Here is a 40,751-nt window from a genome sequence, read left to right as displayed (position 1 = left end):
AGGTCGTCGTTGCAGCAGCAATAAAGGAGCTAATTCGCGCCATCATTAAAGGCAGCCCAACAACATAATGCAGCAATGCAAAAACCAAACAATCAACAACAAACCCACCAACACCAACCACAGCAAATCGAACCATCTTGTGGTGGGACTGTAGTCTTTGGCTATGTGATTGAAGCTTGTCATTGAACATTCGTAGCCTTGAGTTAACGCTGAACATCATTTTCACTTTCAATATGATTCAACGAAAAATTTGGTGTGTTGCTCTGGTGATGGCAGCTGAACAGAGCACGCTTAATCTTGACCGTCGGTTCCAAAATACACGTTAATGCGTTCTCTTTGATCTTAATTTCCACTTCCGCTTTATGGCCGATCAAATAGAATTTATCGATGCCATTTAGTTGCTCGATATCAAGAAGCTTTTTCGCTTGCCCATGACTGTAAAATTGCCCTGAGAATGGTCTTTTACCCACATAAAAACTTGGCGCAGAATCCGTAATCTGTTCAAAAATAATACGGTCACTTTTCTCGTTCGCCTTCCCTAAGTTCAGGTAAACCATCGCAATCATTAACAGCACAGGTAGCACCAAAGCCACACTCGAAAACCACTTCTTATCTTTTTCCACCACAAGTATAGCAACCAGCATCCCAAGGGCTGGAATCCCCGGCAGTACGTACGCAGGGAGAATATTGCCCGCCATAGTGAAAAGAATCAGTGGCGAAATCAACCAACAGACAAGGAATGAAAACAACCCACTATTCTCAGCGTTAATTTCCGCAATTTTCTTGCGACGAGCGAAAGTTAAAATAGGTAATACAATCGACCACGGCGCAGCGGCCTGAATCCAAAACACCCAGATCATGCCTCTGGTTTCATCATGAGCAGAACCGTATAAATCGCCCTCCCAACCACTCACAACAAAACGCTTAAAGTGTTCGCCAACAATAAAATAATCAATAAAGCCCGGAGTAGCCATTTCAGCCATAATGTACCAAGGCAAGGCAATCGCCAGCATGACACCTAAACCAGACAACAGTGGAAAGCGTTGCCACAACACTTTAAAAGCCCCAAAGATACCATGTTGTAATAGCAACCAAGGGAATACTGCGATACCCATGATCACAATCGCAACAGGACCTTTTGCAAGCAAGCCCAACGCCAAGCCTACAAATCCAACGTAACCCCAGGTTTTGTTGGTTCTCTCACTTCCTTCGCCTTTACAGTCTTCTCCACCGAGCCAACATAAGTAAAAGCCCAGCATCGCGATGGTCATGGCTAACGTTAACGCCATGTCGGTCATCACAGCACCCGCGGCGATAGAGAAAATCCCACATGTTGCCAATACAACAGCCGCCACTAAGGCACTTTGTCCCGTACGCTTCGCCAGATACGCGACCAATAGAATCGTCGCGAAACCTGCTAACCAATGCGGAGCACGCACAGCAAACTCACTCAAGCCGAACAACTCAATACCAGCAGCACTCATCCATGTGAACAACGGTGGCTTACCCCAAAAAGGAATACCGTAATCAAACTGAGGGGTTAACCAATTGCCAGTTTCTACCATCAAGCGAGCCATTTCTCCATAGCGCGCTTCAGTGGTGTCCATTAACGGATAAGTCGCCAAAGATAAAAGCCTTAGAACCAGTGCAAAAGCCAACAAATACCATAGATGCGTTCTGTTCAGACTCATGCTGATTCCTCTAATTTAAAATGTGTTTTCAATGCGGGTGTATCAACGACCGATTGGATCAGATAAAGAGGGCGATTCTTGGTTTCGATGAAAATACGACCTATGTACTCCCCCATTAAACCAATACTCAACAGTTGGATTCCGCCAAGTGCAAGTTGCACGACCATCATTGACGGATAACCCGTAATTGGCTCACCAAACATCATGGTTTTGAACACGATGAAGACGCCATACACGAAAGCAGTAAGCGCCACTAATCCACCAACTGCCGTCGCAATACGCAGTGGGCGGATAGAGAATGATGTGATGCCATCCATCGCCAATCCGATGAGTTTCAAATAGTTCCACTTGGTCTCGCCACAGAAGCGAGCATCACGCTTAAATTGGAGTGTCGCTTGTCGGAAACCCGGCCATGAAAAAATGCCTTTCATGTAGCGGTTACGTTCTGGAAGCTGATTGATATGGTCGACAACCTCTCGGCTTAACAGTCGAAAATCACCCACATTCTCAGGAACATCAATCTTCGCAGCCACGTTCATGACTTTGTAAAAGCTCGCTGCTGAAAACTTCTTAAACCATGTTTCACCATCACGCTGGCTGCGCTGCATATTGACGACGTCATAACCTTCGCGCCACTTAGCAATCATTTGCGGGATAAGCTCAGGTGGATCTTGTAAGTCAGCGTCTAGCAAAATCACCGCTTGTCCACGACAGTGCTCAAGGCCTGCGCTCATCGCTGATTCTTTGCCAAAATTACGGCTTAAACCGATAACAGAAATTGAGCTATTGATTGAAGTGAATGAACTCACCAACTCCAAGCTGCTGTCTTTGCTACCGTCGTCGACATAAACGATTTCACTCTTGATGGGCAAGCTATCAAGCACCTTGGTAAGGCGAGAGTGGAACTCTTCCAATACCTCTTGTTCATCGTAAAAAGGCACAATGATAGACAGAGAAACCGCAGGGTTGATCTGCGATGTAGATATCTTAGGGCGGCTTATATGAAGTTCAGACATAATACGTTCTTCTATTTTTTAATCTGAACCCAATCTACCCTCCCATAAGTGAAAGTTATGTTATTGACATATTTTTCACGCTCACTCAGGATAATGTTACCGTCTATTTCTGTATGAGAATCAAAATGAAACGAGTTCTATTAGTCGAAGATAACCGTGAAATCGCAGGTGTCTTGTTTGATTATTTTGAGTGTATTGGTATGGAACTCGATTATGCGGACAACGGCGAACTCGGCCTGCAACTCGCGTTGGAAAACTCATTTGATATCATCATATTGGATCTGATGTTGCCAAGAATGGACGGCCTCACGGTTTGTAATAAATTGCGAGACCAAGGCAACGCGACACCTATTTTGATGCTGACCGCGCTAGATAGCCGCGATGATATGTTGAAAGGGTTTGAGCATGGTGCCGATGACTATCTAACCAAGCCTTTTGATTTGGATATTTTAGAAGCAAGAATGAACGCACTAGTTCGTCGTTACCGCGGAAAAGTAGCCTCTTCAAAACTTCAGTTCGGTGAACTCACCATCGACCAAAAAACCCGTAAAGCTTACCGCCAAGATAAGCTTCTTGCGCTAAACCCAACCACTTACACCATACTTGAGATGCTCTGCCAAAACGCACCGGAAGTGGTGACTCGTGAAGATATCTCCTACAAATTATGGGAAGAAGATGAACCCAATAATGATGTGCTGCGCAGTCACATCTATCAATTACGAAATCAACTCGACAAGCCTTTTGACAGTCAAATGTTGATTACCGTTCCTAAAATAGGATTCCGCTTGGAGTCATCGAATTGATTTCCAACTTTCTGACAAGCACTAAAACCCTCACCGGCCGCTTAGCTGTTTTCTTTGGGCTAATGGCCGTGATTGTGTCTGCGTTCGTCTATATCGTTTTTATTGTCGCGCTCTACATGTCTGAAGACCGGGTCGGAGAAAGACGCATCTTGATTGACCGCAATTACGCCGTCGAACTATTTCAAGCCGGAGAAAGTGGTGAGTTAAGAATTGATGATCTGACGGTCGCCTATAACGACCCGTCATTCGTACCTCCCGAATATTATAAGCTCATTGCAAATAAAGAGAGCTTTCTCGGAGAGATCGGCGAAGAGCCAGAGTCAAGAATGGTCTATGTTGGCGAGTATTCTGACAAAGGAAAAACCCACCCAATAATCCTACTTTCCGAAATAGACCGTGTTGAATTTGCTATTTCTGAACTTGTGTACGCGACCGCCTTTGTGCTCACGTTACTTTCTATCTTAATTTTTAGTTTTGGTGCTCTGCTCTATCGACTGTCAAAACGACTGATTGAACCATTCAACTCTCTGTCTGAGCAACTTGAGTCGAATAAACTCAATCTCAGCGAAGAGTTCGGTGTGAGTGATGATGCGGCAGTTGAATTTCGTCAGCTAACCGATCAACTGAATCAGTATCGTCGAGAAATCAATTCCTTGGTCAAGCGTGAACAAGCCTTTGCTCGATACTCAAGCCATGAGTTAAGAACACCACTAACCGTTGCTCGTGGTGCGAATAAATTACTATTAAGAAGCGAAACCACCGAGTTTCAATCTCGGCAGGTTGAACGCATTGATGAAGCCATTGTTCAGATGTCTGAGATGGTCGATGCCTTGCTTGGCCTAGTTCGTTACGAAAGAAATAGTGACGATGCACCGCTGCGCTTGTTTAGCCAGCAAGAATTAGAGACCATCGTTTCCAAAAATACGTTACAAGCAAATGAGAAAGCAGTCGAAATATCCCTACTCGTTCAATCTGAGCCTATAATTCAAGCCACCAGTGCGATCATGAACATGTTGGTTGGCAACTTGTTGAGAAATGCGATTGCAGCGACCAATAGTGGCACAGTGAGCATCACTCTCTCACAAGACAATCTGGTAATTGAAGACCAAGGAGAAGGCCTTCAGGAACAGTACAATCCGAATGGTCATGGATTAGGTTTATTGATTGTCGACGACTTGTGTCAGCGCTTCCATTGGGACTTTGAGTTGGTCAATCGCAACTCTGGAGGGTGTACTGCAAGAATCGCCTTTCAGACAGATTCCTCCTTATCCACATTAAAGCAAGCAAACTCGTAATACGAAGCTCAATACCCTATGAAAACTTGATTTAGTTGGTTTACAGCACTCGCTAGCTACTAGATACTCAGTAGTCCTTTTTGATTTAAAAATGCTGGCTCTTGAGTCAGCATTTTGTCTAAGTGCGATGAAACTAAATAATAGCCCTGTAACTCAGCATCAATACAACGATCACACCTTTTTCTTAAAGCGAGACGATAAGCTTCACTCCCACTTTTGCGGCAACAAAGCCAGAAAGTTCATGAAGCTACTGGAAGACGATCACCCAAACACCACCACTCTAATAAGCTATGGGTCCGCTCAAGCTAACTCCTTGTTCTCGCTAGCCGCACTTGCAAAAATCAAAGGCTGGACGCTTGAGTTTTACGTCGACCACCTTCCTCAATGGCTACAAGAACGCCCACTCGGCAACTACCGTGGCGCTATCGATCTTGGGGCTAAGGTTATTTCAGTCAAAGAAACAGGCTCTGAGCTTCATCCACAAGCGTATATTGGACAAATAAGGCAACCAGGTTCCGATTGTATTGTGTTACCTGAAGGTGGACGTTCTCAGCTTTCTGAATATGGCGTGAAGCAACTGGCGATGGAAATACTCAGCTGGACGCGCTTCGAAAACAAACACGATTTTGTGGTGGCACTACCCGCTGGTACAGGCAGTACGGCTCTGTATCTACATAAGCATTTAAAAGTACACAATATCCCGGTGTTAACCTGTGCGTGTGTAGGTGGTAATGACTATTTAACTCAGCAATTCGATGAACTTGGCGAATCCGATCACCCACAGATTTTACCGCTCAAAACCAAACACCATTTTGGTAAGTTGTATCAGCAGGATTATCAAACTTGGTTAGACCTGCAAGAGCAAACTGACATTGAGTTTGACCTGCTCTATGACCCTTTGATGTGGCAATGCTTAGTACAGTGGCAACAAGACAACCCAACTAAGACCATCATCTATATTCATCAAGGCGGCATCTTAGGCAATGAATCGATGTTGCCGCGCTATCAGCGGAAGTATCCGGAGATGAGCATTAGCAAAACCAACACATCTTGGTAATTTTTTTCCTTTATTCTCCAGTTTAGCTATTCAAGTTATAAACTGAAATCTGGCGAGAATCATCGCGTTATCTATACTTTCGATTGGAACATCAATTGTCATCGAAAGGAATCACGCATGCGAACAATCACTACGCTCGGCCTGTTTTCAGTTTTACTGCCCTTCTCTGCGATTTCAGGAGAAAACATCACTTACCAAGTCGATGGTATGGATTACGAAGGTTATTGGAGTGAAGCCAGTGACCAAGCGCCTTTAGTGCTATTAGTACACGATTGGGATGGTTTAACTGATTACGAAAAGAAACGTTCTGAGATGCTCAACGAACTCGGTTACAACGTGTTCGCCATCGACCTATTTGGTAAAGGCATTCGTCCTACCGAAGTGAAAGACAAAAAACAACACACAGGCGAGTTGTATAAAGACAGAGAAAAAATGCGTGCACTACTTAATGCGGGAGCGATGGAAGCGAAAAGGCTTGGTGGTAACTTAGATAACAACGTGATAATGGGTTACTGTTTTGGTGGCGCAGCCGTTTTAGAAGCCGCTCGTGCTGGCATCCCATCGAAAGCTTATGTCACCTTCCATGGCGGTTTATCGACACCTAAAGGACAAGACTACTCTGAGACAAAAGCTCCAGTTGTCGTGTTCCATGGTACAGCAGACGCCATGATCTCAATGCACGACTTTGGAAGCCTCGCAGCTCAACTTGAATCAAGCAAGGTTCCGCATGAAATGATCACCTACAGTGGTGCGCCACATGCCTTTACCGTATTCGGCTCAAACAACTATCAACAAGAAGCTGACCAGAAATCGTGGGATAGATTTACCCATGTACTAGAAACCACCACCAGATAATCTTCTCCTTGAGAACCCATAACCCCATTCTACAGTTTAAGAATGGGGTGACTTTAGTTAACACGGTGTCATGCCGCTACAAATAACGATGGATACTTAAGTCATCAGATTTAATATCACAGGCAGAGCCACTGACTATGCTTGCTAAGATCTTTCCTGAGCCACATGCCATTGTCCAACCTAATGTTCCATGACCTGTATTGGTAAATAAATTTTTGATAGGCGTCTTGCCGATGATAGGCGTGCCATCTGGCGTCATTGGTCTTAGCCCAGTCCAGTATTCAGCCTTAGAAAAGTCCCCCGCTTGTGGGAAAAGATCTTTTATCACCATATCAATCGTGGCTTTGCGTTTTTCTGGGATTAGGTAGTCAAAACCAGCGAGTTCTGCCGTACCCGCGATACGAATACGATCATCAAATCGCGTCATCGCGACCTTGTAGGTTTCATCCATAACAGTCGAAGTCGGTGACTTATCTACATTCACGATAGGCAATGTTAGTGAATATCCTTTCACTGGGTAAACCGGGATAGACAAGTCGACTTGCTTTAATAGTTCTCGAGAATAGCTTCCTGACGCGACCACGTAAGCATCCGCTTTAAACTCGCCTTGAGTCGTTGTAATAGTCTCAATGGCTTGATTCTGATGATTCAAACTTACCACTTCAGTATCAAACACGAACCTAACACCGAGTTGCTTGGCTTTCTCAGTCAAGGTTAAACAGAACTGATGGCAATCACCGGTTTCATCATGAGGTAAGTATAAGCCGCCCACCAGCTTGTCTTTAACGTCCGCTAAACCCGACTCCACTGACAGACACTGGTCAACATCAAACAGCGAGTGTTCGATCCCACTCTCTGTTAATAGCTTCATATCCTGCTGAATAGCATCGAGTTGCTTCTCGCTTCTGAATACTTGCAAGGTGCCTTTCTGCCTGCCCTCATAAGCTAAATCTTCACTGGTTCTTAGATGAGTGAGACACTCTCGACTGAAGTTTGCCACTCTTAACATACGTGACTTATTCATGGCGTACTTGGCTTCATTACAGTTGGCCAACATCTTAGTCGCCCAAGCAACTAATTCAGGAGAAAGTGACGGCTTCACTTTTAGAGGCGCATGCTCTTGGGTAAGCCATTTCATTGCTTTCAACGGAATCCCCGGTGCCGCCCATGGTGAAGAATATCCGTAAGAAATTTGCCCTGCATTCGCAAAGCTGGTTTCTTTACCACTGCTATCTTGACGCTCAATAACCGTCACTGAATGACCTTCTTTCGCCAGATACCAAGCACTGGTTAACCCAATAACACCACTGCCAATCACAATAACTTCCATTCTCTTCCCCTAATGCCCGACAAAGCCAAAATCTGTCGAACACAGCTGTCAGTCTAAAACTCGTTTCGTTAATGGTTTGTAACTTATTCTGCGTATGTTGACTTATCAATAGGGAGAGCGTTGACATAAACTCAATTAGACTAAAAAACGAATTCGGCAGTTTGGAACTGTGATATTGGCGGTATTTGGAAGTTTGGGAGCAGTCGTTACCTAAATCGATTAAGCCTAGATATTGTAAGCGTCATGACTCAAGAAAGTGGCATTCTCGAGTAAGAAATCTAACAAGGTTTCGGCCTGTAGCGTGAGTGCGCGGCCTTTTAAAGATTGAACCTTAACCGTCGCCTTCGATAGCATCTCCAACTCGGTCGCAACCACTTCAATCTGTCCTGACTTTATCTCATCGAACACCGTGAGCTTAGGCATAAAGGTGACACCCAACCCTGCTGAGACAAAGTTAGTCAGTGCAGTGACTGAGTTAGTCTGAAGCTTAGGTTCTAACGTGAAATGCGACATTTGCTCGGCCTGCTTGACCAATCGACCCATCCCTGTTGAGTTGTCGATCAACGCCAAAGACACATCCTTAATATCTTGCAGTGTCACAGGCGCTTCTTTCATCGTAAGGAAGTGCCCCTTCGGAGCAATCAATTCGAGCGGATGGCTACGTTCAACGTGGGAGTGCAGCTTAGGATGTGGAGCAGAAGCATAGGTTATTGCGAAGTCTATCTGTTGATCTTCCAACATCTTGACCGCGTCCAATGCCCCAGCAATTTCAATAGAAAGGTTGATATCAGGATAACGGGTCATAAAGGTTTGCATCGGCTTTGACACCAAGTTGGTAATAAACCCTTCACCGATGGCAATACTGACACTGCCTCCTTTGAGGTTTTTAAGCTTGGCTAGTCGAGTAAGCACTGCAGCCTCTCCACGAACAATGGAACGATAGTAATGCAGCAGCTCACTACCCGCCTCAGTTAACAGTGATTGGCGGTTGTTGCGTTCCCAAACTTTCATTTCCGCTTGCGCTTCGAGCTGGGTCAGCATTCTGCTCATTGCAGCAGGGTCAACATTCATCATCTTGGATGCCTTACGCAATGAGCCATACTTTGACAACGCGTTTAAATACTCAAGAGCGCGGATATTAAAGTGATGCATTCAACTTCCTTGTGATTCGACTGACACTAGATCAAGCGTCTCACAAATTGGCTGCGAACATGTATCCCATTTTATCAAGAACGTATTTACACTTACTAACTTGTGCACCGAGTCACTTCAAGACAGCTAAAGGCTCATGCACGTTTATTCGATCTACTCTTGATAGACAGATGGAAAGAGCTTAAAGAACCTGTTTGAAACCGCTTAACGAAGCATTTTCGATGACATGGCACCTGTGTGGTTCGGCTTTCACTTGAGTAATACCAATCACAGTAAATAAGTGATCAAACATAGCGTAGGAAAAAAGCTTGAGAACAAGGCAGAATTTTTCGATAAGTAGTTATTCTACAATCAAAAATTCTAACGAAGTTATCGAGGTTTTTAACAAGCTAGGGTGACCAGTTATTTACTACGATTGGTATAATACCAATCACAGTAAGCAAGTGGTCATAAATAGCGTTGGAAGGCGTGATAACTAGGCAAAGGACTTTGGGCTAGAGATAGAGATAGAGATAGAGATAGAGATAGAGATAGAGATAAAATATAGGTGCTCTAAAACGAGAAAACCCCAGCATTTCTGCTAGGGTTTTGAATAGTGGTGGAAGGATGGGGATTTGAACCCCAGATACGCTATAAACGTATACTCGCTTTCCAGGCGAGCGCCTTAAGCCACTCAGCCATCCTTCCACAAATTGTGTGTTAAGCTTCTCACTCAACGAGGCGCTACTTTATTGATTCTGCTTGCTTTGGTCAAGAGGCATTATCAAAAAAAGTGCCTTTTTCAGTCTGTTCGATTACAAATTAACTCATTAGATCAAAAACAAACCAAATTTCATTCTATCGTTGTACTTACGCTTGTTGCTTTTCTTAAGCTTGTTGATAGTAGCCCGGAACTCTAAACCATTTACGGCACATATCTAAGAAATAACCGTACAGCACGCCCATACCACATGAGATAACAGCGTTACTGGTGACAGCCGTAACAATCTGGTCACTTGAAGCACCTACTGCCAATAAAATACCGGCGTACACAGGTGACTGAAATAACACGTACGCCACCAAGTCAGACAAGTTTTTCATCAATGAGCTTTGTGAAAGCTTTGCGCCGTTACGCAAGAACCAATCACGAAAGACTCCATAAGGCCAAGCAATAGCTATGTTTACCGGAATAGATAACGTTCGAGAAGCAAGAGACTGCTCAAACGTCATACCAGAAATAAACACTTCAACAATCATTCCAGAAATAAAACAGAAAACGACCATAGCGAATGTATCCGCAGCTGCGTTTCGAATACAGAATGGACCACGAGACTTCATTGACGACAAACCTAAAATATATCACTACTTCATTGGTGATTTAACAACACATAAACAAGGCTAGATTACACCTAACCAGATAATATCACTATTAAATCACAAGATAAGCAGTCATACATTCCAAATTAAAAATAAAGTTGTAAATTAACAACCAAAAACCACTTTAAAAGCAGTCACTTCCACCAACAAAACCCACAAAGGTCAAATAACGAGCGATTTGTTATTATATTTCCGTAATTAAACAACAACTATGCCATAGGAATATTTACCGTAATGGTATTGATGATTTCTTGTTCAGGAGTGAAACCGAGAGAAACCTGCTCTAAAGCTTTATCGACGTGATCTGTGAGCTTTGCATTATTCATAGGTTCAGCATGAACACGCAAGCTCTCTAATGCAGACTTAATCAGCGCTAAGTTATTATCTTCGAGCGCAACGTACAGCGTGACGAGTAGCTCTTCTGTGTTATCTTTGTTTCGTAGATCAGGTTTAGGTAGTGACTCGCTGTTACTTTGCGAATCGTTTTTTTTCACATCCAGGCAATCAAGATCATGAGCTTTAACTTCATGGTATTGGTAAAGCTTGTTTGAATAGCGGAATAACGCATCATCCAACTCACGCTCATCAATCGGTTTGGCAATAATATAATCCACACCCGCACCAAGCATACGTTCGCGAGTCTCTTTAAAGACATCAGCCGTACAACCAAACACCAGTACCGATGATATCTCACCTATCAAAGCTCGAATTGCAGTGGTTGATTCAACGCCGTCCATCACTGGCATATGGTTATCCATTAATACCAAATCAAAGCGCTCAGCCACCACGGCTTGTATCGCAAGTTCACCATTTTCGACGCTCTTACAAGTAAAGCCTTTACTGCTCATGAAAGTTTCAATAATGACGGTATTGGTTCGGTTATCTTCGACAATCAGTACCTTCAAGCCAGAGTAATCTAACTTCTTATGTGGCAAGCTCTCTATTTCGCCAGGCTGGCAAGGTTTAATCTTCAAGCGAACATCGAAGCTGGTGCCTATCCCTTCTTCACTGGTGACGCTAATACTGCCCTCCATCAATTGGGCAATTTTCTTCACAATCGCCAACCCGAGACCAGTACCGCCAAAGCGTCTCGTAGTCGAAGACTCAGCTTGTTCAAACGGTTTAAAAATACGTTTTTGTGCTTCTTTAGATATACCAATACCGGTGTCGCGAACTCGAATACTAAGGTAGGTGTCACTTCCCTCTACGACTTCTTTAAGGTACACCTCGACAAAGCCTCGAGAGGTAAACTTGACTGCGTTGTTTAAGAGGTTAAATAAAATTTGGCGAAGGCGTGCTTTGTCTGAGAAGTACCAACGACCAGAAGGCACTTCGGAGTACACTTTGAATTGAAGCCCTTTCTCGGAAGACAATGTGTAATAGACACTGTTGATACTTCCTATAATTGAATCAAGCGGGAATCGTGTTTCATCCAGGTCTAACCGACCCTGCTCTATCTTTGAAAAATCCAAAATTTCATTGAGTAACGTCATCATATGATCACCCGAATCATACAGGCTCTTAAGATGCTTCTCTTGCTCTGTGCTCAAAGGGGTTTTCAGTAAGATCTGAGCCGTTCCTAATACACCATTCATCGGGGTACGAATTTCGTGTGACAAGGTCGCAAGAAAAGCCGTTTTGGCATTGGTTGATGCTTGAGCTTTAACCTTCTCAGCTTCGAGATAGATGGTTTTTTCGTTGAAGGTTTTGATCAAATGTCCGATTTCATCATCACTAGAGTAGTCAACATCGATGATCTCGCCCGCTTTAGAACTATCAACTTGGGCGGCAATCGTTGTGATTGGGCTTATCAAATAGCGGTTCAGTAAGTAATAACCGGCCATGACACACAACAACAACAGCGGCACAATACCGCCTTCAACGCTCATTACCTGACGAAACACTTCGTCTGCTACTCGTGATTTTGAGTTGACGACATCCACTTGCCATCCAAACTCTCCAAATTGGTTACTACTAATATAAATCCCATCAACGAGATTGAAGTTATGAGAAACCAACACTTGGTTGAGTTTGTCTCTTAGAGTAATACCAAGGTTGTATTCTTCCGCATGGTTCTTGATAAAGCCGAGTAACTCTTCGAGTGAGAGATCCACCGTCGCGACACCTGCAAAAGTTCCATCGTAATAGTAAGGTGAAGATGCTGTGATCATTTGAACATGTGTATATGGGTCAATATACACATTGCTCCATGCAATGGTTCCCTGCGCTTTGTTTACTACAGATGTATACCAATATTCGTTCTGATAAGGCGCATTTTTGGGGTTGTTATAAGAAAAGAGCTGGTCAATATCACCATCGTCGGCTTTGTTGAAAAAATAACTGTTAAGGATTTTATCAGAATCCAATGCATGCGGTTCTGGCCAAATACCTGCGCTGACGATCGTGTCATCGCTCGCCGCCAACATTGACTTAATAAATAACGGTATAACATCAGTATCACTGCGCTGCGCCTGAGCGAAACCAACCAAACTATCAACAAAACCTTGAGAGCTGCCGAGGGGTGCTGTAATCAATTCCGATAACAGTTGTGTACGTAAGTCGAGGTTTTGTTGCAACTTAGCGCGTACAGGAGATTCTACGACGTAATACGTCACACTACCGACAATGGCAATGAACATTGCGAGGTATACACCAAGCGCTACCATACTTTTTTTCTTGAGAGACGAGCGTATTTGCATAATTATCTTGTTATTTTCTTTTCTGTTTAACCTAGTGTTTATCACTAATGACATCAAGCGTTTTTAGATGAAGCTTGATTGGCGCAAGTTCATTGGTACTATAAGCACAAATATGTTCCCTTTTACGGTACCTCACTTTGACTTTACAAGATATTCTTGCGCTTCCAGAGTTGGAAGGAAAGCTAATCACAGAACACAAAACCATGGGCTTTGTCACTGCAATGGCAGCCGCTCCAAATGTGTTAACCCCTCATGAATGGCTGCCATTCCTTTGGGGTGGTGAAGAAGTCGCACCTTTTACCGATGGTGAACAGCTGGAAAGCTACATTGAAGTTATCATCGCGCTTTGGAACAAAACCCGCCCAGAACTGATCGAAGGTACTTGGGGTTGGCCCGAAGCTTGTCAATTAGACGATGCAGAAGTTGTAAACACAGCCGCTCGCGATTTTTGTGAAGGCTTACTTCAAGGCTGGCAGATTGCCCGTGATGATTGGGAAACACTGATGCCCGAAGACAGTGAAGACAACGCACTGGTCGGCGGCGTGTTGCTTTCACTCAGCATGCTTTACGATCCAGAAACTTCCATTGCTACGCTTGCAGAACAAGGCATCGAAGGCCTTGAGCAATTTGAAGAGATCTTTAACGCTGTGCCAGTGATGCTTTGCGGGTTAACGCAACGCGGTATCGCATTAGCCGAAGCACAATAATTTTCCATACTCTCTAAAGCGAGAGATATAAAAGAAATAAGCTGCGCTATATTCGAACGATAGTAAGAAGGCCTCACAATGAGGCCTTCTTTCGTTTCAGGTGACACTAAATAGCCGTCTAAAAGCCTTTCCAATCGAAATGATCAATTCGCTCATCGGCAATGTAAAACAACTTAGTACCGCTGCTGACAACTTGGTCTAACTCCGGATTAAGCTCTATACCACTCCCCGTATCAATCGCGATCAGCGTTGCTTTATACTTCTCTTTGAATACAGAGAAAATAGGCGCGACGGTTACAGGTTCGGCATCTTTAGGGTAATACGTCGAATACTGTGTCATACCTCTAGTTGAGCTTAAAAGCTCTTGATGAAGCGCACTTGAACCGGGATCAACCGCAGCTTTAGCCAGCATTTCGGCACCCACTGCCGGAATACATTCAGAGTTTGGGCAATGTTGATGCAGTAAATCGCTCAACGCCTCATCTTTAAAGTAAACCAGAAGATGAGCCTTAGGGTTTCGGTTCGCACAATAAAGCGCTGCAGACAGCGTGATGTCGTCTTCGGGGTTATCAATAAGAATACAGCTGACTGACTCAATGCCCGTTTTCTCCATCTCTTTACCATCGGTGTAGCTGTTTACCTTAACGAAATTGATCTCACCGGGTAACGGATTTTCGATATCTGAACGCGTACATAATACGATTGGTCGCTTGCCCGTTTCTTCATGTTGCAGCATACGGATGAGATGAATGGTTCTTTGTTCATTCCACCCCAACATCAAAATGTGGTTTTCCACTCTAACTCTCCTTTTACCTAACAAGCCCGCTCGCCAATATTCAACACCTTCTGTTGCCACCTTACCCAGTAAAGCAGCGAAAAGGCTGAGCCCTCCAGGGATAACAAACAAAATAACAATCCATCGCCCCGCTTCCGTTGTCGGTGACAAATCGCCATAACCAACTGTAGAAGCCGTCACGACTAAATAGTATGCAAATGTAGTAAACGAGTTGGTTAAGTCCGTTTCACCCGCTAAATACAATGTCGACCACGATAAAAACACGTAGCCGAGGAAAGTAAACAGTAGGTTTTTGCCATTCAAAACAAAGATATTCGCTTTGACCCAACGTTTGAGTTGTAACCAGATTATCATTAGAGCCTCTAATCCATTTCTCTTAGTTACATGCTAGAAAAAATAAATGATATCAACAAGATGTATCTTAAGAAAAAGGCACATGAGCCCAAAATAATGCCAATAGTCCACATTTAGGTACAAAAAGACTTAGAAATATATACAAACAATTTCTTGGATCAAATCAAGCTTGGCGAGGTTCGCGTACCAATGTATAAACTTTACCTTGCTTAAAAAAGAAATACACACACAGATTTAGTGCTTCGCCAAACGCCTTTTCTCCGCGCTCACACAGTTGAAAATGTGCCTCGCCTTTATCCATATCGATACTCATTAGCTTTGAGTCGCTGAACTCTAAATAAGTCTTAACATAGGGATAGATGGCTTTAAAAATACTTTCCTTAGCAGAGAACACTAAGGTGACAAACCATTGAATGGGAAGGTGAGTCCCGGCTAAGTGCTTTATTTCTTGAGGGCTAACAAACATAGGCATGAGTGACATAACCTGGTTTTCGTTGATGAGCTCTTCAACATCCAAACCAACAAAGCTCACGTCACTTAATGAACTGACCGTCGCTACCGCTAGATCATCGGTATGAGAAATGCTTCCAATCCAACCCTCGGGCCAAACCGGTGATCGGTGTTCACCGATGGGCAGTTCGAGGCAATCACACCCTTCAATGCGTAATGCGTGCAATGCCGCCCTGCGACCGGCAATAAACTCCGCTTTTCGTTTAGTTACTGAACGCTTCATTTCATTTGGTAACGCGACGTCAAGTTCTTGAAAAAGGCAATCTGTATACCTTTGTCGTTCAAAGTGGTACTGCCAAACCTTAATATTTTGCGAGCCAAAGGTGAGCAATTGCAAACCTGACAAAAAAGTCATACGAGTTACTTCCCCAGAGGCACAATCAATGGAGTATGACTTACAGGATCATCAATAATAACGCTATCTAAGCCAAATACTTGCTTAACGAGTTTGGCGTCAATTAAAGACTTAGGTTCGCCTTGCGCGACAATTTCTCCACCAGCAAATGCAATCAGGTGATCTGCATAACGACAGGCTTGATTCAAATCATGCAGCACGGCAACGATAGTATGTTTTTTTTCTCTATTGAGGCTACGGAACAACTCCAACAAATCAATCTGGTGTGCGACGTCCAAATAAGTTGTTGGCTCATCAAGTAATACTATCGGTGTCTTTTGCGCTAATACCATGGCGATCCAAACTCGTTGTTTCTGACCTCCAGAGAGTTCATCGACCTGCCTCTCGGCCAAATCGGTGACACCAGTATCTTCCATCGCTTGAAAGACCGCCTCTTGATCATCTAAGCTCCACTGCTTAAACAGTTTTTGATGCGGGTAGCGACCTCTTGCCACCAAATCAACGACTCGAATCCCTTCAGGAGCTTGTGAGCTTTGCGGCAGTAACCCTAACTCTCTCGCCAACTCTTTAGCTGGCACCTTTTGAATATTCTGACCATCAAGACAAATTTTACCTTGAGAAGGTTTCAACAAGCGGCACAAGCTTCTCAATAAGGTAGACTTTCCGCACCCGTTGGGTCCGACAATGACCGTAAATTTACCTTCAGGAATATTAAGTTCGAGATTTTCACAAATAACGCGATTATCGTATGCAAGTTTAAGGTTATTTCCATTTAGTCGAGAGGTAATGTTGGATTTAACCGGTGTCGATAGGCTCATAAACTTCTGATTCATTTAAGTTAAACAATATCCCCTAAGTAACCTTTAGCTATTTGCTTATTTAGCCAATTAGCTGTTTGATTGCTTAACTCAATAGCTCTAGCCATTCAGTTACTTGGGAAAGCGCAGCATCAAGAATAGACTTGATGCTGCTCAAGGTTACGCATGGTTTCTTGGACGAGTAATCTACCTACGGCTTTAGAACATTGCGGGTTCAACCACGCGGTCTTTAATTGCTTCGAGCAACTGATCCCCCTTTGAGCTCAAAGCAAATTCTGCAAACAGAGCTCTTAGTGTGTCACACAGAAGATCAACCTGAGCTTGACTGTAGTTTTCAGTAAGGTAGCTCATCATTACACGTAGCACCTGCTCATCATTGACGGTTTCTTCTAACACTTCGAACTGAAGTCCTAAACCAGATTCGCTTCGATCTGAATCAACCTGCTGGAAGTTGATTTTGTCACCATTAGACAATTCAAAAGCACCACTAAATTTACTTTTGGCGTGAAGTTGAATAAAGACTTCGAACATGTGCCCATCCACATCGGGATCCCCCCCAACCAAACCTTCTTCAATAAGGTCGATAGGAATATCGCCATATGGCATAGAATCATTAATCGTATGTTTCACTTGGGCTACCAGTTCAGCCACCGTACGGACGCGTTCAAAATTCACTAAATGCGCCACTACGGTGGTGAAGTAACCTATCGTGTCATAATACTCAACGTCTTGTCGGCCCGAAGCCGAGGTTCCTACTATGAGCTTATTGGGTGCACCGACAACATTGAGTGCCGCTGCAATAGATGCATAAACAACATTGAATAGCGATGCGCTTTGCTGCTTGGCAAGTGCATATAACCCATCCCTTACGTTATCTTCAATTTCAACGATAACCCAACCACCTTTAGCCCCTTGAGGATCAGCCTTCTCTGATAAAGGGTGACTCTTAGGGAATATAGGGGTAGACCACGGCACATCTTTTAGATTATCCAACCAATAATCGAGGTGCTTCTGATGTGTTCCAGAACTTCTCTGCATACGAGCATACTCGTGCATTGGAAGAGCTTCATGTCTCCATTCCGGTGATTGACCTTGAACGCGCAGTTTATAAGCTAAATTAAGCTCATCCATCATCAAATTCACTGACCATTCATCTTGAACAATATGGTGGAACAAGAAGGACAAGAACTGCTGCCCCGTATCCTTGCAACGGATGAATCTTACTCGAAGAGGGAACTCCTTCTCTAAATCAAAGGGATGGATTGCCTCTTGTTTAAGAAACTCATCCCTATCTTCGATTTCACATTCATCTGAAGTCCAAAACCATTTGTAATTGCCGATGTCACTGACATCAACCACTTGTTGGCATGGATTACCATTATGTTCATAAAAATGGCTTCTTAGAGTGGCATGACGAACTAGAATATCGCGGCAAGCTTCCCCAAAAGCCACTTCATCCAATTCATCGAAAAAGCGTAAAACAAACGGTAAGTTAAAAATCGTATTGAGTCCAAATTTGGCGTATTTTGGAATCGCCTTCCACAGAGAATTCTGAGCGAGTGACAATGGAGCAAGTGTAGAACCAACATCGGTAAGAGATGCCGAAGACTCAATAAACTCGGTACTTTTCGGCACAGCTTGTTCGGCAAGCGATTGAGCCGTCGGGTTGCCAAAAAGATCATTAATGCTGATTTCAATACTATGGTGAGTCAGCAAGCGACCAATAACTCGAGTTGCAATCAATGAGTGCCCTCCGAAGTCAAAGAAATCGTCCGTTACTGTCATCGTATCCGAAGCTAACGCCTCTTTAAACTCAGCCAAAATGAGTTCGGCAGTAGAATTTATCTCAGAAACGGGACTTGATGCTTCAACTGATGCCGGCATAACCGTGGGATTTATTGGCTTAGCGCGCTTAGCCAGTTCAGTCGCAGTTCGGTAGGTGAATAAGTCTTCAATGCTCACTTCAATCCCATGGTCCTTCAACAAGCGACCAATGACTCGAGTACCAATAAGCGAATGACCACCAAAATCAAAGAAGTCATCGTCTTTGTTCATGCTTTCTATAGAAAGTGCATCTCTAAATTCAGCGAGTATTGCCTTTTCAAAAATTGAAACTGGCTCGGCACTTTCATTCACCAACGGTGCTGCTTTTACATCCTGCTTTGCCAATGCAGGTTTAGTGACTTTTTGGCCATCAATGTAGGCAATAAATTGCTCAAATAGAAACGCACCTAAGTGAGGAGAAACCGTTGCCCCCGTAACTAACTCAAATGACAGGGCACCTTGTCGGTTAATGCCAACCGCAAGAGAGATTTCAAACTTCGGATGAAGCGGTGCGGTCGGTAATTTCACAGCCTCTACATCGTCAAGTGACAAATAGTCAGACGGATCTACAAGCCAAGTCACTAAAGCTGCTGATTGAGAAAACTCTGTTGACTCGATGGTCTTAGACTGAGCAGCGGTTAGCCTCATAGTAAGGTCGCCAACAGCTTGGCCTAAGTCTGAAATTGGCTGCCCTAAACAGAGATGAGTCAAACCAGTCTCAATCATCGCGCCATTAATTTCTCGATTTTTCTGACTGATATCAACCGGCATGAACACATCAAGACTATCGAGATCATTAGACTCGGTGATGTAACGAGCGAACAGCACCGCAGTAGCTGAGAGGATTTCTACTTCGTTCATCGTCCTACCAAGGCGGTTCTCGAAGATCTCTCTTTGAATAGAAGTCGTAAACTTACGTGGTACTGATGCTTGTAAATACGAACAAACATTTTCACTGACACCGGTTTGTACTAAGTCAATATCCTGTGTAGAACGCTTAATCCATGGCAAACAAGATGTCGAAAGAGCTTCAAGCTTTTGAATTGGCGTGAAACCTCCTATATTTGTGGGCTGCTTTCTCTGCTCTATGGTGCAAAGGCCATGATTATATAAAGCACTCACAACTTCGAATATTTCTTTCCAGCACACTTCACCACTCAAAATTTGGTGAGAAACTACACCTAACACCACATCTTGCTCTGCGCAAATGTAAACCGTAAATTGGATTCCTGACTGAGATTCCAGCGCTATAGGGGTTGATTGATTAGCTTGCAGGTGGGAAATAGCATCTTGAACTGAATCAACAGCTTCAATATTAATCGTCTGAGAAAATTCATTACCGTGAAATTTAACTAAACCTGCATCCTCATCAAATTGATAACAAACATTAAGGGATGGGACGAATTGAGAAATTTTACTCAACGAAGAAACCAAGCGACCAATGTTGACTTCCCCAGCTAGACGGTAAGCAGCTGAGTATTGAGCAGAATCTTCATGCTGCTGATGGTACATCCAAACTCGTTCTTCAAAATCTGTCACTGCGTTGCCAAATCCACTCTTTTCCTTCGAGTGATGCGAGTTAAATATCATGTTCCTTTCTCCTGTCTGAAAGAATTCAGAACTGTCCTTTTTGAAGCTAAAGCTGCCTTAAAGTACAAGTATTCTGGGGGAGGCTCTAAGCTCTACGCTTATTAAAATCAGTGGCTTACTTTATTCCCAACAAAGCTTAATGTAAAGCATTCTCATTTGTGTTGATTGAGATATGTGTACCTATGCTTAAAACTGGCGAGATCGGGTCAATAGCCAAATTAAATATATGCCACCTACAATACCCGTCATCCTGCCTATCGGCACGCTTGCTTGAAAAGGCAACCATTGAATTAAAACGTCCGCAGTTAAGACCAACAACGCGCCCATAAGGGCTGAGGAGAATAAGGATAATGCTCGCGACTTTCTCAATCGACCAACTAATTGAGGAGCAGCAAGGGCAATAAAGGCAATAGGTCCAGCAGCTCCTGTCGCGAATGCGGCTAAGACCACAGCAAAGAAAATCATAGAAAGACGGACTCGCTCTACTCGGATACCCAGCTGAGTTGCGATGTCATCCCCCATCTCTATCATGGCAAGCGCACGCTTTAGTATCATCATAAAAGGGAGGAGGAGAAATACCCCAATAAGTACAGGATAAACATGTGTCCATGTCCTAGCATGCAGTGATCCTGCAAGCCATAGATTAGCCAAAATGGCATTGTCTAAATTACCCTTAACTAACATCAGGCTGTTCAGCGCACTCAAAATGGACCCGACCCCAATACCAGTGAGTATTAAGCGATACCCTCCAACCACTCCTGCTTTTACCGCGAGTAAGTAAACGATAACAGCCGTGATTACTCCGCCGACTATCGCCGCGATTGCCACTTCGATAGCCCCTTGCTCAAACAAAACTATTTGAGCAATTGCCCCGGTAGCAGCCCCCGTTGTAAAGCCAATGACATCAGGAGAACCAAGAGCATTTCTTGATACCGATTGAAATACCGCACCAGAAATGCCTAACGCAGCCCCAACAAAGACCGCAGTAAGAACCTTAGGTAATCTTATGTTAAGAATTATTCGATCTTTTACGCCCCTCTCTCCAGCCCCAAGAATGATATCGGCCACTTGAGGCAACGAGATATTAAACTTACCCAATGTCATGGAATAAGTTGCAATAGCGCAAACTGATATCAACAAAATCAAAGCGATGAGTATATGAGACGGTTGATAACAGAAAGAAAACTGACCGAAGCGTACAACACTTCCCGAGCCAGAATTTTGAAGAGTGTAAGGCTCAATCATCATAGGAGAGATATCTTCCAACGTTTCACTAAGAATACAAAGAATGGCCCGCCGATTAGAGCAATCATAATACCTACACTGATCTCATTGGGATACCCGACGATCCGGCCTAGCACATCGGCGACAACCGCCAGAATGGATGCAATCAGTAAAGAGAAAGGCATCAACCATTTATGATCCGGCCCCGCCGCCATCCTTGCAATATGAGGGGCAGTAAGACCAACAAAGCTGATAGGACCAGCCGCCGCAGTAGAGGTCCCCGCTAAAACCACAATAGCAATAGAAGCAAAACACCATATTTTGATCGGGTTAACACCTAAGGCGTGACCAATATCGTCCCCTAACGAGACAGTATCTAAGGCTTTACTTAATGAAAATGCGATTACTAATCCAATGGCTATTAACATGGCAGCCGGGATCAAGACATCGTAACCTCGCCCTTGAAATGACCCCACAGCCCAATGTCTATATTGTTCAAACACCATTTCATTGCTGTTTATTGTGATCATATGAGTCAGTGCAAGCAACACAACCGACAAAGCAGTTCCCGCCAATACAACTCTTACAGGGTTAACCCCTTTATTGACCCCAGCAAGTGCAAAAACACCCGCTCCGGAAACAGCCGCCCCAAGTAAACCAAACCACATCACATAGGCCATATCATGGATGCCCAGAAAGGCTATCGCTGAGACTATGGCAACTGTCGCCCCCGCATTGACACCGAGTATCCCAGGATCTGCTAATGGGTTACGAGTTAAGCTTTGCATGATAACGCCAGCAACACCAAGCGCACCGCCAACAACTAAAGCTAACAAGGTGCGTGGAATTCGAAGGTGGACAACCAATAGATGATCACTGTTGGTTGGATCAAAAGAAAAAATCGCATCCAAAGTCACTACCGGCGATATGTAATGCGTGCCGATAAAAAGGCTAAAACACGAGGCAAAAAATAACAACACGACTCCCGCCATCAGCCATCGTCGTCGTTGTCCATTTCTTATCTGTTCAAATGCTTCTGCAGGACCAGCAATACTTGTCATTACGGACATCCTTTACCCATTGGCATTAGCCATTAACCTGCATTTGTATCTCGTTCAAAAAGCTGAACAATGTCGTTAACGATTTCAGTGGCACTATACATATCGATACGAAATGAATTCTCACCTAGGCCAAAGACTTGTTTATTCTGGACGGACGGAAGGTTGATCAAGATTGGGTCATGCATGAATCGATTAGCGCTGTCGTCGCTCGCTTCTAGCAAAAATGTCGTATCGGCTTTAAGTTGAGTCAGCAGTTCAAAGTGGACGCGCATAAAATCTGATAAAGGCACGGTGTTGTCATGCCATTGACGATTTTGCACTTCCATTTTAAAACCAAGATCAGTGAGCAAGTCCGCATGAACGCCATCCTCTAAAGCGATAGCATTGGTAGCTCCAGGTCCAAAATACGCCACAATATTGGTTTCGCCTTCTGGTATCTGTAGCTTGTTTTTACTCTGGTTAACGAACAACTCAAACTGGCTAATTTTTTGTTGGGCTTGTTCTTCTAACCCTGTCGCCTGTCCAAGCCTCAAAGCCAAGTCTTGCCATGATTGTGCGGTGTAATCCAAAATAATGGTTGGTGCTATTTGCTTAAATTCAGCTATTTGATCTCTCGCCGAATCACCACCGCGCCATGCTACAACAATCAAATCAGGTTCATAGATATAGGCAGACTCTAAATCAACGCTGCCGGCAGGCCATGCCTTTTCCACGCTTCTCTGTTCAGCAATATCTGCCCATTGACTAAAAAACTTCCCTTCATAAGTGAGTGCTGTTGCGGCTAAAGGAGCATCAATAGCCAGTAGCGTCCCACTAATCGTCACCGAGGTAGAAAGGATTCGAGTCGGTTTAGATGGGATCACTGTCTGTGAGCCATCCGCATTAACGAAAGTCTTGGGGTAAGTATTTTGAGATGTCATTTCGGTTTCTGCGAAAACAGAAGCCGAAGCTGAAGCTGAAATCAAAAAAACAACAATGATTTTAAAAATTATATTGATTCTCATTTACTATTTACACTTCATTTAGTCTGCGTTTAGTGAATTAAATGGTCTTACTACTGGGAGTTTGAGTCTGAATAACTTTTCTGAATTAAGCCATTAAGCATATGCTAACTATATTCATATAGAACAATCAAGATAAATCCGGTTTTCGCTAGCGGATACATTAGTATAATTTCGTTTTAAGCAATTGATAAATAAATAACTTAAATAACCCAACTAACGTACATCGCACCGTTAAATCGACATGTAGTAACCTTTGTATTTCGTGACCAACAAAAATTAACTTAGCGGGCTAACACGACAACACACCCCCCAATTAAATAAAATAGCCGAACTTTATTCGCTCGGCTTTCTCTGGAAGGTTTATTAAAGTGATTATAAAATCTCGTCGGCAACCTCTTTTGCGTTCCGACATTTAATCAACTTGCGTGTAAACACCTTACGCTCAAACGTTTTACTCAGTTTCTCTGCTACACCTTTTAGGTGAGATGGCTTTAAACCCAACGACAGAAACGCACTCTCCTCGCTAAAACCTTCTAAATGTTTTCCCGTCACTTGCTCATAAGCTTCGATAATCGACCCAAATTCTGATGTCGTTAACGTCGTTTTAGCGTTGTTCGGTTTCTCATTGTTCTGAGTAACAGAAGCTGAAGCGAGTTGTGGAGAGCTCACCGTCTGAGTCATTGAACGAACCAACTCTTCTCGCGCTTGAATCCGGTCAAACTTTCCATTTCGAGAGAGAGGCAGTTTATCCAATTCAAGTAACTGAGAAGGTACATGGGAGTTTGGTAAGCATTGCTGTGCAAAGTCACGAATAGCAGCAGCATTAGCGACTTGGCCATCCGCCACTTTATAGATCGCACCTAACGCTACGTCTCCATTACGTTCGGTATAGTCGACAATCAAAACTTGCTCAATCAGTGGGCAGCGATTTAACTCTTTCTCAATATCGGGTAACGACACACGGACGCCCCTAACCTTCACATAGCCATTAACCCGACCAGCAAAAATAATGGTGCCATCTTCACGATAATAGCCTAGATCACCGGTTCTAAACGCTCTGACCTCACTACCTAGATCATCAATTATCGTCACAAAATCAGTTTGTGTAAGCTCTCCATCAGATAAATACCCTGACGCAAGGTTTACTCCTACTGTCATGATCCGACCTGCTACTCCTTGTGGAACATGTTTACCCAATCCATCCATAATAAAGTACTGATTTGCAGGGAAAGGCCTGCCATAAGGAATAACCGATTTGTCTTCGTCGGTGACAAAGTGCCAGATACTCCATATCGTGGTTTCGGTAGGACCACCAATTGAGACAAGGCGAATATCTTGCTCCAGCGCTCTAAGTTCATCAATCGTTTTAGGTTTAACGTAATCCCCCCCTTGGCAAACTAAGCGTAGAGATTTGAGTTTTTCACCCTGCATACAAGACAACAACATTTCCATCAATGCCGGAACTGACTGCCAAATAGTAATACGGTGCTTCTCAACCAATTGATTCCAACGAATCGCGTCTTTTTCTTCACCAGCCTCTGGTAATACAATGGTTGCCCCGCAAGTAAACGAAGCATAAATATCAAACACAGAGAGATCATGATGGAACGGCGTTACGCACATCAACACATCTTCAGACGTTATTTGCCAAGCTTTACACGTTTCCCCGATGACATTGGAAGTTGCTCTGCTGTTCACTACAACGCATTTAGGTTTACCTGTTGTTCCCGATGTATACAGATAATAAGCACCATGCTCACTTTGACTAAGCACCTCTAAGTCCGTATTGGAGAGTGATGGATAAGCCTGCTCAACAGGTTGCAATAGTGCTTGATAGAGCACTGAATTTTTACGCTGTGACGTTTGGTTAGTTACCACTAAATTGGCATTGCAATTACTCAGTAGGTAATCCAAACGCTCTTCTGGTGATGAAGCATCGATAGGCACCCATATAATCCCTGATAATGAACAGGCAATCGTCATCACTAAATGCTCAGGGCTCTTTGGCAAACAGATGGCCAACACATCACCTTGCTTCAAGCCAAGGTGAGCAATATGCTGCATCACCTTATGGACGTCCTCCCCAAATGCCTTGTAGCTGATATGCCGTTCACCACAAATGACCGCGATATCATCACTCGCATTTTCCGCAAGATTACGCGCTATCTTGGATAAGAACTTGGAGCATTCAAACTCTTTTACATCACAGTTCAATTTATAGTGTTCAAGGTTGAGTACCTTATGTGAAGGGATGTCAAAATCATGGGTCTCACATACGGTCTCAATGTGACGCTCTATCGATTCAAGTATGGAGACAACCACTCGTTTATCTAGTGCGTCAACCGCATAGTCAAAACTCAATACTAGATTTCGCCTTTCATCAAAATTAAGGCGGATATCTAACGCGACTTGAGGGGTTTGGGTTATACCATCAAAGAAGACGAGTTCATCGTCATCGGATAATGCATCCCAAGTTAGACCATTCGTCACTACAACAGGTAAAGCCAATGAACTGGTTCGCGAAGTCATTAACTGACGATTGATATCAACACCAGAAAAGTCGAGATGATCAAGCGCCTCAAACATATCATTTTGCATACCCTGTGCTCGCTCTAGCAAGCTGCCTTTATTCTTTCGGTACTCCAAAATCACGAACGTCGAACCATTACCAAGAGGTTGATCGCTTTGTGGGATCGCTACCGGAAAACCAACTCTCATCTCTTGTTCTGTCGTCCAATACGACATCCCTTCAAGAACAAGAGCAGAAAGTGCTGAGTTCAAAAACAAGCTGTTGGCTGCACTCGCCATCGTTAACTGAGTTAATGCAGTTTTGTCTATAACAATGCTTTCTCGCTGGTAACGCGAAGCCTTTATATGATCCAATCGCTGTTTCCATGGAAGTGAAGGTGGCGCGCACTCTGGGTCAAGCTTACTTTGCCAGAACGACATATCTGCCTCCCTTTTGGCAGTGTCATGTTCACTATCAAAGTGATTGGTCTCAGCGCTGTTAGCACAGAGCTCATGCAAATGCCCGCTATTCTTTTTCAATAATTCAGAAAGAATCAGGGAGTGTGTTCTACCATCAACAATTAATGCATCAAAACTGGTAAAGACAATGGTCTGATAACCGATATCAGAGTCAGGCAATTGAATAACAGAAACACGCCATGGCGACTTCGACAGGTCGTGCATCGTGTGATTACTCGCTTGACGAATTTTACCAACTCTCTCTAGCGCTTGCTCAATCGACAAGTGTCGAAAGTCATGGGAGTCAAAATTCAAAGTCACCTTAGACGACACCTGCTGAACAAGCTTGTTCTCATCGATGTGCATCCGTAACGCATCGTACTTTTTTACCAATGATTCGAGGCGAGACTCAACTAAGCTCGATTCTATTTTCCCTCGGTATTCCCGGAATTCATGCATCGCAGTGCCACCCATAGGGATATGAGTAGAGCGACCGAGTAGGTAAGATTTTTGTAGCTCTGTTAAAGGCTTTGGACAAGAGGTAACTAAGGGTAACGAAGGACATGCATAACCTAACTGAGCGAGCGTACTTTCCAAAGAGTTATGTATGCTATTAGGCTCATAAGCTAAAGATTGAACAATCGCAATAAACTTGTTAAACAAGGTATCGACAAAGCCTTTAGGGAACACGTCCATTCGCACATCCCAATTGACAAAAATACCTTCGTACGCAGGCGCGATTTGTGCATCTAATGTAACCTGAGCACCTTGAGAGATTACCCAGTTCATTTTTCCGAAGACTTTTGTGACTGCCTCAGAGAATAAATCATCACCTTCAACATCCATTCCCGATGTAAATACGATAGGCGATGCTTGCACGGTCCCATAGTAACGCGATAAATCTCGCATCACCGTTACACCAGAATAGCTTTCATGGTTGAGTAATTGGTTCAGTTGATTGGCAGTACGACGACAATGATTAAGCGTTGATTCTTGAGCTTTCAAGCTAGCGCTGTAGATCAGCAAGTTCGAGAAATCACCTATCGTTGTCTCTGCATCGTTCGTATAGAAACCGCGGTGAAAAGTCGGCACATTCAATCGAAAATCAGGGCTGTTACAAGAGCTACCTACGGCTTGAGAGAAAAGCGTTAGAAAAAGTTGGGTTAAGGTTAAGTGGTGTTTCTTGGCTAACTCTTCGATCGAAGACCGTTGCTCTTGAGTCAACTGATGTGTGAACCGCTGACTGTGCCCATGCTGACGATCAATATCCCCATTAACATACGGAAACTCAGGTGCTCCAGCGATGTCTGGTAATCGTTGTTGCCACCATGTCTTATCAGACTGTCGTTTAGCTACGAGGTAATTGTCCGCCGCTTGTTTATCTAAATATTCAAAGAACGAATTCTTCTCTTGTGTCTCGTTGCCTTGATGTTCATCGCTATAGAGCTTAGCCAACTCTTCGACTAAGATTCGGAAGCTCTGTGCATCCACAGCAATCATGTCTACGTCTATATGCAAACGGCACTGCACTTTAGAATGACGTGTGATACCGATCTGCGCGGCCTGCCCATTGTCTAAATCCAGTTTCTGGTCAGTAATAGCAGTGCGCTTCTCTATTAAAAAGTCACGGGTAGCCGATGGTGAAAGGTGTTCAATATCATCAATGATAAGTTGATGAACAGAAGATAAAGGAGCGATGGTTTGTTGACCACCAGAAGTAACTTTCATCCGTAACATAGGATGATTGATGTACAACTTCCTCACCGCACTTGCCAATTTTTCTGAGTCGATATTTTCACCATCAAATTCAGCATAAATATGAGCCGCTACGCCTCCCATCGATTGGCCTGTTTGCCTACCGACATAATAAGCAGCCTGTACAGTCGTCAATTCTCTCATCTTCATTTCCACACTCATTCATCCATTTAATGTGCCACGAGGCTTATTAAACTAATGTAATACACCAGCTTAAGAATAAACTCAAACAAAAATGATAAGCGTTATCATTTTTGTTTAATGCTAACTAATATGAGTTGATGTACTGATTGTATTGGGCATGATCTCACTACATCACCCAACAATAAGCTTGACAACACCTAGCTCCTATTTCAATAATCCTCAAAATTAAATGATAATAATTATCATTTATTGGAATTGAATGTTTGCCAAATCATACCTGGACCGCGCATTTGATGAAGCCATAACATCAAGGAACACTTGTTTTAGGAGGAAGGATGCAAGAGTTAGAGAAGCAACTTAATTCAACCACGATAGAGCCACTGCCGAGTGTGATTGATGTAACGAGTGAAATCACTCTAGACGAAAAAAGTGAACGATTTATCCGTGATAAAAGATTCGAAATCACAGAAATTTTAAATGGGAAAGATAACCGTCTGCTCGTTATCATTGGACCTTGCTCCATCCACGACCCAGAGGCTGCTTTAGAGTATGCTCGTAAGTTGGCCGAACTACAGAACAAATATCGTGACCAGCTCTTGATCGTCATGCGAACCTATTTTGAAAAACCACGAACCCGCGTCGGTTGGAAAGGGCTCATTGTCGATCCCGATTTAGACAATAGCCATAAGATGAGTAAGGGGCTGTTTGTCGCAAGAAAATTCTTAAAAGATGTTGTTGATCTAGAGCTTGCAACGGCAACCGAGTTTTTAGACACCACCGTGTACCCATATGTATCTGATTTAATTTGTTGGGGCGCTATTGGAGCAAGAACCACTGAGTCTCAAACACACAGACAAATGGCTTCAGGCATCCCGTGCCCTATTGGGTTTAAGAATGGAACGGATGGCAATGTAACGATCGCGATTGACGCAATTCACGCCGCGAAATCTCCTCACCTAGTTTATGTCTCTGGTTTTGGTAATACACCCATGTCTGCAATGACACATGGCAACCCTAACGGACATATCATTTTACGTGGCGGAAAACAGCCAAACTATACTAACGTACACGTCTGTGATGTAACAAAACAATTAGAATTAAACGGCCTTAACCCCCGAATCATCATTGATTGTAGTCATGGGAACAGTCTGAAAATTGCCAAAAATCAACTCAATGTAGCCAGAAACATTGCAGAGCAAATCATTTCAGGAGAGCAGTACATCGCCGGCGTTATGTCTGAAAGCTTCTTAGTCGGAGGGGCGCAAAATATAGATGCGACGCCACTAACCAGAGGTCAATCCATCACTGATGAGTGTCTAAACTGGGAAGATACCGTTGCAATTCTCGATGTCTTTGCAAATGCAATGGTAGAGGCAACTCATAAGAAATTATCGACGGTCGCTTAACCTAAAATTTTATATGGCGCATGCGCGCCATATAACTCTATGATGTCTAGTTATCGAGCGTTGCACCACCATCAATCCGCAAGTCATGCATAGTGATATGATTAGCTGCATTAGACATCAGAAACAATATCGATTGAGCAATATCTTTGGGTTCAGCAATCTTGTTGAGCGGAATACCTAGACGAAACTGCGTTGCATCTCCGGCAATGACCTGCTCCTCACCATAACTCTCATTCCAAAGTTGCAATTGCATTTCTGTACGTGTAGACCCTGGGCTCACAATATTGCAACGAATCCCCAAAGGCGCGAGTTCAATACCAATGGATTTTACAAACATGTGTAACGCCGACTTAGATGCTGCATAAGCCCCCATATTTGCTCTAGGAGTATTGGCAGCATTCGAACCGACAACAACCATATTCCCCTTCCCCCGATCTTTCATACACTTAGATACCGCCTGCATTGTGGCTAGAGCACCAAACGAATTGACCATAAATGTGTTTTCTATCTGCTCGAATGACATATCACACAGCGCACCTAAATGAAGAATACCAGCACAACTCACTAAGTGGTCAAACTCACCGTACTCTGCTACCCAATGATAAATACTCTGTTTTACTAACTCAGGTTTTGACAGATCCAACGGTTCAACCCAGAGCTGATCTGGATACTTTCTCGCTAGAGATTCAGATTTAGTCGCGAGGAGTTGGCTATCAATATCCGTAGCGAGCACCTTAGCTCCCGAGTCCAACAAACTCTCTAACGTGCTAAAACCAATACCTTTTGCAGCACCCGTTAATAACACTAATTGTCCTTCAAGAAATCTTTCCATATACCTAAACAACCGAATAATAAACAATCAAAATTGCGACTTTTGTATGCATTTACATAAAACAAAAATCAAAGAATGTGAGCAGCCTTCAATAATGACGATTTACATCAAATAGAAATCATTATCATTAGCATTTAAATAAATGTAAATGTAATCTTACTGACCAAAATAAGCAACCCGATGAAGTGCATGACAAATGAGTTCCTTTAAGAACATCAATGTAAGTAATTGCACATCGTCATAACGATCTATACACAAAGAGGGACCTGTTATGAAACGTGAAGTCATTGGCTATTCAAAAATGGAAAGTGATCTGCTAGATAGAGAGCTATTGTCATCTCCATTTTTCTTCGCTTCTCCCAGTAATACGATGATGGGTAAAGGTATTGAAAATGAGTTCCACCAGCCTATTGCATTTTCAGAGCTAGCCGAGAAGGCGAACGAAATGCTCCAGGCGGCTAAAAAATCAGAAGCCGATAATCCAGTGCTATTTGGTGTCGTCCCATTTAACGAAGAAAACCCGACTAAATTTATTATCCCAGAGCAGTTATTCATCTCTAGTAGTACAAGATCCTTACACTCAAATCCGCTTTCTTCTGCCGATGCGCACGTCATTTCTTCCCCAAGCGGTAATCATTATAAGCAAGGGGTATCCGACCTTCTTGATATGTTTGCCAACACAGAGCTTTCAAAAGTGGTTCTTTCTCGGGCTATTGAAGTAGAAACAGACGCTGATATTCAGCAGCAAACTTTGCTTCGTAATCTGTTATCAATCAACTCGAAAGGCTATACGTTCGCAGCGAATATCAATGACAACCAAAAGCTAATGGGGGCGAGTCCAGAACTCCTTGTTGCAAAAAAAGGCAGTTATCTCACCTCTAACCCACTCGCAGGATCGCGCCCGCGTTCTGAACTGGACGAACAGAATCAAAGCTCAACAAATTCATTGCTCAATACCAACAAAGATCTGCACGAACATGGTCTAGTTGTAGAAGAAGTTGAGCGTGTGATGAGCAAGTATTGCCACAACCTGTACACACCTATGATTCCATCAGTCATAGAAACAAAAACCATGCTTCATCTCTCCACGGAACTAGAGGGTCAAGTCAGTAACCCTCACACTAATGTGTTGGAAGTCGCTGCTGAATTACACCCTACCCCTGCAGTTTGCGGTTATCCGCGACAGAAAGCGTATGAAGCTATCCGAAAATTGGAGCAATTCGACCGAGGGTATTTTACCGGTATGGTTGGTTGGTGTGATTCAAGAGGTAATGGGGAGTGGGTAGTGACGATCCGTTGTGCTGAGGTCCAAAAACGACAAATGAAAGTTTTTGCTGGAGCAGGTATTGTTGATGAATCACATCCACAAAGCGAACTGGATGAAACTGGTGCCAAAATGAACACCATCTTAACGGCAGCAGGTATCCAACTTAAAGATATGTTGACGGCATAGGTAGACTCATAATGTCGAATGAACATATGGATTATACAGATTGGCCAACACCCCAAGCTTCTTTGTATAGAGAGCTAGGTTATTGGCAAGACAGAACTCTTTTCGATCATTTTCAGCACTCAGTTGAGCGGTGTGGTAACAACATGGCTCTTATCTGTGGTGAGCGTCAATTTAGCTATTTACAAGCCGCAGAGAGAGTGTCTCAAATGGCTTCAGGTTTTCAGTCTTTAGGGTTAATGAAGGGCGACAATGTCGTATTACAAATGACAAACGTAGCCGAATTCTATTTCTGCTACTTTGCCTTGTTACAGAAAGGTATTCGACCCGTTTTAGCTCTTCCCGCTCATCGCTTCTCAGAAGTATCTTATTTTTGCCAACACGCCAAAGCCAAAGCTTACATTGTAGATGGGAAACATACTGGCTTTAATTACCAAGCCTTAGCTAAGCAAGTGTTAGATGAAAGTAATGAATTAGAACATATAATCGTTCGCTGTGATGCTACGAACTTGGCAGATCCAAGGTTCACATCGCTTGATGATTTCACGGGGCAACCCGACGATAAACAAGAAGCAGAAGCATCTGAACTGGCATTTTTCCAATTGTCAGGTGGAACAACCGGTACGCCAAAACTGATACCTCGAACCCACAATGACTATGCTTATAGCGTGATTGGCAGTAACACTATCTGTAAGTTTACTGAAAACACTCGCTACTTATGTGCGCTGCCGGTTGCACATAATTTCCCATTAAGTTCACCGGGAGCTTTAGGGGTCTTTTTCGCTGGAGGTACGGTTGTTCTTACGCATGACCCTACTCCAAAATCAGCGTTTAAACTAATTGAAGAGCATAAAATTACCGTATCGGGCTTAGTTCCCCCACTAGCACTGCTGTGGATGGAGCAGGCTCAATCCACTACTCATGATCTTTCAAGCTTAAAATTAGTTCAAGTCGGTGGCGCTAAGTTTAGCCAAACGGCGGCTACAGACCTACCAAACAAGTTAGATTGTCAGCTTCAACAAGTCTTTGGTATGGCTGAAGGGCTAGTGAACTACACTAGATTGGATGATCCTATGGAAGTTATTGCCTCTACCCAAGGGCGCCCTATTTCACAACATGATCGGATTAAAATCGTGAATGAAGAGGGGGAGTCAGTATCCTGCGGAGAGGAAGGTTTTCTTCTCACTCAAGGTCCTTACACCATTCGCGGCTATTACCAAGCAAAAGAACACAACCGTCTTTCATTCGACCAACAAGGGTTTTATCACACTGGTGACATAGTTAAACAGACTAAGGACGGTAATATCATTGTAACAGGGCGAGATAAAGACCAGATTAACCGAGGGGGGGAAAAGATTGCAGCAGAAGAGGTCGAAAACCACCTAATTCGACACGATGGGGTTCATGATGCCGCTCTCATTGCGATACCTGACGACTACTTAGGAGAACGAAGTTGCGCTGTAATCGTTAAAGTCGAAGGGGCAGACATAAATCCCTTCAAACTAAAATATTTCCTACGTGATTGTGGCTTAGCTGATTACAAAATCCCAGATTTAATCAAATTTGTCGATTCATTGCCCAAGACACCTGTCGGCAAAGTGAATAAGAAACGCCTCCGAGAGGCGTATGCTTAAGCACCCAAAGGTACTAACAAAAACCGATCTCATGAGATCGGTTTTTGTTTTCTAAAACAGGCAAGCTAGTACTCTTCATCCATAACTTCATGGCGTTCATCATGGTATGCTTCTTCATCCTTACCTCGTTTCCAGTAAGGAATCGCATACATATCTTTTCTAGACAGCTTGTACTCTTGTTTAAGCGCTTTACGACACGCAATCACGCTTTCATTTTCACCCGCAATGAAAGCCGAAAGCGAGTGAGATCCATTAGGTGCAATTAAGCCGGAAATGGCTTTGCTCAATAGATATTGATCACTCTTTTCGTCTCTCATTAGCCACTTCAAAACCAGACCTTGCGGATGCTTAATATCATGTTTATCCGCAGCATCCTCTATCTCGATAAATACATAGCCTTGAGTGTCGGAGGGAAGGTTCTCCAAAATAGCACTAATGGCTGGTACTGCTGTTAGGTCTCCCGCAATAATATGCCAATCTGCGGGTTCAATTAATGGCTCAGGCCCAGCAGGGCCTACAAGGCCAATTTGGAAACCTTGTTCTGCTTTAATCGCCCACCCACCGCCGGGAGAATCGGTTCCGTGGATCACGAAATCGATATCAAGCTCATTCACATCGGCTCGATACTTTCTGACGGTATAGGCTCGAGGCACGGGTTTATGCTCAGGCCAAATCACAGTTTCACCTTCTCGATAAGGTAACTGCAATATCCCACTCTCCCTATTGGGGAAAAACACTTTTATGTGTGTACCATTTTGATCTTCAGGGAACCCTTTTAAAGAGTCGCCCGTAACAGTCACTCGCAGTAGATGCTTTGAGATCTTCTCCTTACGAACAAAGTCCAACAACATCGGATGTAAACGCACTGGTTGATCGCTCATCAATTTACCTCTTAAGAAATTCTATAAATAATTGGCGCTAACTTGCGAGCAATTATGCTGGTACTTCTTCTGCGTGGTTTTTCAGTGTCGCTTCGATTGCTTGCCACCACTCTTGCAATGAAACCGCTTCAATGAGCTGAGCGAATGAGATATTTGCGCCCTGCTTATTCCACTTCTCTACAAGTGTCATCGCTCGCATCGAATCTAGCCCCATGAAGATTAGATTTTCATTCACATCAATCTCTTCATAAGAAACACCTAATGTTTCGGCCACGTCAGACTGCAAAACATTGAGGCTAAGAATACTCTCTTCATTTGGGTTGATTTCCGCTATAGCTTTATCGAGTGTTTTAATGCTTCCCGTTCGGCCTGATATGTAAGTGAGAGTGTGGATATGGTCTTCACGCGAAAAATCCGCGATCGCATCACCGATAATAAAGGGCTGTACATCCAACATGAATGCATCCAAAGCAGTCGATAAAATGCCAATGTGACCGTAAATACCAGAGATGATCAGCTGAGTTTTTTGATTGTCTTTCATGTAATCAAGCAATGGGGTTTTCTTAAATGCACTGTAACGCCATTTAACGTACTCAATATCATCGCTTTCTGGAGCGAGCGTTGATACGACAGGAGTATGATCGCCGTTTAGCCCCGGCCCCCAAAAGTCAGTTAACAAGGCTCTATCTTTTGGGTCTTGATTTGCGGGTTGTGCGGTATATACAACCGGGATTCCCGCTTGTTTCGCTACGTGTTTTAACTGCTGAATGTTCGTTAAAATGTCCGCCATAGGTGACGAATCAGCCTCATAGTAGCTCACAAAATACTCTTGCATGTCGTGAATTAAAAGTACCGCTTTACTAGGTTCGATCGTCCAGTTCGTTCTGTTTATTGGAAACTCATGGTGTTCTGGCAAGTCGTAACTCGCTATTTTCGGTATAGTCATTTGTAATTGTCCTTAATACTCTAATCAGCACTGACGCTCTCTTCTGTCATCTGATCAATTAAATCTTTGGCGCTTAGTAGTCAAAGTGGTGATCCAACAGGAATATGTGTAACCCTCTAATACATACTCAACGGATAAGTTCAAAACACTCTTATCACGTTACCGTATTTTCGGGTTCTTCTGCTGAAAGCCCCCTTTCGGTACGCCAATGTTTAATTTGCTGATTAATGTACCAATGGGTGATACTAGAGAATAACGTTTCGACATACTCGCTACTCATCCCGGCCTCTTCTGCCCATTTTTTTCGGTCTTCTAGCATTTCAGCGACACGCTCTGGTGCCGGAATACTCTGCTCACTGGGCTTAAATTGTGCGGCGGCTTTGACATACCCTAACCGCTTAGAAAGAATATGAACGATCTCCTTATCAAGGGTATCTATTCCGATTCGTATATCATTGAGACTTTCGCAAACTTCTGGCTTCTTTATAGATGACACGTTGATTTCCTTTAGTCTTTGTTCCCTGTAATGACCCATTGAAGAGTGTAATAATAGAAGCACCTTTCTCAGGCTCGACGACAAGTCATCCTTCTAGAGCACTCTCGATTCAATCAATAGGACGTTGTTTATCGACAATATAGAGCTACGGTAGGCAGCTCGCGTTAGTTAAACTGGCGTATTAACCCAAGCTTCACCACTTGGACCAAGCAATCGCTTTTTATCAATTTTACCTACCGCTGTTTTGGGCAGATTAGAGACAATGAGCAATTCGTCTGGCTGTTTGAAAGAAGCCATCCCTTGGTCTTTTAGGAAGGTGCGTAGCTCTTGCAAAGTTGGGGAAAGCCCCCTTTTCACGACAGCGACTCCGATCCTTTCGCCTAGATGTTTATCAGGCACCGCAACCACGGCGACCTGTGCAACATTAGGATGCATAAGTAAATGCTCTTCGATTTCATCGGTAGCAATACACTCACCAGCTCGGTTTACGACGTCCTTAATTCTGCCAGTCACAACGATATATCCCCTCTCATCAACAATGGCTCGATCTCCACTTCGGTAGAAACCATCTTGAGTAAATGAGCGTTGGTTGTGTTCCTCTGCACGGTAATACCCTCTTAAAGTGTAGGGACCGCGAGTGAGTAGTTCGCCTTCTTCACCCATTGGAACAGTGTTCCCCTCAGCATTGACTATGCGAACCTCATCCCAGCGACTTACAGGTCGACCTTGTTTCGTCGCAACCAAGGTTTCATCATCCCCTAACCGAGTACAGGCGATCAGGCCTTCTGCCATACCAAAAACTTGTTGGAGTGCGCCGGGAAAGGTTTTTTGAACATCAAGAGCATCAGAATAGGCTAGCTTCGAGCCACCGACTTGCATCAGTCTTAGGCTAGATGTATTCGCACTTTCCCATTCTTTAGCCGCATTCCATAGCTGCGCAAGCGCGGGAACCAAAGCTGTCGCCGTCACTTTATTTTTCTCGATAACATCAAAGCAGTAATCAGGGCTGGGGTTGGAACTGAAAATGGCACTTCCTCCAACATCAAGCGCTCCCAATAAACCGGGACAACCCAAAGTAAAATTATGCGCGGCAGGTAACACTGCGAGGTATACCTCGTCGGACGACAACTCACTTGCTGCTGCACAACTTTGGATGTTGAGACGATAATCGTTATGACTTCTAGGAATGAGCTTAGGTAGTCCCGTCGTTCCACCAGAAACTAAAAACAGAGCAGGATGATTTGGGTTTGGTCGTTCAGGAACGAACTGGCCAATATTACCCAGAGGTAAAGACGGATACTTTCCAGAGTCTCCCACAATATAGATATGCTTAAATGAAAAGGACTCTTCCGACAGTGAGTCAGCTATGTGTAGTGCTCTTCCATCGTTTTCTAAGTTAGAACCGAAGTAGGCCCTTGCGCCAGATACTTTCATGAAATGGCGAATTTCAACAATACCATGTGCCGGCAGTGCCAATACCGGAATCAAGCCAGCTCTTTGTAAAGCAAAAAACACTTTTGCGAAATAAATGCTGTTAGACACCTGAAATACGACCCGGTCTCCAGCTTTTAACCCGACCTCTTTTAAACCCGCGGCTATTCTGTCTGCTTCAGACTGCAACTCTTCATAAGTAAGGCTACCCGTCGGATCGGCTACTGCAGGTTTAGTTGGATGCAGAGCAACCCCTTCACTCAAAATTGCCCATAAAGGTGTGTTTAACCATAAGTTGTTCTGTTCAAACTTCACAGATTGACGATCTGGTTGATCAACAAAGCCATATAACAAGCCATCTTGACAAAGCTTCTCCTTGAGCACGGTTTCCATGTCATTCCTTATTGTATGTTGAAGTGCTAAGACCAACGCTTGGAAGTATTAAGATACCCAAATCGATTCAGCACAATTGACGCCTATCAATACATTTAAATGCTAATAATAATCATTTGTATATAACAATCAAGTGGTGATATCGTGTATAGCGAATTTGAGTGAAATATTGGAAGTAGAAGATAAACTTCCGAAAGAAAAGGAAATTATTTTGTCTAAGCAAGAAGCAAATATTGATCTGGTAGAAATAATCAGTCAGGTATTAAGTGTTCCAGTCGAATCGGTAAAGCCGGACGTTAACCTCATCGAACTCGGTTTGGATTCAATCAGTATGATGCGCCTAACAGGCCAACTAAGAAATGCAGGGATAAACATTAGCTTTGCCCAATTAATGGCGACGCCAACACTCGAATCTTGGCAGACGATCATGGCCTCTACTGAAGCTACAGCCTAAATTAAGGTTCTGACTTCTAGCACCTTAAACATTTTGACAACCGTTTGGGATCAATAAACGCCTTGCTTTGAGCAAGGCGTTTTTATTATATCTAACCGATTAGAAGTACAATTCTACTGAACCACCAATTTGGCGAGGTGCTTGCTTCGTAATATCGTCTCCACCGAAATTGAATGTTTCTTTCTGAGAATCAAACAAGTTTGTAGCGAATAAAGACATACGTCCGTTAGTAAACACATACGCAACTTGTGCATTTGCAACCCAGTAAGCATCGATACTCTGGTTAGCTGAGTTTTCAACGTCACTGAAGTAATCTCCAGTGTAATTCGCATTACCACTCAATTCGAAATTCTCAGCAAACATGTATAAAGCACCGAAGCTTGCCGTCAAAGAAGGGGCACGAGCGAGTTCTTTTGAGCTATTAGCATGATCTTTGTAGCTTGTTTTCAACAAACCAAGTGAAGCCAATAGCTCTAGGTTAGATGTTGTTAACCAACGGCTTCCTAGTTCTGCACCGTAAGTATATGCTTCATCAACATTATCAACTTTCACATCACCTTTTGATGAAGTCTCCAGTACTTGGAAATTATCATAGTCGTTGTAGAAGACGTTAGTTGTTAACTCAAGTTCATTATCTAGCAGACTATGGCGAGTGAAGAATTCATAGTTCCAAACGTATTCGTCTTCATACGTATATGAAGAAAATGCCCACGTTTTGTTATTGAAGCCAACACCGCCACCTCCAGAGTTAAAGCCCTTAGCTGCTCGGATACCCACGGTTTGATCTGATTCAGGCTTATAGGCAACTTCAAGCTTAGGAAGGAATACATTTGATGTTTCATCATAATCTAAGCCGAAGCGACCCGGGGCAACATAGCGTTTTTTGCTTTCGCGTTCGAATCGCCCTGCCGCTACAACTTCGATGCTCGGCATCACCAAGTACGTCACTTCAGCAAATGCCGACATAGCACGGTTTTTGCCTTCCATTGGTATTGATGACCCAGTCTGTTCAAATACATCATCATCTTCAGATTTGAAGTAGCGTAAACCAAACAAACCAGAGAGATCTTCGCTAAGGGAATCAAATCGAACCAAAGGCTCTATTTGGAACTCATTACCTTTCGATTTGAAATCCTGCTTTCTGCCTGCAGGATCAGTGATTCGGTCGTAAGTGCGATCGGTGTAGATCAAATTATTTTCGAACACTAACGTATCTGAGATGTCATAAGATACATCCCAAATGCCGCTTGTTGACTGAGTTTCGTAAACAGCTCTATTGATCTTTGTTTGTTGAGATTCCGATTGAGGTCCAACGGTATCCATATGGGCAATCGTTAACGTGGTTTTGAACCCAGGAAGGCCTGCTGGCTCTAGCAAAAATTTACCACGAGCTGTCGTCATTTCAATGCGATTAGGGTCACCGACAGGTTCATAAGCAGTAAGGTCTGCATAACTACTGCGTTTTTGTTGATCAACACTCAATCTGAAGGCCAGTTGATCTTCTAGTATTGGCGCCGAGATAACCGCTGCGGTTTGAGAATAGTCTTGCTGACCAATAGCAGCCTTTACTTTGCTCTCAAAATCGTAAGTCGGATCATTAGATTTTAAAACGATAGCACCCGCAGATGCATTTCGGCCTTGAACGTAGCTTTGCGGTCCAAGATAAATTTCCGCTTGCTGCATATCCCATAAAGAGCGAGGACCGAACGCGACTTCAGAATAGCTGAGTGAGCGTCCATCAATTGAAAGATTCAATCTTGGCACAGAGCCACCAAAGGCTGCAAGACCACCGAATGAAGGACCTGACCCATCAACACCACGAATCGATGGTAGGTTATTACCCTGACCTGAATCTACAATGTTCGGTGTTAGCTGCAGCAAGTCATCGACCTCAGATGCACCTGGAGTACTCGCAATACGATCTTCATCATACACATGCACGCTTGAGCCCGTATCATAAATCGAACGTTCTATTTTCTCGCCATACACGGTAACTTCAAAAGTAGTTTTTTCTTCGTTAGCGGTAGTTTCATTATTATTGTTTGTCGCTGCAAAAGCTTGACCACTGACACAAAGTCCCATGATGATTGCAGATAAAGTACGTAGCTTGAATTTGCTATTTCCTAGCTCATTCACTGCCGCGGGGCGTAATGCTGTCATTTAAAATTCTCCTTGATTAAGCATTAACTTTAGTTGGGCTCATGTACGGCATTTATAAGGAAAACTAGGGAAGACATTCAAAGGTTGAAAACGCAACAACTCAAAACGAGTATCAGCTGTACTTCCTTAGCTCCTTATTGACCACTGCTTTAATACATGAGCCAAAATTCCGACTAAAAAACGTCACATTGAACAAGGCCTAAATCACTCAACAAATAAATTGAAAAATGATTTTCCTTTCAATGACCTGACGAATTTTCAACCGTACTTTATCGGTTGCATATTTAAATGTAAAGCATTCTCAT

At 43.5% G+C, this 40,751-nt stretch carries 30 protein-coding genes and 1 tRNA gene; 9 read left to right on the top strand and 22 right to left on the bottom strand.

All coding sequences use genetic code 11. The features are described 5' to 3' along the window. The 3 genes from AB4232_RS05980 to AB4232_RS05970 all read right to left on the bottom strand — a co-directional run. A partial coding sequence (locus AB4232_RS05980) for a GtrA family protein (protein ID WP_372086592.1) occupies positions 1 to 217 on the bottom strand: 217 nt, incomplete at its 3' end. Next, positions 204 to 1,691 carry a glycosyltransferase family 39 protein gene (locus AB4232_RS05975; RefSeq protein ID WP_017098517.1) on the bottom strand — a complete coding sequence of 496 codons (1,488 nt, stop codon included), beginning with the start codon at positions 1,689 to 1,691 and terminating at the stop codon, positions 204 to 206. The genes AB4232_RS05980 and AB4232_RS05975, both read right to left, overlap by 14 nt. Continuing rightward, positions 1,688 to 2,707: a glycosyltransferase family 2 protein gene (locus AB4232_RS05970; RefSeq protein ID WP_017098516.1), complete on the bottom strand. Its 1,020-nt coding sequence runs from the start codon at positions 2,705 to 2,707 to the stop codon at positions 1,688 to 1,690. Before AB4232_RS05970 ends, AB4232_RS05975 begins: the two co-directional genes overlap by 4 nt. 125 nt (positions 2,708 to 2,832) lie before the next feature. Here AB4232_RS05970 and AB4232_RS05965 point away from each other — a divergent pair, with 125 nt between their 5' ends. The 4 genes from AB4232_RS05965 to AB4232_RS05950 all read left to right on the top strand — a co-directional run bounded on the left by AB4232_RS05965 (position 2,833) and on the right by AB4232_RS05950 (position 6,717). Beyond that, positions 2,833 to 3,510, top strand: a complete 678-nt coding sequence (locus AB4232_RS05965; protein WP_009846415.1) for a response regulator transcription factor — start codon at positions 2,833 to 2,835, stop codon at positions 3,508 to 3,510. After that, positions 3,507 to 4,805 carry a sensor histidine kinase gene (locus AB4232_RS05960; RefSeq protein WP_372086590.1) on the top strand — a complete coding sequence of 433 codons (1,299 nt, stop codon included), beginning with the start codon at positions 3,507 to 3,509 and terminating at the stop codon, positions 4,803 to 4,805. The genes AB4232_RS05965 and AB4232_RS05960 overlap by 4 nt, the downstream gene beginning before the upstream one ends. Positions 4,806 to 4,932: 127 nt before the next feature. Next, positions 4,933 to 5,862 carry a 1-aminocyclopropane-1-carboxylate deaminase/D-cysteine desulfhydrase gene (locus AB4232_RS05955; RefSeq protein ID WP_371702739.1) on the top strand — a complete coding sequence of 310 codons (930 nt, stop codon included), beginning with the start codon at positions 4,933 to 4,935 and terminating at the stop codon, positions 5,860 to 5,862. A 117-nt stretch (positions 5,863 to 5,979) separates the two neighbouring features. Further along, positions 5,980 to 6,717 carry a dienelactone hydrolase family protein gene (locus AB4232_RS05950; protein WP_372086588.1) on the top strand — a complete coding sequence of 246 codons (738 nt, stop codon included), beginning with the start codon at positions 5,980 to 5,982 and terminating at the stop codon, positions 6,715 to 6,717. Between the two features lie 76 nt (positions 6,718 to 6,793). Here AB4232_RS05950 and AB4232_RS05945 read toward each other — a convergent pair whose 3' ends face one another. From AB4232_RS05945 to AB4232_RS05925, 5 genes are all read right to left on the bottom strand, one after another. Continuing rightward, positions 6,794 to 8,047: a D-amino acid dehydrogenase gene (locus AB4232_RS05945; protein ID WP_372086586.1), complete on the bottom strand. Its 1,254-nt coding sequence runs from the start codon at positions 8,045 to 8,047 to the stop codon at positions 6,794 to 6,796. Positions 8,048 to 8,272: 225 nt separating this feature from the next. Continuing rightward, positions 8,273 to 9,199 carry a LysR family transcriptional regulator gene (locus tag AB4232_RS05940; RefSeq protein ID WP_372086584.1) on the bottom strand — a complete coding sequence of 309 codons (927 nt, stop codon included), beginning with the start codon at positions 9,197 to 9,199 and terminating at the stop codon, positions 8,273 to 8,275. Positions 9,200 to 9,795: 596 nt separating this feature from the next. Further along, positions 9,796 to 9,886, bottom strand: a tRNA-Ser gene (locus AB4232_RS05935). A 180-nt stretch (positions 9,887 to 10,066) separates the two neighbouring features. After that, positions 10,067 to 10,516, bottom strand: a complete 450-nt coding sequence (locus AB4232_RS05930; protein WP_009846408.1) for an L-alanine exporter AlaE — start codon at positions 10,514 to 10,516, stop codon at positions 10,067 to 10,069. Positions 10,517 to 10,764: 248 nt separating this feature from the next. Then, positions 10,765 to 13,221 (bottom strand): ATP-binding protein, encoded by a 2,457-nt coding sequence (locus tag AB4232_RS05925; RefSeq protein WP_372086582.1) that lies wholly within the window; start codon positions 13,219 to 13,221, stop codon positions 10,765 to 10,767. 170 nt (positions 13,222 to 13,391) lie between these two features. On the opposite strand from AB4232_RS05925, the gene AB4232_RS05920 reads away from it, so the two are divergent. Beyond that, positions 13,392 to 13,961: a UPF0149 family protein gene (locus tag AB4232_RS05920; RefSeq protein WP_012603640.1), complete on the top strand. Its 570-nt coding sequence runs from the start codon at positions 13,392 to 13,394 to the stop codon at positions 13,959 to 13,961. 118 nt (positions 13,962 to 14,079) lie between these two features. On the opposite strand, the gene AB4232_RS05915 is transcribed toward AB4232_RS05920, so the two are convergent. From AB4232_RS05915 to AB4232_RS05880, 8 genes are all read right to left on the bottom strand, one after another. Continuing rightward, positions 14,080 to 15,111, bottom strand: a complete 1,032-nt coding sequence (locus tag AB4232_RS05915) for a potassium channel family protein (protein WP_372086580.1) — start codon at positions 15,109 to 15,111, stop codon at positions 14,080 to 14,082. Between the two features lie 163 nt (positions 15,112 to 15,274). Then, positions 15,275 to 15,976: a 4'-phosphopantetheinyl transferase gene (locus AB4232_RS05910; RefSeq protein WP_009846404.1), complete on the bottom strand. Its 702-nt coding sequence runs from the start codon at positions 15,974 to 15,976 to the stop codon at positions 15,275 to 15,277. A gap of 5 nt (positions 15,977 to 15,981) precedes the next feature. Further along, complete coding sequence (locus AB4232_RS05905; RefSeq protein ID WP_009846403.1) at positions 15,982 to 16,794, bottom strand: ABC transporter ATP-binding protein; 813 nt, start codon at positions 16,792 to 16,794, stop codon at positions 15,982 to 15,984. 198 nt (positions 16,795 to 16,992) lie between these two features. After that, on the bottom strand, positions 16,993 to 20,208 hold the full coding sequence (locus AB4232_RS05900) for a condensation domain-containing protein (protein ID WP_372086578.1): 3,216 nt from the start codon (positions 20,206 to 20,208) through the stop codon (positions 16,993 to 16,995). A 186-nt stretch (positions 20,209 to 20,394) separates the two neighbouring features. Continuing rightward, a complete protein-coding gene (locus tag AB4232_RS05895; protein WP_102257351.1) occupies positions 20,395 to 21,456 on the bottom strand; it encodes an iron chelate uptake ABC transporter family permease subunit in 1,062 nt (353 codons plus the stop codon). Next, positions 21,453 to 22,493, bottom strand: a complete 1,041-nt coding sequence (locus tag AB4232_RS05890) for an iron ABC transporter permease (RefSeq protein ID WP_065678738.1) — start codon at positions 22,491 to 22,493, stop codon at positions 21,453 to 21,455. The genes AB4232_RS05895 and AB4232_RS05890 overlap by 4 nt, the downstream gene beginning before the upstream one ends. Before the next feature lie 32 nt (positions 22,494 to 22,525). Further along, positions 22,526 to 23,497: a Fe2+-enterobactin ABC transporter substrate-binding protein gene (fepB, locus tag AB4232_RS05885; RefSeq protein WP_372086575.1), complete on the bottom strand. Its 972-nt coding sequence runs from the start codon at positions 23,495 to 23,497 to the stop codon at positions 22,526 to 22,528. A gap of 372 nt (positions 23,498 to 23,869) precedes the next feature. Beyond that, complete coding sequence (locus tag AB4232_RS05880; protein ID WP_372086573.1) at positions 23,870 to 28,363, bottom strand: amino acid adenylation domain-containing protein; 4,494 nt, start codon at positions 28,361 to 28,363, stop codon at positions 23,870 to 23,872. A 335-nt stretch (positions 28,364 to 28,698) separates the two neighbouring features. On the opposite strand from AB4232_RS05880, the gene AB4232_RS05875 reads away from it, so the two are divergent. Beyond that, on the top strand, positions 28,699 to 29,769 hold the full coding sequence (locus tag AB4232_RS05875) for a 3-deoxy-7-phosphoheptulonate synthase (protein WP_009846397.1): 1,071 nt from the start codon (positions 28,699 to 28,701) through the stop codon (positions 29,767 to 29,769). 46 nt (positions 29,770 to 29,815) lie between these two features. On the opposite strand, the gene AB4232_RS05870 is transcribed toward AB4232_RS05875, so the two are convergent. Then, positions 29,816 to 30,601, bottom strand: a complete 786-nt coding sequence (locus tag AB4232_RS05870) for a 2,3-dihydro-2,3-dihydroxybenzoate dehydrogenase (protein ID WP_009846396.1) — start codon at positions 30,599 to 30,601, stop codon at positions 29,816 to 29,818. 271 nt (positions 30,602 to 30,872) lie between these two features. Here AB4232_RS05870 and AB4232_RS05865 point away from each other — a divergent pair, with 271 nt between their 5' ends. Both AB4232_RS05865 and AB4232_RS05860 read left to right on the top strand, forming a co-directional pair. Further along, positions 30,873 to 32,054 (top strand): isochorismate synthase, encoded by a 1,182-nt coding sequence (locus AB4232_RS05865; RefSeq protein ID WP_009846395.1) that lies wholly within the window; start codon positions 30,873 to 30,875, stop codon positions 32,052 to 32,054. A gap of 11 nt (positions 32,055 to 32,065) precedes the next feature. After that, positions 32,066 to 33,685 (top strand): (2,3-dihydroxybenzoyl)adenylate synthase, encoded by a 1,620-nt coding sequence (locus AB4232_RS05860; protein WP_102257356.1) that lies wholly within the window; start codon positions 32,066 to 32,068, stop codon positions 33,683 to 33,685. 65 nt (positions 33,686 to 33,750) lie between these two features. Here the strand turns inward: AB4232_RS05860 and AB4232_RS05855 are convergent, their stop codons facing one another. The 4 genes from AB4232_RS05855 to AB4232_RS05840 form a co-directional block, all read right to left on the bottom strand. Next, complete coding sequence (locus AB4232_RS05855; protein ID WP_108149799.1) at positions 33,751 to 34,566, bottom strand: siderophore-interacting protein; 816 nt, start codon at positions 34,564 to 34,566, stop codon at positions 33,751 to 33,753. A gap of 52 nt (positions 34,567 to 34,618) precedes the next feature. After that, positions 34,619 to 35,512: an isochorismatase family protein gene (locus AB4232_RS05850; protein WP_108149800.1), complete on the bottom strand. Its 894-nt coding sequence runs from the start codon at positions 35,510 to 35,512 to the stop codon at positions 34,619 to 34,621. 154 nt (positions 35,513 to 35,666) lie between these two features. Then, positions 35,667 to 36,008 (bottom strand): isochorismate lyase, encoded by a 342-nt coding sequence (locus AB4232_RS05845; RefSeq protein WP_372086570.1) that lies wholly within the window; start codon positions 36,006 to 36,008, stop codon positions 35,667 to 35,669. Between the two features lie 168 nt (positions 36,009 to 36,176). Continuing rightward, entirely contained in the window at positions 36,177 to 37,832 is a 1,656-nt protein-coding gene (locus tag AB4232_RS05840) for a (2,3-dihydroxybenzoyl)adenylate synthase (RefSeq protein ID WP_372086568.1), read from the bottom strand. 211 nt (positions 37,833 to 38,043) lie between these two features. Between AB4232_RS05840 and AB4232_RS05835 the strand changes: the two genes are divergently transcribed. Continuing rightward, complete coding sequence (locus AB4232_RS05835) at positions 38,044 to 38,286, top strand: phosphopantetheine-binding protein (RefSeq protein WP_167851806.1); 243 nt, start codon at positions 38,044 to 38,046, stop codon at positions 38,284 to 38,286. A gap of 99 nt (positions 38,287 to 38,385) precedes the next feature. Here the strand turns inward: AB4232_RS05835 and AB4232_RS05830 are convergent, their stop codons facing one another. Next, on the bottom strand, positions 38,386 to 40,446 hold the full coding sequence (locus AB4232_RS05830) for a TonB-dependent receptor (protein ID WP_135380571.1): 2,061 nt from the start codon (positions 40,444 to 40,446) through the stop codon (positions 38,386 to 38,388). Between the last annotated feature and the right edge of the window lie 305 nt (positions 40,447 to 40,751).

Source organism: Vibrio sp. 10N.286.46.A8 (genome assembly GCF_041470165.1).
Taxonomy (GTDB): Bacteria; Pseudomonadota; Gammaproteobacteria; order Enterobacterales; family Vibrionaceae; genus Vibrio; species Vibrio tasmaniensis_A.
This window is presented reverse-complemented; position numbering and strand designations above follow the sequence as displayed.

Excerpts from the sequence above, each read along its gene's own strand:
- AB4232_RS05945 (WP_372086586.1), bottom strand. The coding sequence starts at position 8,047 with ATGGAAGTTATTGTGATTGGCAGTGGTGTTATTGGGTTAACCAGTGCT.
- AB4232_RS05975 (WP_017098517.1), bottom strand. The coding sequence starts at position 1,691 with ATGAGTCTGAACAGAACGCATCTATGGTATTTGTTGGCTTTTGCACTG.
- AB4232_RS05950 (WP_372086588.1), top strand. The coding sequence starts at position 5,980 with ATGCGAACAATCACTACGCTCGGCCTGTTTTCAGTTTTACTGCCCTTC.
- AB4232_RS05970 (WP_017098516.1), bottom strand. The coding sequence starts at position 2,707 with ATGTCTGAACTTCATATAAGCCGCCCTAAGATATCTACATCGCAGATC.
- AB4232_RS05870 (WP_009846396.1), bottom strand. The coding sequence starts at position 30,601 with ATGGAAAGATTTCTTGAAGGACAATTAGTGTTATTAACGGGTGCTGCA.
- AB4232_RS05855 (WP_108149799.1), bottom strand. The coding sequence starts at position 34,566 with ATGAGCGATCAACCAGTGCGTTTACATCCGATGTTGTTGGACTTTGTT.
- AB4232_RS05930 (WP_009846408.1), bottom strand. The coding sequence starts at position 10,516 with ATGAAGTCTCGTGGTCCATTCTGTATTCGAAACGCAGCTGCGGATACA.
- AB4232_RS05860 (WP_102257356.1), top strand. The coding sequence starts at position 32,066 with ATGTCGAATGAACATATGGATTATACAGATTGGCCAACACCCCAAGCT.
- AB4232_RS05875 (WP_009846397.1), top strand. The coding sequence starts at position 28,699 with ATGCAAGAGTTAGAGAAGCAACTTAATTCAACCACGATAGAGCCACTG.
- AB4232_RS05850 (WP_108149800.1), bottom strand. The coding sequence starts at position 35,512 with ATGACTATACCGAAAATAGCGAGTTACGACTTGCCAGAACACCATGAG.
- AB4232_RS05830 (WP_135380571.1), bottom strand. The coding sequence starts at position 40,446 with ATGACAGCATTACGCCCCGCGGCAGTGAATGAGCTAGGAAATAGCAAA.
- AB4232_RS05955 (WP_371702739.1), top strand. The coding sequence starts at position 4,933 with ATGAAACTAAATAATAGCCCTGTAACTCAGCATCAATACAACGATCAC.
- AB4232_RS05905 (WP_009846403.1), bottom strand. The coding sequence starts at position 16,794 with ATGAGCCTATCGACACCGGTTAAATCCAACATTACCTCTCGACTAAAT.
- AB4232_RS05940 (WP_372086584.1), bottom strand. The coding sequence starts at position 9,199 with ATGCATCACTTTAATATCCGCGCTCTTGAGTATTTAAACGCGTTGTCA.
- fepB (WP_372086575.1), bottom strand. The coding sequence starts at position 23,497 with ATGAGAATCAATATAATTTTTAAAATCATTGTTGTTTTTTTGATTTCA.
- AB4232_RS05895 (WP_102257351.1), bottom strand. The coding sequence starts at position 21,456 with ATGATGATTGAGCCTTACACTCTTCAAAATTCTGGCTCGGGAAGTGTT.
- AB4232_RS05900 (WP_372086578.1), bottom strand. The coding sequence starts at position 20,208 with ATGATATTTAACTCGCATCACTCGAAGGAAAAGAGTGGATTTGGCAAC.
- AB4232_RS05840 (WP_372086568.1), bottom strand. The coding sequence starts at position 37,832 with ATGGAAACCGTGCTCAAGGAGAAGCTTTGTCAAGATGGCTTGTTATAT.
- AB4232_RS05915 (WP_372086580.1), bottom strand. The coding sequence starts at position 15,111 with ATGATAATCTGGTTACAACTCAAACGTTGGGTCAAAGCGAATATCTTT.
- AB4232_RS05890 (WP_065678738.1), bottom strand. The coding sequence starts at position 22,493 with ATGACAAGTATTGCTGGTCCTGCAGAAGCATTTGAACAGATAAGAAAT.
- AB4232_RS05910 (WP_009846404.1), bottom strand. The coding sequence starts at position 15,976 with ATGACTTTTTTGTCAGGTTTGCAATTGCTCACCTTTGGCTCGCAAAAT.
- AB4232_RS05965 (WP_009846415.1), top strand. The coding sequence starts at position 2,833 with ATGAAACGAGTTCTATTAGTCGAAGATAACCGTGAAATCGCAGGTGTC.
- AB4232_RS05865 (WP_009846395.1), top strand. The coding sequence starts at position 30,873 with ATGAAACGTGAAGTCATTGGCTATTCAAAAATGGAAAGTGATCTGCTA.
- AB4232_RS05925 (WP_372086582.1), bottom strand. The coding sequence starts at position 13,221 with ATGGTAGCGCTTGGTGTATACCTCGCAATGTTCATTGCCATTGTCGGT.
- AB4232_RS05880 (WP_372086573.1), bottom strand. The coding sequence starts at position 28,363 with ATGAGAGAATTGACGACTGTACAGGCTGCTTATTATGTCGGTAGGCAA.